Below are 53,970 nucleotides of genomic sequence, written 5' to 3'. Positions count from 1 at the left end.
TGGGCAGTGGCCGCTGGCCCGAGCTTACCCGGCCCAAAGGCTATACCGGCCCTCCGGCGGATCTCTATCTCGAAGGCAGCGACCAGCATCGCGGCTGGTTTCATTCCTCCCTGCTGGAGAGCTGCGGCACCCGTGGCCGCGCGCCCTATGACATCGTGCTGACCCACGGCTTTACGCTCGACGAGAACGGGCGAAAAATGTCGAAGTCGATCGGCAATACCGTCGAGCCGCAGAAGGTGATCGCGCAATCCGGCGCCGACATTCTGCGACTGTGGGTCTGCGCCACAGACTATGCCGACGACCAGCGTATCGGCCCCGAAATCCTGAAGACCACCATCGAGACCTATCGCAAGCTGCGCAATTCGGTACGCTGGATGCTGGGCACGCTGGCTCACTTCAAGCCCGAGGATGCGGTGGATTTCGCCGACATGCCGGAGCTGGAAAGGCTGATGCTGCATGCGCTCGCCGAGCAGGACGCCATCGTTCGCGAGGCCTATGAGGCGTTCGACTACAAGACCGTGGTGGCATCATTATCGGCCTTCATGAACACCGAACTGTCGGCGTTCTACTTCGACATCCGCAAGGACACGCTGTATTGCGACGCGCCGTCGTCGGTCACCCGCAAGGCGGCGCTGACCGCCATCGACATGCTGTGCAACGCCATCCTGAAATGGCTGGCGCCGATCCTGTCGTTTACGGCGGAAGAGGCCTGGCGGATGTACAGGCCTGATGCCGAGCCGTCGGTGCATCTGACGGTGTTTCCGGAGGGTCTCGGCGCGTATCGCAACGACGCGCTGGCCGCGAAATGGGAGACCATCCGTGACGTCCGCCGCGTTGTTACCGGGGCGCTGGAAGTGGAGCGCGCCGCCAAGCGGATCGGTTCGTCGCTGGAGGCCTCGCCGCTGGTCTATGTGGCAGACAAGGCGACTTTCGCCATCCTCGCCGGTATCGATCTCGCGGAGGTCTTCATCACCTCCAATGCGATGATGACCGATGACGACGCCCCGACCGGCGCCTTCACGCTCCCCGACGTCCCTGGCGTCGCCGTGGTGGTCGAGAGGGCCGTCGGCCAGAAATGCGCGCGGTCGTGGAAAATCCTGCCGACGGTGGGCGAGGACGCGGAGTTTCCCGACGTCACCCCGCGCGACGCGCAGGCGTTGCGGGAATGGAAGGCGCTGGGGAAAGTCTAAGCTCGGTCGTCGTCCCCGCGAAAGCGGGGACCCATAACCTCCATCCTCGAAGATTGGGCACTGAATTGGCCATATCTGTTTCGCCCGGCACATTTCGACAGCGTGTATGGATCCCCGCTTTCGCGGGGACGACACCGCGATTGGGATTGGCGACGTCGCAATGACCCCCCCCTCCCCCCTGCTCCGTTCGGGTATCCTCACCGCCGTCATCGCTCTGCTCCTCGATCAGGCGTCAAAACTCTGGCTGCTCTATGTATTCGACATCGGCCGGCGCGGTGCGGTGGCGGTGACGCCGTTCTTCGATCTGGTGCTGGCCTGGAATACCGGCATTTCCTATGGCTGGTTCTCGCAGTCCGGCCCGACCGGCCAGGCGATCCTGATCGCCGTCAAGGCGGTGGCGGTCGTGGCGCTGGCGATATGGATGGCGAAGTCGCAAACCCGGCTTGCCACTGTGGCGCTCGGCCTGATCATCGGTGGCGCGATCGGAAATGCAATCGACCGCTTCGCGTGGGGCGCGGTGGTCGATTTCGCGCTGCTGCACGTCGATATCGGCGGCAAGACCTACAACTGGTACGTGTTTAACCTTGCCGATGTCGCCATCGTTGCCGGGGTCGCCGCCCTGCTGTATGACTCTTTCTTCATAGTACCCGCCGCAAAAGCGCCCTGATCCCGGCCGATACGGGCTTCACGGGCGAAGCGAGCGGACGGTGCCCGAAACGGCGATCCGCAAGACATTTGAACAGGATGAACCCGATGCGCGAGACCGAAATCCACGGTTCCCTGCTGCACCCTTCATCGGCAGCCGTACTGAAGCGCAGCCTGCGGCTGGCTGCTGCCGTGCTCGGCATTGGCCTCGTGATGTCCGCCGGGATCGCCCGCGCCGCCGACGACGAGGAAGACGACTCATCCTTTGAGGACAAGATCATCAAGAACATCATGTCGGGCCTCGGCGGCACCAACATGGAAAATCAGGGCATCGACTACCGCGAGCGCTCGCCGCTGGTGGTTCCGCCGAAGATCACGCTACCGCCGCCGGACGCCACCGCTGCCAATGTCCCGAACTGGCCGAAGGACCCCGACGTCCAGCAGCGCAACGCCGCGCGACAGGCCCGCCTGGCCCCGAAGGGCGATCCTCGCGATTATCCGCGTTCGCTGTCGCCGAAGGAAATGGAGATGCAGCGCTCCAAGCCGACGGGGACCTCCGAGACTGTGGTTCCCGGCGATCCGACCAAGAACATCATCCTGAGCCCGTCGCAGCTGGGTTACAACGGCGGCCTGTTCAAGAACATGTTCGGCGGCAACAAGGGCGAGGTAGGCGAGTTCAAGGGCGAGCCGACCCGCGACAGCCTGACCCAGCCGCCGGTCGGCTACCAGACCCCGGCTGCCGGCTATGCCTATGGCACCGGGCCGAAGGAAGTCATGCAGAACTCGGCCTTTAACAACATCATGAGCCCCAAGCCGTAGCCTTGCGCCGTTGCAGCATTGCGTGACCGTCGACCCGGACTCCAGATTTTCCAGCCTGTGCGATCGGCCGGCACGCGACTGCGTGCGGCGCGACCGCCTAATGTTGCCAAGGAGCTGTTAGCCCTGTGATGACCTCCGCATCCCGACTGGCCGTGCGATCCGCCGCGGCGCTGGCGCTTCTGTTCTCCCTCGCGCCCGCCAGCGCGCAAACCGTCACCTCGGAGCGGCCCACCACCTTCACGCTGGGCAATGGCATGCAGGTCGTGGTGATCCCCGACCACCGCACCGCCGTGGTAACGCAGATGGTCTGGTACAAGGTCGGCTCCGCCGATGAGACCGCCGGCAAATCCGGACTCGCGCATTTTCTCGAACACCTGATGTTCAAAGGCACCGCCAATCATCCGGCCGGCGAATTTTCGCAGACCATCCAGCGGGTCGGCGGCACCGAAAACGCCTTCACCTCCACCGACTACACCGGCTATTTCCAGCGCGTTACCAAGGACCAACTAGGCCGGATGATGGAGTTCGAGGCCGACCGCATGACCGGCCTCGTCCTCAAGGACGAGAACGTGCTGCCGGAGCGCGATGTCGTGCTGGAAGAATACAACATGCGCGTCGCCAACAGCCCGGAAGCGCGACTGTCCGAACAGATCATGGCGGCGCTGTATCTCAACCACCCCTATGGCCGCCCGGTGATCGGCTGGCACTCCGAGATCGAGAAGCTCGACCGCGAGGACGCGCTGGCTTTCTACAAGCGGTTCTACGCGCCGAACAACGCCACGTTGGTGATCGCCGGCGATGTCGAGGCGACGGATATCCGCCCGATGATCGAACGCGCCTACGGCGCGATCCCGCCGCAGCCTTCGATTCCGGCGCAGCGCGTACGTCCGCAGGAGCCGCCGCCGGCCGGTCCGCGCACCGTGACACTGGCCGATCCGCGCGTCGAACAGAACAATGTGCGGCGCTATTATCTGGTGCCGTCGGCGACCACGGCTGCGGCCGGCGAAAGCCCGGCGCTCGACGTGCTGGCACAGCTTATCGGCGGCGGCAGCAACTCGTATCTCTACCGCGCGCTGGTGATCGACAAGCCGCTCGCGATCAATGCCGGCGCCGGCTATCAGGGCACCGCACTGGACAGCGCGCAGTTCATGATCTCGGCGAGCCCGCGGCCCGGCGTCGAATTTGCTGACATCGAGAAGACCATCGACGCGGTGATCGCCGAAGTCGCGACCAATGCCGTGCCCGCCGCCGACCTCGAACGCGTCAAGACACAGCTGGTGGCGGAGGCGATCTACGCGCAGGACAATCAGGCCACGCTGGCGCGCTGGTATGGCGCAGCACTGACCACCGGCCTCACCGTCGATGACATCCGCGCCTGGCCGGACCGCGTCAAGGCGGTCACCGCCGCACAGGTCCGCGAGGCCGCGCAAAAATGGCTCGACAAGAACCGTTCGGTCACCGGCTATCTGATCAAGGACACCGCGCCGAAGCGCGAGGAGAAGCGATCGTGAACATGATCCGCATCACACGCCGCGCCGCACTCGCTTTCGTCACCACGGTCGCTTTCGCCGGCCTTACCGCGGCGCCGTCGCACGCCGCCGCCAAGATCCAGCGCCTGGTGTCGCCGGGCGGCATCGAGGCGTGGTTCGTGCAGGACGCCACCGTGCCCCTGATCGCGATGGAATACGCCTTCGGCGGCGGCGCCGCACAAGACCCGGCTGACAAGTCCGGTACCGCCAACATGGTCGCCAGCCTGATGGACGAAGGTGCGGCCGATCTCGACTCCAAGACGTTCCATGAACGGCTCGAGCGACGCGCCATCGAACTCAGCTACAGCGCGCAGCGTGACTACTTCCGCGGCTCGCTGCGGATGCTGAAGGATCATCGCGACGAGGCCTTCGACCTGTTGCGACTGTCGCTGTCGCAGCCGCGCTTCGACGCCGTGGACATCGAGCGTATCCGCAACCAGATCCTGTCCGGCCTGCGCCGCGAGACCAGCAATCCCGGCTCGATCGCCAGCCGAAAGTTCCTCGAACTGGCCTTCGGCGACCATCCCTACAGCCGCTCGTCGAACGGCACGCTGCAAAGTGTGCCGGCCATCAATGTAGATGACATCAAGGCCTACAAGAGCCGCATCATTGCCAAAGACACGCTGAAGATCGCGGTGGTCGGCGATGTCGATGCGGATACGCTCGGCGAGTTGCTTGACCAGACGTTTGGCGGGTTGCCGGCCAAGGCGACACTGACTGATGTGCCGGAGATCACGGCCAGCAAGCCGCCGCAGAAGGCCTTCGTCACACTCGACGTGCCGCAGACCGTGGTGACCTTCGGCAGCCCAGGCATCAAGCGCGACGATCCGAACTTCATGGCGGCCTATATCGTCAACCACATCCTCGGCGGCGGCACGCTGTCGTCGCGGCTATACCACGAAGTGCGCGAGAAGCGCGGGCTGGTCTATTCGGTGTCGGGCTCGCTGATCTGGATGCAGCATTCCGGCCTCTACATCGGCAACACCGCAACCCGCGCCGATCGCGCCACCGACACCGTCGATACCGTGACCGCCGAAGTGAAGCGACTCGCCGAGGAAGGCCCGACCCAGGTCGAGCTCGACGAGGCCAAGTCGTATCTCAAGGGCTCGCAGATGCTGGCGCTCGATTCGTCCTCAAAGCTGGCCGGCGCGCTGCTGCAGTATCAGCTCGACAAGCAGCCGATCGACTATATCGAGAAGCGCAATGCGGTGGTCGATGCCGTCACCCTGGATCAGGCCAAGGCGGCGGCGAAGAAGATCTGGGGCGACGGGCTGATCACCGTCGTCGTCGGCCGCGCCCCGCAGGCCGCGGTTGCCCCGGTGGTAACGCCGCCGAAGGCGAACTAGGCCGGTAGCGTCCTCTGCGCTATCCGCGCCGAGAATCTGCTACATAGCGGCATCTTCCACCCCCGGTGAGCCCATGCTGCGGATTGCGCGTAATCTCTCGATCGACGAGGATGACATCGAGGTGACCTTCGTGCGCGCCTCCGGCCCGGGCGGGCAGAACGTCAACAAGGTCTCGACCGCGGCGCAATTGCGTTTCGACAGCAAGCGACTGGTCATCCCCGAGGACATGGCGATTCGGCTGCGCGTGATGGCCGGCCAGCGCATGACCAAGGACGGAGTGATCGTGATCCATGCCCAGCGCTTCCGCACCCAGGAGCGCAACAAGGCGGACGCCATCCAACGCCTCACCGAACTGCTGGCCGAGGCCGCCTTCCGCCCGATTACCCGCCGCGCCACCAAGCCGACGCTGGGTTCCAAGACCCGCCGTCTGGAAGGCAAGAAGCGCCGCAGCGACGTCAAATCAAAACGCGGCTCCGGCGGCTTCGACGACTGACCCGCTTTGTTCTGCGGGCAACAGCCCGCTACTACCACTGCCTGCGCACCGCGACCTAAGCTTTGCCGAAGCGAACGGTGAGCATGATGCGGCGAACGGCCCTCTCGACCGGACTGGCATTTGGCGGCGCGCTGCTGGCGATCGATAGCGCCGCCGCGCAAATCGCCTTGCCCACGGCCAAGCCGCTCGACGCTGCGAGCTTGTTCAAGCAGCAATGCGCCACCTGCCACGCCACCAGCCTGTCCGAGCCGCCGCGGCAGGGGCCGCAACTGGCGAAGATCGTCGGTCGCGAGGCCGGGACGCAGGACGGCTTCCGCTATTCGCCGGGGCTGGCGCAGGCACATTTCGTCTGGAACGAAGACCGGCTCGATGCCTGGATGGCCAATCCGCAGGTGCTTGTTCCCGGCGCCGTGATGGCCTACCGCCAGTCGCGGCCGGAGGTGCGCGCCGCCATCATCAACTATCTCAAGGAACTGAACTGAATGGCCAAGCCTGTGCATTCGATGATCCGCGTTCTCGACGAAGCCCGCTCGCTGGATTTCTACGCCCGCGGCTTCGGACTCAAGATCGCCGAGCGCCTCGCGTTTCCCGATTTCGCGCTGATTTATCTGCACCATTCTTCCTCGCCCTTCGAGGTCGAACTGACGGTGAATTTCGACCGCACCGAGCCCTACGTTCTAGGCGACGGCTATGGCCATCTCGCCGTCGTGGTCGATGACGTCGACGCCGAACACGTGCGCTTTGAAAACGAAAAACTGTCACCCGGCCCGCTGCGCGATTTCAAGCATGACGGCAGCACGCTGGCGCGATTCTTTTTCGTCAGCGATCCCGATGGCTACAAGATCGAGGTGATCCAGAAGGGCGGCCGCTTCGGTTAAAGCGTTTTCGAGCGAAGTGGTTTCCGGTTCGCGTGAAGAAAACGCGTCCAAGCAAAAGGCTTTAAGCGCAACAAGAAAAATACTTCATGGGAGGATACGATGAGAGAAGTCGATCGACGCAGCCACTACAGCCGCCGGATCTTTCTCCAGGGTGCGGCTACCGCGGTCCCCGTCGTCGCCGCCATCGGCGCGGCGGGTATCGAGGACGCCTGGTCCGCCGATGCCACAGCGCTGACGCCCGCCACGCTGAAGACATTGGTCAAGATGGCCCGCGACATCTATCCGCACGATTTTCTGGGCGACAACTACTACATCACCGCGGTGAAGCCGTGGGATGGCAAGGCCGCCGCCGATCCCGCGCTCAAGGCGATGTTTGAGGACGGCGTGCGACGGCTCGATCAGGACGCCAAGGATCGCCACAAGCTCGCTTACGCGCAGGTGCCATGGGAAGCCGACCGCGTCGTGCTGCTGCAGGGCATCGAACAGACCTCGTTCTTCAAGACGCTGCGCGGCGACCTCGTCGTGTCGCTCTACAACCAGGAATCGCTGTGGCCGAAATTCGGCTACGAGGGCTCCTCGGCCGAGCATGGCGGCTACATCAGCCGCGGATTCAACGACATCGACTGGCTGCAAAAGGTCTGATCGGCATCGCGCAACACATAGTTGGGAGGACACAGCATGGCTAAATTCGATCTCAATGATGATGGCGTGGTGGTGATCGTCGGGTCTGGCGCCGGTGGCGGCACGCTCGGCAATGAACTGGCGCAGAAGGGCGTCAAGGTGGTGATCCTGGAGGCTGGCCCACGCACCGAGATCCAGGACTTCGTCAACAATGAATGGGAAAGCTTCACGCAACTGGCATGGACCGACATGCGCACCACTTCCGGCTCGTGGCGCGTGGCGAAGGACTTCGCCAACCTGCCGGCCTGGATCGTGAAATCGGTCGGCGGCTCCACCGTGCACTGGGCCGGCGCATCTCTGCGCTTCGACGAGCACGAATTCAGGACCAAGAGCGTCTATGGCAATGTGCCCGGCGCCAATCTGCTGGACTGGCCGATCACGCTGGCCGAGATAGACCCGTGGTACGCCAAGGCCGAAAACAAGATGGGCGTCACCCGCACCAACAACATCCCCGGCCTGCCCGGCAACAACAACTACAAGGTCATGGAGGCCGGCGCCCGCAAGATTGGCTACAAGGAAGTCCATACCGGGCGGATGGCGATCAACAGCGAGCCGCGCGACAATCGCGGATCGTGCCAGCAGATCGGCTTCTGCTTCCAGGGTTGCAAGTCAGGTGCCAAATGGTCGACGCTGTACACCGAGATTCCGAAAGGCGAAGCCACCGGCAATCTCGAAGTACGGCCATCCTGCATGGCGCTGAAGATCGAGCACGACGCCAGCGGCAAGGTCACTGCGGTGGTCTATGCCGACGAAGCCGGCAAGACCCAGCGCCAGAAGGCCCGCATCGTCGCAGTCGCCGGCAATTCGATCGAGAGCCCGCGCCTGCTGCTCAACAGCGCCTCCAGCCTGTACAGCGACGGCCTCGCCAACTCGTCCGGCCAGGTCGGCCGCAACTACATGCGGCACATGACCGGCAGCGTCTATGCGGTGTTCGAAAAGTCGGTGCACATGTATCGCGGCACCACGATGGCCGGCATCATCCGAGACGAGGCGCGCCACGATCCGTCACGCGGCTTCCTAGGCGGCTACGAGATGGAAACGCTGTCGCTCGGCCTGCCGTTCATGGCGGCGTTCCTCAATCCCGGCGCATGGGGCCGGCCGTTCACCAGCGCGATGGAGCAATATCCGCGAATGGCCGGGATGTGGCTGGTCGGCGAGGACATGCCGCAAGAGACCAACCGTATCACCCTCGACCCGACCGCGAAGGACAAGTTCGGCATGCCGGTCGCCAGCGTGCATTACGACGATCACCCCAACGACGTCGCGATGCGCAACCACGCCTACCGGCAGGGCGCCGCGGTCTATGAAGCGATCGGCGCCACTGTGACCTATCCCACGACGCCCTATCCGAGCACGCACAACATGGGCACCAACCGCATGAGCGCCAGGCCGCGCGACGGCGTCGTCAACAAGTTCGGCCAGAGCCACGACATCAAGAACCTGTTCGTCTCCGACGGCAGCCAGTTCACGTCAGGGGCCGCGTGCAACCCGACCCTGACGATCGTCGCTTTGGCGATCCGGCAGGCCGACCACATTGCCGGCGCGATGCAAAGGAAGGATATTTAAGGGCTTCTCGCTTTTGGAGAGCGATCAATCCACTCCGGACCTCATCCTGAGGAGCGGTCGTCTTCGACCGCGTCTCCAGCGAATGGCAAGGCCATTCGCTCGGGATGAGCGCCAATCGCTTCATGGTTCGAGACGCGCGCCAACGGGCGCGCTCCTCACCATGAGGACGGCGTGACCGACTTGGCCAAACGCAATGCGCCGCCCCTACTCCGCCGCGTCCAGCATCGCTGTGCCGCGATCGATCGCCGCCGCGCTGCGCGAGCGGTAGATCAAACAGGAACAGCGCAGCAAGGAAGCGAAGTTGCTGACCTCGCCGTGGTGGTCGAGCACCTCGTCGTGCAACGTTGTCAGGAATTTCGCGATGCTGAGGCCCTGGCTGGCGGCGATTTCCTCCAGCGTGTCCCAGAACGACATTTCCAGCCGGATCGAGGTGCAATGGCCGCCGATCCGCAGCGATCGGGTCTGCGATTCATAATCGCGCGCGGGCTGGTGGGCGAACAGCGTGCACATGGCGTTTTCCCTATCGTTTTTAGAGCTTTTCCAAACGATATACCCGGCCGCGCGAGGCCACAATATTCCACCGTCATTTCAAGGCCCTGCCGGGAGCCGGGACGGCGCGCCGCCGCAACCCGGCCGTCCCCACCCTTTGTGGTGCGTTTCCCGGCGCTTACCGTTTTGCAGCATGCATTTGCGCGCGCGGCGGCCTAAAATCCCTGCCCAATCCACGAGTCGGCCCAGCCCACATGCCCGTTCGCCAGTTGCCAGAAATCATCGTCAACCGCATAGCCGCCGGCGAAGTGGTGGAGCGGCCGGCCAGCGTGGTGAAGGAGCTGGTCGAGAACGCGATCGATGCCGGCTCGACCCGGATCGACATCTTCACCGATGGCGGTGGCCGCAGACGGATCGGCATCACCGACGACGGCCAGGGCATGACCCACGCTGACCTGTCGCTGGCCACCGACCGCCACGCCACGTCCAAGCTCGACGACGAGGACCTGCTGGCGATCCGTACACTCGGCTTCCGCGGCGAGGCGCTGCCCTCGATAGGCTCGGTGGCCCGACTGAGTATCACCACGCGCCACGCCTCCGAGCCGCACGCCTGGTCGCTCGCGGTGGAAGGCGGCGACAAGTCGCCCATCGTGCCGGCGGCGCTCTCACAGGGCACCCGCGTCGAGGTTAGCGACCTCTTTTATGCGACGCCGGCGCGGCTGAAATTTCTCAAGACCGACCGCACCGAAGCCGAAGCGATCCGCGAAGTGGTGCGCCGCCTCGCAATGGCGCGGCCGGACATCGCCTTCTCGATGGCCGGCGAGGAGCGCGCGCCGGTGACCTGGGCCGCGGCGCTGCCCGGGCCTGCCGGCCAATTGACGCGGCTCGGTGATATCCTCGGCGCAGAGTTTCGCCTCAGCGCCATCGAAGTGCGCAGCGAGCGCGAAGGCGTCATCGTCGAAGGCTTTGCCGCCGCGCCCTCGCTGACGCGGGCGAACGCGCTCGGGCAGTACCTGTTCGTCAACGGCCGCCCGGTACGCGACAAGCTGATCATCGGCGCGGTGCGGGCGGCCTATTCCGACTATCTGCCGCGCGACCGCCATCCCGTCGTGGCCTTGTTCGTCATGTTGGATCCGCAGGAGGTCGACGCCAACGTGCATCCGGCCAAGACCGAGGTGCGCTTCCGCAATGCTGGTCTCGTGCGCGGCCTGATCGTGCATGCACTGAAAGAGGGTCTGGCGCGCGAAGGCCGCCGCACGGCGGCGAATAGCGATGGCGCTGTGCTGGACTCGTTCCGCCCGAACTTCTCGCCGAACTTTCCACCACGCCCGGCGGCAAACTGGGACTGGCGGAGTTCGCCGTCTTATCCCGCAACGTATCCGACAGGCCCGATACCTTCGTTCGATGGCTCGGCCGCACTCGCCGAGCGCGGCCAGGCCGCCTTCGACGTCGGCACGCCGACCGCCGACGTGCGGTTCGAGGAAGCGCCGAACCTCGACCTCATCGACCGCCCGCTCGGCGCCGCGCGCGCGCAACTGCACGAGAACTACATCGTGTCACAGACCCGCGACGGCATGATCGTGGTCGACCAGCACGCCGCACATGAGCGCATCGTCTATGAGCGGCTGAAAGCCTCGATTGCGGCGAACGGCGTGCAGCGCCAAATGCTGCTGATCCCGGAAATCGTGGAGATGGATGAGGCCACCGTCGAGCAACTGCTCGACCGCGCCGAGGAACTCGCGGGTTTCGGCCTCGCGATCGATTCCTTCGGCCCCGGCGCGGTCGCGGTGCGCGAGACGCCGTCGCTGCTCGGCAAGGCCAATGCCGGCGCGCTATTGCGCGAACTCGCCGAGCACATGGCGGAATGGGACGAGGCGCTGCCGCTGGAGCGCCGGCTGATGCACGTCGCCGCCACGATGGCCTGCCACGGCTCGGTGCGCTCCGGGCGGCGGCTGAAGCCGGAAGAGATGAACGCGCTGTTGCGCGAGATGGAAGACACGCCGAACTCCGGCCAGTGCAACCACGGCCGGCCGACCTATGTGGAGCTAAAGCTCAGCGACATCGAAAAATTATTCGGGAGAAGGTAGGCAAGGTCGTCATTGCGAGGAGCCCTCGCGACGAAGCAATCCAGTTCTTGCCGAGCACGTGGCTTTCTGGATTGCCGCGTCGCTTCGTTCCTCGCAATGACGGCGGCGCGATCAGCGCGTTGCCTCACGCCATCTGATACTTCGCGTCCCGGTCCAGCAGCTCGATCGAAATGCCTAGCGGTCCGCGGATGAAGCACACCCGCACGCCCGGGCGGATGGTAGTCGGTTCTTTGGTAAACTCGACGCTCTTGGCTTTCAGCGTCACCGCCACCGCGTCGATATCCTTCACCGACAGGCCGATATGATCGAGACCCTGATACGGCGTGACCGGCGGCGGGTTCACGCTACTGGGGGCTTCAGCGAGGAAGATTACGCCGCCGCCGAGCTTGATATCGGTCCGCGCCGGGCCGCGAACAATCTCCGCGCCAAGGATGTCGGAGAACCATTGCGCCATCGCCTCGACATCGGGCGTGCGGATGTGAACGTGATCCCAGGTGTAGTTCGGATAGGACATCGGCGTTTCCCCGTTGATTTTGATTATGCGAAGCGAAGGAACGTAAACTCGGTATCATCATAGGCGCGGCGTTCGAGCTCTTCAAAGCCGTCCGGCGCCACGAACCCGGCGTCCTTCGCCTCTTCGACCACCAGCAATGCCGATGGCGTCAACCAGCCGCCGTCGCGCAACGAGGCCAGCGCCTTTTCGGCGAGCTTCATGCGGTACGGCGGATCGAGGAACACCAGCGAGAACGGCTCGACCGGATGCGCAGGGCCGAGATTGGCGGCGTCGCGGCGATACACCTTGGTGGTGCCGCCGAGACCCAGCGCCTCGACATTGTTGCGCAGCAACGCGCGCGCTTCCGCGCCGTTGTCGACGAACAGCGTGAAGCCCGCGCCGCGCGACACCGCCTCGATGCCGAGCGCGCCGGTGCCGGCGAACAAGTCGAGCACGCGGGCGTCGAGCACCGGGTTTTCGTAGGCGTGGATCAGGATGTTGAACAGCGCCTCGCGCAGCCGATCCGCCGTCGGGCGGATCGCCTGCGTCTGAGGGGAAGCGATATTGCGGCCCTTCAGCCGCCCGCCGACGACCCGCATCGACTACTCGTCGCGGGGCTTGATGTCGCGCTTGCCGTGATAGCCGCGCTTCGGGCGCTTCGGTGGGCCGTAGCCCGAAGCCTCTTCCTCGTTGCGCAGGCGGGACTCTTCAGAGCCGGTGCGCTGCACCAGAACGCGGCGGCCCTTGCGGTCCTCCGTGGTGGAGCGTTTGAACTCCGGCTTCTTGACGATGATCGGATCATCCGCCGGATCGCCCTTGCTGGGGATCTGCCGCGCAAAGTCCGCGCCGGAGGCTTCCGCGATCTTCTCGCCTAGCTGCTCGCGCAGCACGCGGGTTTTCACTTCTTCGACCTGGCCTTCTTCCAGCTCGCCGAGCTGGAACGGGCCGTAGGAGATCCGAATCAGCCGGTTCACTTCGAGGCCGAGATGCGCCAGCACGTTGCGCACTTCGCGGTTCTTGCCTTCGCGGATCGCGAACACCAGCCAGACGTTGGCGCCCTGATCGCGCTCCAGCGTGGCGTCGATCGAGCCATATTTCACGCCGTCAACTTCAACGCCGTTCTTGAGCTGGTCGAGCTGGCTCTGCGTGACTTCGCCATGCGCGCGAACGCGGTAGCGGCGCAGCCAGCCGGTGTCGGGCAATTCCAGCGTGCGTGCGAGGCCGCCGTCATTGGTCAGCAGCAGCAGGCCTTCGGTATTGAAATCCAGCCGGCCGATCGAGATCAGCCGCGGCAGATGCTCGGGCAGATGGTCAAACACCGTGGGACGCCCCTCGGGATCGGCATGCGTGGTCATCAGGCCTTTCGGCTTGTGATACATGAACAGCCGCGTGCGCTCCGGCGCCGGCAACGGCTTGCCATCGACCGTGATGACGTCGCGGGTGGTCACATCGAGGGCCGGCGAGTTGATGACGCGGCCGTTGACGGAGACGCGGCCCTGCGTGACCCACTCCTCGGCGTCGCGGCGCGAGCACAGGCCGGCGCGCGACACCACTTTGGCGACGCGCTCGCCGGCCTTCTTCGGCGCGGGCGGACGCGGCGGACGACGCTCCTCGGGCTTGCGCTCGCGATAGTCGCCGCGGCCACCGAAGGCCGGACGCTTGGCGAAGATGCGGCTGTCGTCTTCATTGTCGCGGCGAGGACGCTCGTCGCCGCCATTGTTGCGCGGATGTTCGTGGAAATTGCTGCTCGGGCGCTCGCGCGGACGGTCGAATTTCGGCCGGTCTCCGCCCGCGCGCTCGAAGCGCGGACGCTCTTCCGTCACACGTTCAAAACGCACGCGTTCGAAATTCGGACGCTCGTACTGGCGAGCACCGTCGCGCGACGGACGCGCGTTGCGGTCGGAGCCCTCGTCGCGCTTCTGCCACGGCTTGGACTCGCCACGATCGGCGCCGCGATCCGGGCGATCGCCAAAGCTCTTGCGCGGACCGCCACGGTCCGGCGCGCCACGGGAGAATTTCTTGTCGCCGCCAAACTTGCTGCCGCCGCTGAAGGGACGATCACCCTGCGGGCGGTCCGAACGCGGACGGTCGTTGTCGCGCGGCGGGCGCGCGCTGAACGGACGGTCGCCCGAGGGACGCGGCGAATAAGGCCGCTTCTCGCCACCGCCGTCACGCGGCGTGTAAGGACGCTTCTCGCCTCCGCCGTCGCGCGGCGTATAGGGACGCTTCTCGCCGAACTTCTTGTCGGCGAAACGGCCAGCAGGACGGGAATCACCGCGCGAATCGCGGCCGGAATCGTTGCGGTCGCCACGCGGAGCGCGATCATCACGGTTGAAATTCGGGCGATCGCCACGCGGGCTGTAAGGACGTTTCTCTCCGCCACCTTCGCGCGGCGTATACGGCCGTTTGTCGCCACCACCATCGCGGGACTGGTAGGGGCGCTTCTCGCCACCGCCTTCACGCGGCGTGTACGGCCGCTTCTCGCCGCCAAAATCCTTGCGCGGGCCGCGATCCGGACGGTCGCCACCGCTGCTGCGCTGCGGGCGATCGCCGCCGAAGCTGCGCGCGGGACGCGGGGCATCGCCATAGTCGCGGCGGGGGGCACGGTCGTCGTCGCGGCGCGGCGGCGCGCCGTCGCGCTTGCCGGCATAGGGCTTGCCGGGGCCGGAATAGGGCTTGGCGCCGTAGGTCTTGCGCTCGCCGCCGCCGGCATCGTGCGGCTTCGGCGCATAGGTGCCATCGCGCTTGGCGAATTTCTTCTCGGGACCGCGCGAAGCGCCGGAGCGGCCCTTGCTGGCGCCTCCGCCGGATTTACCGGGCGGACGGCCACGCGAGGGGCCATTGTTTCGATCGTTATCGCGGGGCATGAAGGTCTCACTGCAGCTTAAGGCTGAATTGCGATTGAGTGCGGAACAGGGCTGGCGGAACGATTGCGCGCTCAATCTTCGGGCGCATTCACGCAAAAACCGGTATCCACTCTTGCTGAATGTAAAGCCCTAGCAGAGTTCGACGCAAAGCGCGATCAGCAAAAGCGGCCCCCCGCTGCCTCGTTCACGCCTCTCACACACGATGACACCATGACCGCACCCAGTTTTATGGATTTGGCCCTGCAAGCGGCCGAAAACGCCGCGGAAGCCGGCGAAGTGCCGATCGGCTGCGTCATCGTGCTTAACAACGAGGTGATCGCCGCAGCAGGAAATCGCACCATTCGCGACAATGATCCCACCGCGCATGCCGAAATCCTGGCGATCCGGCAGGCCGCAGGCCAACTCGGCAGCCAGCGTCTGGGCGATTGCGACCTCTATGTCACACTGGAGCCGTGCACGATGTGCGCCGGGGCGATCTCCTTCGCACGGATCCGGCGGCTGTATTTTGGCGCGGCTGATCCGAAGGGTGGCGGCGTGGATTCCGGGGTGCGATTCTTTGCGTCACCAACATGCCACCACGCACCGGAAGTGTATTCCGCGGTGGGCGAAAGCCAGTCGGCAAGCCTGCTACGAGCGTTTTTTCAGCTTCGGCGCTAAATCCTGATCAGGATCGGCGGCCACTTCGACCTGCATCACTTCCTGGCCGTCTTCCCGGACGATGCAGACACGGCAGGTTTGATGCTGCGGTATCCCGCCAATCTCCTCGGCTATGCTTTGTCCCTGGGCAATGGCCTGAATGTCGTTGTCCAGCTCCAAGCCACTGTGATCGCGCTTGGTGATGCCGTTCTTCAGGTCAAAATAATAATGCGTCATGAGAACCCTCTGACGGACTTAATCGACGGTCGCCAAAGAAGTTCCAAGCGCTGAGGTTGAAACTTCGCGTGCAACATAAAGGGGTTGAAATTACCTTTTCGCCCGTTCCCGCGCCACCGCCTGCCAGCCGATGTCGCGGCGGCAAAAGCCCTCTGGCCAGTTGATCAGGCCGATCGCCTCATAAGCGCGGCGCTGCGCTTCGGCCACGGTCTTGCCCGAGGCGGTCACGTTGAGCACCCGCCCGCCATTGGCGAGAATCCAGTCGCCGGAGGCCTTGGTGCCGGCATGGAAGATCTCGACGCCTTCGATCCTGGCCGCGCGGTCCAGGCCTGCGATGCGGGTACCCTTTTCATAGTCGCCGGGATAGCCTTTGGCGGCCATCACCACCGTCAGCGCCGGATCGGGAAACCAGCGCAGGTCGAAATTCTTCAACTGACCATCGACCGAGGCGATCAGCGCCGGCAGCAGATCCGACATCAGCCGGATCATCAGCACCTGGGTCTCGGGATCGCCGAACCGGCAGTTATATTCGATCAACTTCGGGCCATCGTCGGTGATCATCAGCCCCGCAAACAGCACGCCCTTGTAGGGCGCGCCCATCGCACTCATCGCGCGCAGGGTCGGATAGATGATCTCGTCCATCGCGCGGGCGCACATCGCGTCGGTCATCACAGGCGCCGGCGAATAGGCACCCATGCCGCCGGTGTTGGGACCGTTATCACCGTCATACGCGCGCTTGTGATCCTGCGCGGTAGCCAGCGCCAGCGCGTGCTCGCCGTCGCACAGCACGAAGAACGAGGCCTCCTCGCCGACGAGGAATTCCTCGACCACGGCTTCCGCGCCGGCCTCACCGAAGCCGCCGCCCAGCATCATGTCGATGGCGTCCAAGGCGTCGTTGAGCGTCTCTGCGACGACGACGCCCTTGCCGGCCGCGAGGCCGTCGGCCTTGACCACGATCGGTGCTCCCTGGGCGCGGATATAAGTTTTGGCCGCCGCGGCATCGGTGAAGCGCTGATAGGCCGCGGTCGGGATGTTGTTGGCCTGGCAGAGGTCCTTGGTGAAGCCCTTGGAGCCTTCCAGCCTTGCCGCCGCCTTGCTCGGCCCGAACGCCTTGATGCCGGCCAAGGCAAGATCATCGACGATCCCCGCCGCCAGCGGCGCCTCCGGCCCGACCACCACGAAATCGACCTTGTGGGCGGCGCAGAACGCGATCACCGCGGCATGGTCGGCGACGTCCAGCGCCACGCATTCGGCCTCCTGCGCGATCCCGGCATTGCCCGGCGCGCACCAGAGCTTGGTGACCAGCGGCGAAGACGCCAGTTTCCACGCCAGCGCGTGCTCGCGCCCGCCGGAACCGAGAAGGAGAATGTTCATGAGACTGGCCGAACCGGGTTGAGGATCAGCGCAGGGTGTAGCCCCGGCCGGTGAAGCCCGCAATAACCGGCCGGGAAAACACACAGGCAGATCGGCTCAGACCGTCGCGGCGACGGCGGTCTGGGCCCGGTAGCTGCGCAGCAGCGCGATCGTCCAGCCAAGGAAATAGCCGGCACACGCTCCGGAAATCGCCTGCCCGGCCATCGCCACGTCGATGCCTATGTTCAGCTTCATCGCCGTCACCACCGCGACGGCGTATTGCAGCACGAACACCACGATGTTGCGGACCAGCGGCAGCACGCTGCCCGGGCGCCGGATGTAGCCGGTATCGCGGTCGATGGTGACGTTGCGAGGGCCGCTGTACAGCGCCAGCGCCGCCAGCAGGGTGGCGCTGACCAGCCAGACCACGAGCAGCTCAATCGATTTGCCGCCCAGCACCAGCCGGGAAAGCCCCATCAGGAAAAACACCGCCGGCACGATCAGCAGTCGGCGCAGCGGCTGCGAGCGCGGCCGCAGCGACAGGCAGCCCAGCCAGATCAGCAGGGCCAGCAGCACGAATACCCAGGGCGGCGTATGGACGAGAATGGCGATGACGGTCTGCATGTTCAACCTCCTCTGTCGGGTGCCCGGTTTCAATCAGTCGGTTGTGCCGCAATGATCTCGCGCAGCGTCGCGACATGGCGGGCAAAGGCACCCCGCCCTGTCGCTGTCGCGGCCACCGTGGTCTGCGGCTTCTTGCCGACAAAGGCTTTCACGACGGTGACATAACCGGCTTTCGCCAGCGTCTCGATATGAGCGCCGAGATTGCCGTCGGTGGCGCCGGTGAGTTTCTTCAGCCGGGTGAAGTCGAGCCCCTGCGGATCGGGCAGCGCGGTCAGCGCCGCCATGATCCGCAACCGTTGCGGCTGGTGGATAATATCGTCGAACTCGGCCATGTCAGTTCCGCCGCATCCAGAGCCCGCCGAGCAGCAGCCCGCCTCCGTTGACAACCGCCATCCACAGCTCGAACCAGTCGCCGGCAAAGAAGTAACCGAGCAGCGTCAGCGCTGTGATACCGAGCCCGATGGCCACGAAAGCATGGCCCAGCCACAGGCCGGCGATCGTATAGGCCAGCATAAAATAGATCGGCCAGAACGCACCGAGCTGGCGCGGCGTGAAATGCACTAGGCCCACGCTCCACAACAGGCCGAAGCCGAAGAACAACCCGAAGGCCAGCAACACCCTGGTGTCGAAGCCGTGAATGCCTGTGCGCCTTTTGCCGAAAGCACTGGCTGCGAACGAGGCGGCGACGCCGAAGAGATTGACCGCGACCCAGACATAGCCGGCCTGACGCGGCCAGCTCCAGGATACGACATTGCCGACCGCCGTCAGCGGCCCCCATAGCATCAGCATCATGCTGGAGAACTGGTAGATCCGCGATTGCCGAACGCGACGCGCGATGTCGTCGATATCAGACAGTGCGGCCGCGGCGTCCGAGCGATCGATGGTCATCGCGAACTCACTTCGAATTTGGCGACATCATCGGCAATCACTGACACGGCGCGGGGATCGCCGACAATGCCCATGTGATCGACGCCGTCGATGATCCGAACGACCGCGCGGCTGCCGAAGATCTCGCCGAACTTGTCGGAGACAATCAGCTCATCGGCGGCGCCCGAAATGACGGTGATGGGATGGCGTGCGGCCGCAAGATCAGTTCGAAAATCCCGCGAGGCCGCGAAATCGCGCATCAACCGGTACGAATATGTCGCGGTCAGCACGCTGCTGGAATTCGGCGGCACCGCGAAGACTATCGCGGGTAGCGATTCACCCAAGGAAATGCCCGCAGCGCGCAGCAACGACAGCGCGAGGAAGCGCGGAATATCCGCATTGGCCCAGCCGCCGGAATTTGGCCGGCTGCTCGGCGCAGCGTAGCCGAGATACGGTGCCAGCAGCACGGTGCGCGCAAACAGGTCTTGAATCTTGGAGCCCGCCATCCGCAGCACGAAGCCACCACCGGAGGAATGCCCCATCAACGTCAGCGGCGCCGCGGGGCTGGTCTTGCGAATCTGGGCGACAAGATCGGCCAGGTCGTCCTCCAGTTGGCCGAGATATCCGATATCCCCACGAGAGCCGGATTCGCCGTGGCCACGGATGTCCACGGCGTAGGTTTCGACTCCGCGTGCCGCCAGCGCCATCGACAGCATGTGACCGGCGCCGCGGCTGGACCCGGAGGAGCCGTGGACGTAGACGGCGATGCGATTCACTGTGGGGGCAATGGCGGGATAGTGCCGATAGGCCAGCGCCGTGCCGTCACGAGCCTGGAACCGCGCTGTCGCCGGCAATGCACTGAAATCCTGCGATTTTCGTGCGTTAGAGATCGACTTCAGTTCCGGCAGGGGATCGAGCGGCCAGGCGATCATGCCAGCCAGCAGCAACGCAAGGAGCCCGGCAGCAGCCAGTGCCCCGAACAGGATACGGAAACCGAAAGAGAAGATCGTCGCGGCCATGAGCAGCCTCCTGCTGAAAACCTTAATTACAGTTAACTCTGTATTACAGAGTAATCTGTAATTCAAGCCACGATTGGCGTTCCCTGCGCGAAATCCTTAAACTTGCCGGCAAAGCCGAAAGCCGAGAATCGATGCCGAAGACGCCCGCCGCCCTGACCAACTCGTCCGAACTCACCGTCACCGAACTGTCGTCGGCGCTGAAGCGGACGGTTGAGGACGCCTATGGCCATGTCCGCGTGCGCGGCGAAATCTCCGGGTTTCGCGGGCCGCACTCGTCCGGTCACTGCTATTTCGCGCTGAAGGACGAGGGCGCCAAGATCGAGGCGGTGATCTGGAAGGGCGTCCACGGCAAGATGCGGTTCAAGCCGCAGGAGGGGCTGGAGGTCATCGCCACCGGCAAGCTGACGACCTATCCCGGCTCTTCGAAATACCAGATCGTCATCGAGGCGATCGAGCCGGCGGGCGTCGGCGCGTTGATGGCCCTGATGGAAGAGCGCAAGCGGAAGCTCGGCGCCGAGGGCCTGTTCGACGAGTCGCGAAAACAGCTTCTGCCGTGGCTTCCCGAGGTCATCGGCGTCGTCACCTCCCCCACCGGCGCGGTGATCCGCGACATCCTGCACCGCCTCGCCGACCGTTTTCCGCGACGGGTGCTGGTGTGGTCGGTGAAGGTGCAGGGCGAAGGCTCCGCCGAGCAGATCGCCGCCGCCATCCACGGCTTCAACGCCTTGCCCGAGGGCGGCCGGATTCCCCGGCCGGATTTGCTGATCGTGGCGCGCGGCGGCGGCTCGCTGGAGGACCTGTGGTCGTTCAACGAAGAGATCGTGGTCCGCGCCGCCGCCGAGAGCATGATCCCGCTGATATCAGCCGTCGGCCACGAGACCGACATCACGCTGATCGATTTCGCGTCCGACAAGCGCGCGCCGACGCCGACCGCGGCCGCCGAAATGGCGGTGCCGGTGCGCGCCGAACTGTTCGTCGAGATTTCCGGCTATGAGCGCCGCATGATGCTGTGCTGGCAGCGCGGCCAGGAGTCCCGCCGCAACGAATTGCGCGCCGCGACGCGCGCGCTGCCGGGCCTGAGTGAATTGCTGGCGATCCCGCGGCAGCGGCTTGACGGCGCCGGCGCCGCGCTCCCGCGCGCGCTGAAGGCCAACACGCACGCGCATCACCGCCGCTTCGCGCAGGCCTCGGCTGGCCTCACCTTGCGCGTGCTGCGCGCGCAGATTTCGCAGGCGACGCATCGCTTCACCGTATCCGGCGAACGGCTGACGCTGTCGTCGCGCGCTCTTCTGCGGCAGCGCCGCGATCGCTTTGCCGGGCTGGAAGTGCGGTTAAAGGCCTCGAAATCCGCCAATGCGCAGGCGCAGCGCAATGCCATCGCGAGGGACAGCGAGCGCGCGTTGCGACTGGCCGAGCGCGCGCACCGCGCGCTGGCGACGATCGTTCTGCGGCAGCAGGCCCGCGTGCTGGCCTCCGGGCAGTTACTGGCGGCGCTGTCGTATCGCAGCGTGCTGGCCCGCGGTTTCGCACTGGTGCGCGACGTCGATGGCGCGGCGCTGCATGCGGCGACAAATATCGGCCCCGGCGCGCGCCTCAGCCTCGAATTCGCGGATGGACGCGTGGGCGTGACGGCAGATATGGACAGGGCAACGGTAGCGCCGCGGGAGGCGAAAGCCGCCGCGCCGAAGCGCGTGGCGAAGCCGGTCGATCAGGGGACGCTGTTCTGAGCGTCCGCGGAATCGGAACCCGCTTTAACCAGCGACGTCCCATCCCCATTTGTGCTAGGAAACCTCGAACTTACCTGCCCGGCTGCGGCCGGGCGATCCAAGGATACCTCTTGTGCTGAACAAATTCGGCCCCTCCGGCAGCGGCCAGGCGCAGCTGCAATATCTCGACGGCGATTTCCGGGTGATGTCGCCCGGCACCTTCGTGAATTGCGCCATCACCGGCGAACGGATACCGCTCGACGAGCTGAAATACTGGAGCGTCGATCTGCAGGAAGCCTATGCGGTCCCTTCCGCGGTGCTGCAGCGGCATTATCCCGGCGCGCTGAAGGCAAATTGATACCACTTCTCTCCGCGTCTTCGCGTAGGGAAAGAAGCGAGTCTGGCCGAGACGACGTCACATCCTGAATTTCGTCGCTCTTGCGCTATGGAGCCGTTCGCTCACAAACGCCCGCCATGCGGCGGTTTCATCGAATGCCAGCGTCACCGCAAACGACACGATACTTCCCGCACCCGGCATGGTGCGCAGCTTGACCATGTCTTTTTCCGTCGTCACCAGCGTCAGCGCCTCGCGCTCGGCCCACGCGACCAGCGTGGTGATGTCATCTTCCGCATAGGCATGATGATCCGGAAAGCCCTTCTCCGCGACGACATCCACGCCCGCATTGCGCAGCGTGCGAAAGAACCTTTGGGGATCACCGATCCCGGCAAAGGCCAATGCGCGGTTGCCCTGCAAGGCAGCCAGCGAAGCGTCGTCCGGCGTGAGTTGCGCGCAAAACACCGGCGCATTTCTGGCAGCGACCAATGCGGCGACATGATCCGCCGCCGTGCCGTTGCCGACGATCACCAGCGCGTCGGTGCGCGCAACCTGCAGATCGAGCGGCGCGCGCATCGGGCCTGCCGGCAGCACGCGGCCGTTGCCGAGGCCGCGGTCGCCATCGATGACGATGATCGAAGCATCCTTCGCCACCGCCGGATTCTGGAAGCCGTCGTCCATCACGATCACGCTCGCCCCGGTCGAACGCGCGAGCGCTGCGCCCGCAACGCGATCGCGCGAAATCACCACCGTCACGTCACGCGCCATCATCAGCGGCTCGTCGCCAACCTCCGACGCGCGGTGCCTGGAGACATCGACTTTCACCGGCCCCTTAAGACTGCCGCCATAACCGCGGCTTAACACCACCGGGGTCTCGCCGATCTCGCGCAGCAACGCGACCAGCGCCAGCGAAGTGGGCGTCTTGCCGGCGCCGCCGACGTGATAGTTGCCGACACACAAGACAGGAATGCCGACCGTAACGCCCGTGCGCGCCATCCGGCTGCCGGCGATCTCGCCATAGATCGCGGCGAGCGGCATCAGCAGGCGCGACAGCCACGTTGACGGCGGCTGCCAGAACGCCGGCTCACGCATCGTGCGTCCCCATCTCCAGCCGCATTTGCAGCAAATAGGGCTCGAGCGCCGCCAGCGTACGCTCCAGCGCACCGCCGAGCCGCGCCACCACCTCTTCGGCCGCATCGATCGAAGCCTGGCGCGCGGCGGTGTCGCCGAGCATCAGGCCGAGCTGCTTGACCAGCTGCTCCGGGGTCTCCGCCAGCCTGGCGCCGCCGGCGGCATCGAGCGCGGCGAACACGTCGGTGAAGTTGAACACATGCGGGCCGTGCACGATGGAGGCACCGAGCTTCACCGCCTCGATCGGGTTCTGCCCGCCATGCGGCACCAGCGAGCCGCCCATGAACACCACCGGCGACAGCCGGTAAAACAAACCAAGTTCGCCCATCGTGTCTGCGACATAGATATCGGTGACCGCGGTGGGCAATTCCTCGCGCGAACGCAACGCGACCTGCGCGCCCGACACCGCGATCATCGCCGCGATCGCCTCGCCGCGATGGGCATGGCGCGGCACGATCACCGTCAGCAGCCCCGGGAAGAAGCCCGCCAGCGTGCGGTGAGCCTGAAGCAGGATCTCCTCCTCGCCGGGATGCGTCGACGACGCCACGATCACCGGGCGGCCTCTCGTCACCGACGCCAGCTTCTCAAGCTTGGCGGAATCGACCGGCGGAGCAGACACGTCGAGCTTGAGGTTTCCGGTGACGCGAACGTTGCGCGAGCCGAGCGCTGTGAAGCGATCGGCGTCGGTGTCGGATTGCGCGAGGCAGAGATCGAAACGGCCGAGCAACGCGCCGATGGTCGCGGAAAACTTCTGCCAGCGCGGAAACGACCGCTGCGACATCCGGCCGTTGATCAGCACCATCGGCACCCGGCGGCGCGCGGCGGACATCACCAGATTCGGCCAGATGTCGGATTCGATGAACAGCGCCAGATCAGGCTGCCAGTGATCGAGGAAGCGCGCCACGAAGGCCGGCGAGTCATAGGGAATGTATTGGTGGATGATATCGGCCGGGAAACGCCGGGCGACGATATCAGCCGATGTCACGGTGCCCGAGGTCAGCAGAATGCGGAAGCCGGAGCCGCGCAACCGCTCGATCAGCGCCGCTGCCGCCAGCACCTCGCCTACACTGGCGCCGTGGATCCAGACCAGTGGTCCCGCGGGCCGCATGATGACTGAAATGCCGCGGCGTTCATCGGTGCGCGCCGGGTCTTCCTTGTTCTGCTTCAGCCGCTTCCGAATCAGCATCGGCGTCAGCGGCGACAGCGCCGTCGACAGCCGGCGATAGACGCGCAACGTCATCGGCAAACTAGCCATGACCGGCCTCTTCCGGCCGGCCCACGGCGATGTAGGCCCGCCGCGTAGCGTCGTTCAGCGAGGCTTCGAGTTGCAGCCGCAGCGTTTCCATCATCGCCCGGTCGGCATCGCGCGGCACGCTGAGCGGTTCGCCGCCGATCAGCACGCCGCGGCCGAACGGCATGTTGATGGTGGTGCGGTCCCAGTTCTTGAGCTGGATGAAGCGACTGGTGGCCATCGCAAACGGCATAATCGGCCGTCCGCTCTCGCGCGCCAGCATGATGATGCCGAGCCCGGCGACGCGCGAGCGCTTCGGTACGTCGGCGGTCAGCGCCATGTTGATGCCGTCCGCCAGCGTGCGCACCATCTCGTTGAATGCACCGACGCCGCCCTTGCGGTGGAATGCGCCGCCGTGATCGCCGGAGCCCCGGATGGTGCCGATGCCGAGGCGTTTGGCGGCGAGCGCATTGAACTCGCCATCGCGGTGCCGCGAGATCAGCACCCGGCCCTGATAGTCCTTGCGCTTGATGAACGGCGTCATGAAGTGCTGACCGTGCCAGAATGCCAGGATCACCGGCATCTCCGGTTCGACGATGTCATAGACATTCGGCGGATCGAGCGTGAACTTGTTGGTCTTCCAGACCAGACGCAGAAATTCAGCCGCGAGGAAACCCGCAGCACGCTGTACCCAGCTGCTGCGCAGCGCGTTTCGGAGCAGTCGCTTCAATTGGCAGGCTTTGTATCTTGGCTGGGGTCAAGCAGGCGATGCAAATGGACGATGAAGTAGCGCATGTGCGCATTGTCGACCGTCTGTTGCGCCTTGGCCTTCCAGGCCGCGAAGGCGCTCGCGTAGTTAGGATAGTAGCCGACGGTCTCGACCTGGCTCAGATCCTTGAACGTGGTGCCCCTGAGATCGGTCAGTTCGCCGCCTATGACCAAATGAAGCAGTTGCGGCTGCGTATTGTCCGACATGAGTGTTCTTCCTGCAGCTGACCGGCTGGGATCAGATCGATGTGAATGAGGTCGCGAGATCGACTAGGTCAGCGGTGCCGAATTTGCTCGACGATATGGGCATGCCGTTCGGCCCCCGCTGCGACCAGCAACCCGTGAGTGACTTCCCGACGGTTGTATAGGATGGGACCGCCGGAAAGCTCGGTCATCCTACCATTCGCTTCGTGCACGATCAAATCGGCCGCCGCAAGATCCCAGTCGCGGCTCTGGCCGGCGGCAAAGGCGGCGTCGAGCTTGCCGTTGGCCACCCAGCACAGCCGCAGCGCCAGCGAGCCGATTCGCGGATACAGGGTGATGTCCTGCCGCGGCGCGGCCAGCCGCTCGACCAGCGGCTTCGGCCCGGCGATGCGTGGAAAATCGAGCGCAGTGCCTGTGCTGGCGCGGATCGGCGCATCGTTGCAAGTGGTGCCCTGTCCGCGCACGGCGAAGAAGAACTCATTGGTGGTCGGCGCGAATACCGCCGCCAGCAGCGGCCTGTCATTTTCAACCAGAGCGACGCTGACACACCAGTCCTCGCGCCCTGCGAGATAGCCGCGGGTGCCGTCGATCGGGTCGATGATCCAGGTCAGGCGCTTGCCTAGTCGCGATTCGTCATCGGCGCTTTCTTCCGACAGCCAGCCGTAATCCGGCGTGGCCGCCTGCAGCCGGGACTGGATCAGGTCGTTGACCGCGATGTCGGCTTCCGAGACCGGCGACGACTCGCCCTTGGTCCACACCTTCAGTGTGGTCCGAAACATGGACAGCCCGAGCGCGCCGGCGTCGCGCACCGTCTGCTTGAGCAGCGCGATCTCGCGCGCCGGAATGTCGGCGCGCGCGTGCACCTCAGCGTCCGGCAATCGTCAGCCCCTCGATCCGCACGGTCGGCGCGTTGACGCCGTAGCGGAACTGAAGATCGTTGGCCGGCTGCAGCGACTTGAAGATATCGAACAGGTGGCCGGCGATGGTGATCTCACTCACCGCATAAGTGAGCTGGCCGTTCTCGATCCAGAACCCGCCGGCGCCGCGGCTGTAATCGCCGGTGACGCCGTTGACGCCGGAGCCGATCAGGTCGGTGACGTAGAAGCCTTCCTTGATGTCAGCGATCAGCTCGGCCGGGGTCGGCTCGCCCGCCTCCATATGCAGGTTGTACGCGCCGGGCGACGGCGACGACGACACGCCGCGATGGGCGTGGCCCGTGGTGGTCATGCCTAGCTCGCGCGCGGTGGCGCAGTCCAGCAGCCACGTCGTCAGCACGCCCTCGTCGATGATCGCGAGCTTCTTCACCGCGACGCCTTCGGCATCGAAGGACTGCGAGCGCAAGCCGCGCACGCGCAAGGGATCGTCTATGATGCGGATGTTGCTGTTGAATAGCTGCTGGCCGAGGCTGTCCTTGAGGAAGCTGGTCTTGCGCGCGATCGAGGCGCCGTTGGCGGCACCAACGATGTGACCGACCAGCGTGTTCGACACGCGCGGATCGAATACCACCGGCACCTTGCAGCTCGCCACCTTGCGCGGATTGGCGCGCGCTACGGTGCGCTCGCCGGCAAGCTTGCCGACGCTGGCCGGCGACTCCAGATCGGACGCATGCAGCGCCGAGGTGTAGGCGTAGTCACGCTCCATATTGGTGCCTTCGCCGACGATCGCGGTCATCGAGATGCCCTGGCTCGATCGCAAATAGGCGCCGTGGAAGCCGGTCGAGGTCACCAGCACCATGCCGCCAATGCCGGTCGAAGCGGACGCGCCGGAAGATTTGGTCACGCCCCTGACGGCGAGCGCGGCTTCCTCGGCTTCCACCGCGCGGCGCTCAAGTTCTTTCACCGACGGCGTGACGGGATCGAGCAGATCGAGTTTCGGAAAATCGCGCGCCAGCAGATCGGGATCGGCGAGGCCGACATATTCATCGTCGGGTGCAACGCGCGCCATCGCCACCGCGCGTTCGGCGAGAACCGCGACATTGTCGCCGGACACATCATTGGTCGAGACCACCGCCTGCCTTCGTCCGACGAATACCCGCAAGCCTACATCGTCGCCTTCGGAGCGTTCAGAGGATTCCACCTTGCCGTCGCGCACTTCGACACCGTGCGAGACGCCGCGCACTGCGACCGCATCCGCCGCATCGGCGCCTGCGCGTTTCGCTGCCTCGACGAGACGATGGGCCAGCGTCGAAAGCGCGGACTGGTCGAGCAGATCTGAATTGTCGGATTTCAACGAAGATGCGTTTGGTGAAGAGATCACGAACAAAATCCCAACGTTTTGAGGGGTGGTCTGGGGGCACGGATGCGGGGGTCGCTGGCGCAAAGATGTGCTTGTCGGACAAGGACTTCAAGCATGCGGGGCCAATAAAGCCAACGAATTTTCGGGAATTGCGCAAGGTCTCGTCAATCATGTCCCGCAGGCTTTCGTCAATCATGCGGGCGAATGCAGGACCGGTTGGATTCGATTAACCAGCCTTTTTAAGCGCTTTCCACGCTCCGTCTGGCAAGGTCCAGCCATCGACCGAAAGCATAATTTCGGCGGGGAGATAAAATCTTGAGGCATCAAACAGTAGCTACAGGCGGGGCCTTCCCCGCAGGGTCGAGCAGCGCATTGCGGCTCGACCCCCACTCGCTACCGGTCCTCTTCGATGCGCACGATCAACGTGCGGATGGCAGCGTCCGGCATATCGAACTGCATCGCGAACGCGTCGTTCTGCACCGTGCCTTGCGCGGCATGCGGATGGCGATCAACGTCCGCGTCAGCGACTTTCTCGGCGTCGCCGTGCGCGGCCTCGACGACGCAAAGATGCTGGTGCTCGCACATCGCGATCCCGCGCTGTCGATCCCGCTATGCGTCAGTGCAGATCGGGTCGAGATCGACACGGCGTGGCAGATGTGGAGCGCAATCTTTGGATTGCCGCAACTGCCGGAAGAGAAGGTCCGTGAACCCGCGCCGCGCCGTCGCCGCCACAACGCGATCCGCGAACGCCGTCCGAAATTCCTGGTACGCCGCCGCGCCGGTGGCCTGCTCGGCGACGCCGGCCTGTATCACGGCGAACGCGAAATCATCGCGCGGGATTGATCTTTCTTTGCCGCGTCGCCCCCTCTACGTGTCGTCCCTGCGAACGCAGGGACGACACGTAGAGGGGGCTTACCCCGTCCGCATCACTGCATTCACCAGCAGCGCCGCGAACAGCAGCAGCCCGGCGTCGCGGTTGGATTTGAACACGCGCAGGCACAACGCGGAATCGCGGATATCGACGCGCAAAATCTGAGAGGCCAGATGCGCGGCAAACGCCGCAAGTCCGATCCATGCCGGCCACTGCGCGCCGGCCGAGGCCAACGCACACCCGATCAGCAGAACGGCAAGGCCATAGAACACCACCAGCGCCGCTTGCGTTCGCGCGCCGAACAACAGCGCTGTTGACTTGATGCCGATCATCGCGTCGTCTTCGGCGTCCTGATGGGCGTAGATGGTGTCGTAGCCGATCACCCAGGAGATCGAGCCCGCATAGAGCAGGAGTGCCGCGGCATCGATGCGACCGAACTGCACGGCAAAGCCCATCAGCGCGCCCCAGGAGAACGCCAGACCGAGCACGGTCTGCGGCCAGTAAGTGATGCGCTTCATGAACGGATAGGCGGCGACTATCAGCAACGAGGCGACGCCTGTGGCTATCGCAAAGCTGTTGAACTGAACCAGAATGATCAACCCGACGAGCGCCTGCAGCACCAGAAACACCGCGGCCTGCTTCACGCTCACCTGCCCGGCCGGGATCGGCCTCGACCGGGTGCGCTCAACCTTGTCGTCAAGGTCACGGTCGGTGATGTCGTTCCAGGTGCAGCCCGCGCCGCGCATCACGAACGCGCCGATGAAGAACATCACGACGGACCACGGCAGTTGGCGCAAATCATGCGCGACGCCGGCGGCCAAAGCCGCCGACCACCAGCACGGCATCAGCAGAAGCCAGGAACCGATCGGCCGGTCGAACCGCGCCAGCCGGAGATAAGGCCGCGTCCACAGCGGGGCTATGCGATCGACCCAGTTGCCAGTCGCATCCGCAACGCGGGTGGTCGCGTCGCTCATCGGAAGACGTTCATCGGGTCAGCACATTGCCATTCAGCGTATCGAAGGTAGTGCCGCCGTTCTTCTTGGCGGTATTGGCTTCGGGCAATGCGGCCGAGGAGCCCAGCACGTCGCTGAGCCGCGGCGCGATCGGGCCCTGCCGCTGCTGCTGGGAGGCGACGTTGCAGACCTTCTGGCGCATGCCTTCGGTATTCTTGTGGCCAGTCTTCATCTGCTGCGAAACCGACGGCGGGATGCCGCACTTCTGCGCATTGCTCTCGATATATTTGATCATCCTGGTTTCGCTCTGCGCGAAGGCGGAGATCAGCTTGCAGGCCTCCTCCGGCGCCGCCTTGCGGTCGCTGGCGGCCTTGATCGCGGCGCCGCGCTTTTCGGCGTCCTGACGCAGCGGCATGAAGCCCTTCATACAGTCTTCGCCGCCGGGCGGGCCCGCCTGTTGCGGCGGCCCACCGAAGCCACCACCGCCCACCGGCGGCGCGCCATTCGACGGAAAGGCGCTGGGCGCGGACCCGTTCACCGGGGGAAATGCCGAGGCATTGGCCGGCGCGCCGTTGACCGGCGGAAACGGCGACGCGCTGGCCGGGGCCGCAGCCCCGTTCGGCAGCGGTGCGGGAAACGCGCCCTGGGCATGAACCTGGATGCCCTGCATGGCGAATAACGCCAGGCTCAGCGGCATAATCAAACGACGGATGCTCACGAAAATTCCTCCGGCGGGTTCAAATTCCCCACGCTCATGGATGTTGCCATCCCGATTCAGGGCTTTTTACGATTCCTGCCGGCCCTTAACAACCCGTGGAATTTGGCGACAGCACGGCGTAAACGACGAAAATCGCTGATAAATCGTCGCAGCTGCGCTAAAGCTCGCCGCCCACTGGAACATAAACGATGCCGCAAGCCGATTTTCGCAGCCCCCGCCTGTTCGTCGATGCGCCGCTGGCCGCCGACGCCACACTGGCTCTCGACCGCAACCAGAGCAATTACCTCGGCAACGTACTGCGGCTCGCGGCGGGCGCCTCGGTGTTGGTGTTCAACGGCCGCGACGGCGAATGGCAGGCGGCGATTGCCGGCGGCAAACGGCCGGACCGGCTGACGCTGCTGGCCCGCACCCGGCCGCAGGACGCCCTGCCCGACGTCACTTATGTGTTCGCGCCACTGAAGCACGCCCGGCTGGATTACATGGTGCAGAAGGCCATCGAGATGGGCGCCGCCGCCTTGCAGCCGGTGATGACGCGCTACACCCAGGCCAGCCGGGTCAACACCGAGCGGATGCGCGCCAATGTGGTGGAAGCCGCCGAGCAATGCGGCATTCTCAGCGTCGCCGCGGTCCATGAGCCGCAGGCTTTGGTCAAATATCTCGATGCGCGTGACGGCGGCCGGCTGCTGATTTTCTGCGACGAGGCCGCGGAAGTGGCCGATCCCTTGGCCGCGCTGGCCGGCGCCCGGCAGGCCGCCACCGCCGGAATGGACGTCCTGATCGGCCCGGAAGGCGGTTTTGCCGAGGAAGAACGCGCGCTGCTGCTGCGCCAGCCCAGCATTTTGCGGCTGGCGCTCGGCCCGCGCATCATGCGCGCCGACACCGCCGCGGTGGCGGCGCTGGCGCTGGTGCAGACCGCGCTGGGAGACTGGAACGGCCATTGAGACGACAGGCGAGGGTCGAAGGGCCGGTTAAGCCACTTCGCAAAGAAGGTCGAAACGTCGCAATAGCCATGCTAAGGCCTGCGCCGACCGAGAGTTTCACTGGATTGCTGGACTGACGATGACCAAGACCGCCGCCGCTCGTGCGACCGGATCCGCCGCTTGGGCGGATGCGCTGCTGTTGTCCTTTGCCGAGGCCGGCTACCATCTGGCCGAACCGGCGATCCTGCAGCCCGCCGAGCCGTTCCTCGACCTTTCCGGCGAGGACATCCGCAAAAGCCTGTATCTGACCACCGACGCCACCGGCGAGGAGCTTTGCCTGCGCCCGGACCTGACGATCCCCGTGGCGCGCGATTACCTTGCCTCCCCGCGCGCCGGGCAGCCGGCCGGGTTCTGCTATCTCGGCCCGGTGTTCCGCTATCGCAACGGCGCGGCCTCCGAATTCCAGCAGGCCGGCATCGAATCCTTCGGTCGCACCGACCGCGCCGCCGCCGACGCCGAAATGCTGGCGCTGGGACTGGAAGCCACCGCCGCCTTCGGCCTCACCGATATCGACATCCGCACCGGCGACGTTGCTTTGTTCACGGCCCTGATCGACGCGCTCGACCTCTATCCGGTGTGGAAGCGCAGGCTGATCAAGGATTTCAACCGCAAGGGCGATCTCGAAATGGATCTGAGCCGGCTGACGCTGGCCGAGGCTCCGGTCCGCAATGAATATGAAGGCGTGCTGGCCGCGCTCGCCGGCTCCGACCGTAAGGCGGCGCTGGCCCTGGTTACTGACCTGATGTCGATCGCGGGCGCCACCAATGTCGGCGGCCGTTCGGTGGCGGAGATTGCCGACCGCTTTCTCGAACAGTCCACCTTGAAGGGCGGCGCGCTGCCGCGCGATGCGCTGGGGATCATCAAGGCGTTCCTCGCCATCGCCGGCAATCCGACCGACGCCTTGAAGCAGTTGCGCACGCTCGCCGCCGACGCCAGGCTCGACCTCAACGTTGCGATCGACGAGTTTGAGAGCCGGATAGGCTTCATGGCGGCGCGCGGCCTCGACACCGCGAAGATGCGGTTCTCGACCTCGTTCGGCCGCGGCCTCGATTACTACACCGGCTTCGAATTCGAGCTACACCGCAAGAGCAAAGGCGTCGAGCCGCTGGTCGCCGGCGGCCGCTATGACGGCCTGCTCGGCCAGTTGGGATCGGTCACGGCGATCCCCGCGGTCGGTTTCTCGATCTGGATTGAAGCTTTGACACAGGTTCGCCGCGACGCCGCCGCAACCGGATCCGCCGGGAGCACCGCATGACCAGTCCCTTCGTTCTCGCTGTTCCATCCAAGGGCCGGCTGCAGGAAAATGCCGAAGCGTTCTTCACCCGCGCGGGTCTCACGCTGGCGAAGCCGCGCGGCGCCCGCGACTATCGCGGCACCATCGCTGGGCTCGACAATGTCGAGATCGCGTATCTGTCCGCAAGCGAGATCGCCTCAAATCTGGCGCGCGGTGCGGTGCATCTCGGCATCACCGGCGAAGACCTGCTGCGCGAAAGCATTCCCGATGCCGACAAGAAGGTGGCGCTGATCGAGGGCCTCGGCTTCGGCAGCGCCAATGTCGTGGTTGCAGTGCCGCAGGCGTGGATCGACGTCCGCACCATGGCCGACCTCGACGATGTCACCACCGGCTTTCGCGCGCAGCACAACCGCCGCATGCGCGTCGCCACCAAATACATCAATCTGACGCGTAACTTCTTCGCCAAGCATGGCGTGGTCGACTACCGCATCGTCGAGAGCGCCGGCGCCACCGAAGGCGCACCGGCCACCGGCGCTGCGGAGATGATCGTCGATATCACCACCACCGGCGCAACTTTGGTCGCCAACGGCCTCAAGGTTCTCGACGACGGCGTCATCCTGCGCAGCCAAGCCAATCTCGTCGCCTCACGCGACGCCGACTGGAACGAGAGCGCGCGTGAGACCGCCAGCACCATTCTCGACCACATTGCCGCGCGCGCCCGCGCCAGCAAGTACAAGGAAGTCCGCACCCGCTTTGCCGGCTGCGACCAGGCGCTGCTCACCGAGGCGCATAGCCGCTTCGGCGTGGTGTCGCCGTTCGGCGGTCCGACTTCTTCGGGCATGATCACGCTGCACTGCCCGCCAGCGCAGCTCTACGCGCTCGGAAGCTTCCTGCGCCAGCACGGCGCCGATACGGTATCGGTGGCTTCGCTGGAATATGTCATGGACCGCGAGAACCCGCTGTTCGCCAAGCTCGAGGCCTTCTTGCGGCAGTAGGGCACATCGCGACGCTGGCGACAGCGCGCCGGCATTGCCATATATTGCAGATGAACCGGGTATTAGGATCTGATCGATGATGCTGGGCAGCGACGTTTCCGGTCTGTCGACCAACGCAGCCACTGCCGCCGCGCAGGGGCTGTCGATCGTCGTGCCCGTTTATAACGAGGCGCCCGGACTCGCGATCTTCCATGACCGGCTCAACACGCTCGCCGAGACGCTGAAGCAGCGCCACGGCCTGAATTGCGAAGTGGTCTATGTCGATGACGGCTCGGCCGACGGCACGCTCGGCATCGCGCGCACGCTGACCGCCACCGCGCTCGATGTGCAGGTGGTGTCGCTATCGCGCAATTTCGGCAAGGAAGCTGCCCTGATGGCCGGGCTCGACCACGCCACCCGCGGCGCCGTGCTGTTTATGGATGGTGACGGCCAGCATCCGCCGACGCTGGTGGAAACGCTGGTCGGGCACTGGATCGATGGCGGCTTCGACGTCGTCTACACCGCGAAAGCGCACCGCGACGACGAGTCCTTCCTGCGCCGCCAGGCCGTGCGCGGCTTCTACAAGCTGATCAACTGGGGCGCGCGAGCGAAGATCCCGGCAGACGCCGGCGACTTCCGCCTGCTGTCGCCACGCGCGGCGGCCGCCTTGCGGCAACTGCCGGAGCGCAACCGGTTCTTCAAGGGCCTCGCCACCTGGATCGGCTTCAAGCAATTGCGCGTCGACTACGAGCCGGCGGCGCGCGAGCACGGCGTCACCTCGTTCAACCCGCGGCAATTGATCGGCCTGTCGATAGAGGGCCTGACCTCGTTCTCAGTGGCGCCGTTGCGTTTCGCCAGCATGTTCGGGTTGCTGCTCGCGGTCGGCGCATTCCTGTTCGGCTTGTCGATCCTGTGGGAGACCTGGATCACCGGCAAGTCGGTGCCCGGCTATCCGTCGCTGGTGGTCGGCCTGATGACGATCGGCGGCGTGCAGCTCCTGATGATCGGCATCGTCGGCGAATATATCGGCAAGATCCTGTCCGAGCTGAAGGCGCGGCCGATCTACTTCGTCGCCGAACACAGCGTGAAACGCGCGCCTGAAAACACCGCGGTGAGCACGACCGACCGGACCGCCGCCGAATGACGGTCGATGCGCCGCGCCGGATCTGGCTGTGCGCCGACGACTACGGCATCAGCCCCGGCGTCAACAAGGGCATCCGCGAACTGATCGAACAGGGCCGCCTCAACGCCACCTCGGTGATGGTGGTCGGCCCCGCGATCGGCCGCGACGAGATCGCGGCGCTGCAAGACGCCGTGGCGAAGAATGCGAGCTGCGCGATCGGCCTGCACGCCACGCTGACTGCGCCGTTTCATCCGGTGACGATGCATTACCGGCCGCTGCGTGACGAGCAATTCCTGCCGCTCGGCCACATGCTGCGCAACAGCCTGCTGCGGCGGTTCGATCCCGAGATGATCCGCGCCGAACTGGCCGCACAGATCGCGACCTTCATCACATTGTTCGGTCGGCCGCCGGCCTATGTCGATGGCCACCAGCATGTGCAGATATTCCCGCAGGTGCGCGATGCATTTCTGACCGCGGTAAAGGCTGGCGCGCCGCAGGCGTGGGTGCGGCAGTCCGGCCGCCTGCAGAAGCTTTCGCAGCGCCTCGACAAGCCCAAGGCGCTGCTGCTCGATACGCTGAGCGCCAGTTTCCGCAAGCGCGCGACGCGCGCCGGCGTCTCCTTCAATCCCGGCTTTGCCGGCGCCTATGACTTCGCCGGCGTGTCGGATTTCGGCGTGCTGATGGCTGGCTTCCTGCAGGGGCTGCCGGACGGGGGATTGATCATGTGTCACCCCGGTTACGTCGATGACATCCTGGTCAGCCTCGATCCGTTCACCGACCAGCGCGCCCGCGAACTGGCCTATCTCGGCAGCGACGACTTTGCACGGCTGCTCGATGCACAGCAGGTCACGCTGGCCCGTTAGGCCCTCGCAGGTCGATTTGCCGCATACGGAAATTTAATCCGGCCGGCACTTATTGCGACACAAAGCGTCACTACATCTGGCACGCGCCATTCACGAGGCGCGCGAAGACGGAGGACGCTATGACACCGCAAGAACGCCAGTTGGTTGACGATCTCTTCGACCGGCTCAACAAGGTCGAGACCGCCCCGCGCGATCCCGATGCGCTGGCCGCGATCGCCGATGGCCAGCGCCGTGCGCCCAATGCGATCTACGCGCTGGTGCAGACCGTGCTGCTGCAGGACGAGGCCCTGAAGCGCGCCCATGAACGTATTACCGAACTGGAAGGCAACGGCGCGCCCGAACAGGCGCCTGCCGGCGGCTTCCTCGATTCAATGCGCGACGCGCTGTTTGGCCAGAGCCCGGGCCAGACCCCGCCACAATCGCGCGGCTCGGTGCCAAACGTGCGCCCCGGCGAACCCAGCCGCGCCGCCTGGAACACCGGACAGGTGATCGGCCAGCCGCAGCAGGCTGGTTATGGGCAGCAGGGCCAATACGGTCAGCCGCCGATGGGCCAGCAGGCCCCGCAGGCCGGCCGCGGCGGTTCGTTCCTCGGCACCGCGGCCGCGGCCGCGGCCGGCATGGTCGGTGGCTCTCTTCTGCTCAACAGCATCAGCGGGATGATGGGCGGCAAGCAGCAGGGCTTTGGCAGCAGCGCCAATGCCAGCGAGAGCAAGAGCCCGTGGAGTTCGGACTCCTCCGGCGGCGATCTTGCCAAGGATGCCGGCGTCAATGACATAGGCAACTCGTCCGCCCAGCGTTCCGGCTCCTACGACCAGGCCCAGGCCGATATCGACCAGGACCAGGATCAGGACCAGGACGACCACGACGACATGGACATGGACTCCGACGACTTCGGCGGCGACGACGACAGCAATTTCGCCTGAGCGCGATTTCGGTACACAACGAAAACGGCCGCTCTCGCGAGCGGCCGTTTCTGTTTTGAACTTCCGTGTCCGGACGCGACCGAACTAGATCACGACCACCTTGGCGCCTACATTGACGCGGCCGTAGAGGTCGATGACGTCTTCGTTTCGCATGCGGATACAGCCGGAGGAGACGTTGGTTCCGATCGTCCACGGCTCGTTGGAGCCGTGGATGCGATACAGCGTTGTGCCGAGATACATCGCGCGCGCGCCGAGCGGATTTTCCGGCCCGCCTTCCATGTGGCGCGGCAGGTCGGGACGGCGCACCAGCATTTCCTTCGGCGGCGTCCATGCCGGCCATTCCTTCTTCGCGGTAATCGTCTTCACGCCGGCCCAGGTGAATCCGGGCTTGCCTACGCCGATGCCGTAGCGCATCGCGCGGCCGTTGCCCTGCACCAGAAACAGGAATTTGCTGGGCGTATCGACGACGATGGTGCCGGCGCTTTCCTTGCCGGAATACTCCACCATCTGCGGCTGGTACATCGGATCCATCGCGGGGCGCGCCGCATCGATCGTCTCATCGGGCTGCCGCATGCTCTGCTGCGGATCCATCGGTGGCAGCATGCCGCGGCGCGGCTGATAGGTCGGCTGCTGATACGACTGGCCTTGCGGTCCATCGCTAAACAGGAATTCGATAAAGCCGCCGCCCATGCGCGGCCGCTCCGCATAGGCCGTGCGCTGAACGACGGCACGCGGCTCCGGCTGGTCGGCGTAGTACACGCGCGGCTCGGCAACGTTGTCAGCGGAGTCGAACGCCGCGGCTTGAGAAATGCCGGCGCCCAGGAAGGACGCGCTGGCAAGAAAGACAACAGACCATTTTCTGAACATCGACGTACTCTGCACTGTTTCGTCGTGACACGCCCTCACGCGAGGAGCGCTTTGCAGGATCGACTTAAGGTTAAAATCGCCTCGGTTTGGTAAATGCAGCAGGCGTTTCGATTCACCACGTCGTCAGACACGCCGGTTCTTGGTAGTAGCGTTTATTTTTGCTGAACGCGCGACGTGCATGGTTAATTGATAGTATCAACTTCAAGACACAAAGTTCCCGTTGTGAACCCCGCGTTAAACTGATGCGTCTAGACAGGGGCATTACTTGAATCGTTGGGGGCCCATAATGTCTGTCCGTCGCAAGCGCTTTCGTATTGAAGAAGTCACCCTCGGCATCACGCCGATTCCGTCCGATATCGAAAGCGAAGTGCCGATGCATCACGAGATCATGACGGAGCTGCGCGCGATCCGCTCGCAGATGGCCGCTCCGCACCGCAACGCCGTCAGCGATCAGGTCAGCGCCACCGCCGACGAACAGGTCGCCGAAGCGCAGGCGCTGCTGGCGACCTACCGCGCGCAGATCGAGCAGTGCGAAAAACTCAAGATCGAACTCGACCTGATCCACGACGCGATTACCCGCACCAAGCAGGAAATTGCCGTGCTGCACGGCAAGAGCTTTGAAGGCGACGAAATGGCCAAGGTCAACGGCGAACTCGGCGCCGTCGTCGGCGGGACCGAGGAAGCCACCCAGCTGATCCTCGCCGCTGCCGAAGGCATCGACAGCGCCTCCACCGCGCTCGCCAAGGTGACCTCACCCGACCAGCACAAGCAGCTGCTCGAAGAAATCCAGGACAACGTCGTGGCGATCTTCGAGGCCTGCAACTTCCAGGACCTCACCGGCCAGCGCATCAGCAAGGTGATGACCACGATGAAATTCATCGAGAACCACATCACCAACATGATGGACATCTGGGGCGGCGTCGACGCCATCAAGGCGCACGCGCCGCCAATCGTCGATGAGCGCGAAGGCGATGACCGCCTGCTCAACGGCCCCAAGCTCGACGGCGACATCGGACACGCCTCGCAGGACGATATCGACGCGATGTTCGGCTAGGCGACACCACGGGTGTCATTCCGGGATGTACTTCAGACGGCGGAGCCGGCTGCAGTGCAGACCCGGAACCCCAAGATGTCCTGAACATCTATGGGTTTCGGGTTCGCTCGCAGCTCGCGCTGCTTTCGCCCTCAGGGGCGCCAATTGGCGCGCCGGGGAATGACAAAGAAAAAAGGCGCGTCCCTCAGGACGCGCCTTTTCGTATCGTCTCTGTAATCCCGTTACGCCTTCGGAGCGCAGCGGACGTAGACCATGTTGCCGTAGCGAACCGCGGCGTCCTTATCGATGAAGCGCGTCACCAGGATGCGGCCGTCGAACGAGACGATCTCGCGGTCCTTCTCGCCGCCGGCAGGGCCGGACGGGCCGATGTAGTTCTTGCCACTCGGGCTGCCCTTCAGGCGCAGTTCCTGCGGCGTGGCCTCGTCGGCCAGATGCATGATGACGCCGCCGGAAGTACCGGCGCTGATGATGTAGGGCTGCTTGCACTGGCCGCGCGCGGCGTTTTCGGTGCGAACGCGGTCGTTCGGGTTCATGTAGGACGCCAGGCCCCAGCGGCCGATGATCTCGTCAGCGCGAATCGAGGCCGGCATTTCCGGCGCCGGCGGAGGTTCGGCCTCAATCGCCGGTTCCGACCGGCCGAAGCCGCCAAATCCGCCGCCGAAGCCGTTGAAGGAGCCGCAACCGCCCAGCATCAGCGCCAGAGTAGAGGCGATGCCCAATTGGGCAACCGTGCGGACGTGGCGTGACCTATTCATAGCATCCCCTAAACGACATTTCCTGGCCGCCATCCCGCGGCCAAGCGCAAACTTGTCGGAGCGATGAGGTCGATCAATGACGCCCATCTGCCGATATGGTTTCCAGACCATCTCATAATGACCCTAGCAAGGCCTTAAGGCCTCGCCTTGACAGCAAATCCGTCTGGCCATATTCCCGAACGCTCATTTAGCACTCCCGCGACCAGATTGCTAAGAAAGCTGAAGATCTGCCGCAGCGCACTTCGGCCGGACCCGGCACCGGGCCCGCGGTAGCTTCCGACCCTCAAACCCGACCCAGAGGAAATCCCATGGCCAAGACCAAATTCCGTCCGCTGCACGACCGCGTCGTCGTCAAGCGCATCGACGCAGAGACCAAAACCAAGGGCGGCATCATCATCCCGGACAGCGCCAAGGAAAAGCCCCAGGAGGGCGAAGTGGTCGGCGTCGGTCCCGGCGGCCGCGACGAAGCCGGCAAGCTGATCCCGATCGACATCAAGGTCGGCGACAAGGTGCTGTTCGGCAAGTGGTCGGGCACCGAGATCAAGCTCGATGGCCAGGAGCTCCTGATCATGAAGGAGTCCGACATCATGGGTGTTCTCAACTAATCACGCCGGGGCGCGCCCCGCGCGCTCCGCCGTCACTTTATCTCAACAACAGGAGCCATCATGGCCGCCAAGGACGTTAAATTTTCCGGAGACGCGCGCGATCGCATGCTGCGCGGCGTCGATATTCTCGCCAACGCCGTCAAGGTCACGCTCGGTCCCAAGGGCCGCAATGTCGTGATCGAGAAGAGCTACGGCGCTCCCCGCATCACCAAGGACGGCGTCACCGTCGCCAAGGAAATCGAGCTTGAGGACAAGTTCGAGAACATGGGCGCGCAGATGCTGCGCGAAGTCGCCTCCAAGACCAACGACACCGCGGGCGACGGCACCACCACCGCCACCGTGCTCGCCCAGGCGATCGTCCGTGAAGGCGCCAAGTCGGTTGCCGCCGGCATGAACCCGATGGACCTCAAGCGCGGTATCGACATCGCGGTTGCCGCCGTCATCAAGGACATCACCAAGCGCGCCAAGCCGGTCGCCTCGACCGCTGAAGTCGCCCAGGTCGGCACCATCTCTGCCAACGGCGACGCCGCCATCGGCAAGATGATCGCCCAGGCGATGCAGAAGGTCGGCAATGAAGGCGTCATTACCGTCGAAGAGAACAAGGCGCTCGAGACCGAAGTCGAGATCGTCGAAGGCATGAAGTTCGACCGCGGCTATCTCTCGCCCTACTTCGTCACCAATGCCGAGAAGATGACCGTCGAACTCGAGGACGTGTACGTCCTGCTGTACGAGAAGAAGGTCTCCAGCCTGCAGGCGATGCTGCCGGTGCTCGAAGCTGTGGTTCAGAGCGGCAAGCCGCTGTTGATCATCGCCGAGGACGTCGAAGGCGAAGCGCTCGCCACCCTGGTCGTCAACCGCCTGCGCGGCGGCCTCAAGGTCGCGGCCGTCAAGGCACCGGGCTTTGGTGATCGTCGCAAGGCGATGCTGGAAGATCTGGCGATCCTGACCGGCGGACAACTGGTTTCGGAAGACCTCGGCATGAAGCTGGAAAGCGTCACGCTGGCGATGCTCGGCCGCTGCAAGAAGGTCGTGATCGACAAGGAAAACACCACCATCGTCAACGGCGCCGGCAAGAAGGCCGCGATCGAGGCACGCGTCAACCAGATCAAGGCGCAGGTCGAGGAAACCACCTCGGACTACGACCGCGAGAAGCTGCAGGAACGTCTGGCCAAGCTGGCCGGCGGCGTTGCAGTGATCCGCGTCGGCGGCGCGACCGAGATCGAAGTGAAAGAGAAGAAGGACCGCGTCGATGACGCGCTCAACGCAACCCGTGCAGCTGTCCAGGAAGGCATCGTGCCGGGCGGCGGCGTCGCCCTGCTGCGCGCCAAGAAGGCCGTTGGCCGTCTTTCCAACGACAACTCCGACATCCAGGCCGGCATCAACATCGTGCTGAAGGCGCTGGAAGCCCCGATCCGCCAGATTGCGGAAAACGCCGGTGTCGAAGGCTCGATCGTGGTCGGCAAGATCCTGGAGAACAAGTCCGAGACCTTCGGCTTCGACGCCCAGAACGAAGAGTATGTCGACATGGTCGCCAAGGGCATCATCGACCCCGCCAAGGTGGTTCGCACCGCTCTGCAGGATGCGGCCTCCGTGGCCGGCCTGCTGGTGACCACCGAAGCCATGGTCGCCGAACTGCCGCGCGACGCAGCCCCGGCGATGCCGGCTGGCGGCGGCGGTATGGGTGGCATGGGCGGGATGGGAGGCATGGGCTTCTAAGCCCATCCTTCGCAACCGCAACGATGATCGAAGGCCGCCTCCGGGCGGCCTTCTTTTTGCCGGATGCGAATGGACCTTTCGCGTGCCGGCGTGTTCTGATTCAATCCGGCCATAAAAGCCTCTAGGGTGGACTCTCGTTCGCCTCCGGTGATCGTCCCAAGGAAATTTGACATGCGCGCGCTTCGTGTTTGCCTGCTTGCTGTTACCGCCTCGTCCTGCGTGACGACCCTGCACATCGCCTCCGCCCAGATGATGAAGCCCGCAGCCTCACCGGCCGCGAAGGGGGCGTCGGTCAGCGAGACGCGTTATTTCACCTCCATCGACGGGTTGATGGACGGCTTTGCCGACGTGGTGCTGCGCGAGACCCGGCAGGGCAAGGCCGTCACCGCCGCCACACTCGACGTCTGCTATCCCGCGGAGAAAGGCTCCGAGCGCAAGGACCGCTTCGTCGCCGACCTCACCGTCAGCGGCCAGAGCCTGACCGGCGCCACCCAGAGCCAGATCGACAAATTGCCGGTAACGGTAAAGCTGGCGCGGCGGCCGACCGGCGACACCTTCGAGTTCAAGGGCCAGATCTCGGTAGGCCAGACCACCAACAACGTGACATCGACGGACAATTCCGACCAGAGCGAGAAGGAATACCGCGACAACCAGACAACCGACGACAACATCGCGGCTGCGCCGAAGGATTTCACCGAAGTGTCGCCGGAGGCGGTGGCGGTGAAGATCAAGCTGGAAGCCGCGCTGGATTTCGTGCGCTCGCTGCGCGGCCAGGCCGTCGAGGTGTCGCTCTCAAGCCTCAGCGTGTCCTGCGACGCGCTGCGGGCCGGCGAGCAGGTCATCAACCTCAACATCGATCCGGAACGCGCCGGCGCCTTTATCGCCAAGGCCAAGACCTATCCTGGCGTGGTCAATGCCGGCTGGACCAGCGGCAGCGTCGACATGGAGCGCACCGTCCGCTTCAACGCCGCCGAGTGGCGCGATGGCGACAAGATCAACCGCGACAAGGTCGCAGCCGCGCTCGCCACCGTGTTGGCGAAGTCGCTGTCGGCCAAGCCCGCCGGTGTCAAATGGGATGACGAAACCGGACGCATGAAGCTCTCCTTCAAGCGCCCGAGCCAGGTGCTGCCGGCGCTCGAACTCACCGAGACCGTCGAGGTCGGCGCCATCGTCGCGGCCGACAAGCCCGGCGCGTCCGACAAGCTCATCGCGTGGATCAGCACGCCGTCGATCGCGACCTCCGACGAAACCTCCGGCGCCAAGCTGAACCTCGCCGACACCGCCAACACCGACGAGGAAAGCGACCCCCGCGATGACAACGGCGCGGTGGCGGCCCTTGCCGCAGAGTTCAAGGCGCAGCGCTGGGATTCCGACAAGTCGGTATGGAAGTAGATAAAGACCGCCTCCCCTTTACCCGCTTGTAGTCGCGCGCCTCAGCCGGTCAGTTCGTATTCAGCCTGAACCGCAGCGGCTTTGTGCCGATGAAGGTGACGGCGTCGCCCTGACGCTTCCAGTTGGTCGCGGCACTCAGCGTCGCCAACAGATCGTCGTCGAGCTGCGCGCGCGCCGCGGGGCAGTCGCGCGCTTCCATTACACCGGCGACGAAGACGACCGTGTCGCCGGCCACCGAAAACTGTCCCTTGCCGCCCTTGCACCACAGCTCGACGCGAGTCTCGCCGGCGTCGCCGATCTCTAGATTGGGCACGCGCTTCGACCCCGGCATCCGGCTGGCGTCGAGCGTCATCTCAAGCCCGAACGGGAATTCCTCGGCGGCGTAAACGGGCAGGCCCAGCAGCAAGGCCGAGCCGACCACGCCGGCACGCAACAGGTTGATCGTTGAAATCATTTGCACTCTCGAAAGGTGGGAATGGGCATCGCCGCAACGTCGGCACAGGGAGAATACCCGTTCGCGCACAAATCGGGCGTCAAAGAGACGGCCATGTCCTTCGCCTCTCCCTCTGGCGAAGCTTTGCTTCGCGCGCAGGGAAAGGCGAAGGGGCACTGCATGGACTACGGCTTCAGCACCATCTCGGTGAACGGATACACATAGGCCTGCAGCATCACGAAGCAGCCGACCATGCAGGCCAGCACGATGGAGTGCCAGAACACAAATCGGAGGATCGTGCCCTCATGCCCGAACCAGCCGGTCGCCGTGGAGGCCACCACGATCGACTGCGCGTCGATCATCTTGCCCATCACGCCGCCCGACGAATTCGCAGCGCTCATCAGGATCGGCGACAGGCCGAGCTGCTCCGAAGTGATCTTCTGCAGATTGCCGAACAGCACGTTGGAGGCCGTATCCGATCCGGTCAGCGCGACGCCGAGCCAGCCGAGCAACGTACCGAAGAACGGGTACAGCACACCTGTCGCAGCAAACGCCAGACCGAGCGTCGCGTCCACGCCTGACAGCCGCGTCAGCGTGCCGATCGCCAGCATCGCCGAGATCGTGATCAGCGAATAGGCGCAGAGCTTGATGGTGCGGCCGTACTCCATGATCATCTTCCAGGGCGAGAAGCCCATCACGAAGCCGGAGATGATCGCGGCGAGCAGCATGCCGGAGCCGGTGAACGACACATAGGTGAAGGCGAACACCGCGCCCTCCGGCGTCGGCTTCGCCGCCACCGGCGGCACCTTGTTGATCATGTTGTGCAGCTCGGGCACCGGGTAGCTCCAGGTGAAGATCGGGTTGACGATGCCCTTGAACCAGTTGGTGCCCCAGATCAGCAGGATGATGCACAGGATGATCCACGGTGTCAGCGCGCGCCACACCTCGGCCGTGCTCAGCGGCTCGGTATTGAACGGCTTGACCGGCGGCACGGTGGAAGCCGAATCGTCGCGCGTGCGCAGCGCCGCCGAGGTCCAGATCTTCTTCGGCTGCCAGACCTTCAGGAACAGGATCAGCGTCGCCATAGAGATCAGCGACGCGCCGATATCGACGATCCAGGGGTTGATGTAGTTCGAGATCAGGAACTGAGGAATCGCAAAGGACAAAGCGGTGACCAGGATAGCCGGCCAGACTTCCTTCATGCCCTTCCAGCCGGCAAAAGCCCACACCACCCAGAACGGCACGATCATCGAGAACACCGGCAACTGCCGGCCGACCATCGCGCCCAAAATGAAGGGATCGAAGCCGGTGACGGTGGCGAGGCCCTGGATCGGCGTGCCCAAGGCGCCATAGGCGACGGGCGCGGTGTTGGCGATCAGCGACAGGCCGGAGGCGGCGAGCGGCGAGAAGCCGAGCCCGATCAGGATGGCGCCGGTGACGGCGACCGGCGTGCCGAAGCCGGAGGCGCCCTCGAAGAATGCGCCGAACGAGAATGCGATCAGCAGGATCTGCAGGCGGCGGTCCGCGGTGACGCCGCCGATCGCGCGCTGCAATATCTCGAAGCGGCCGCTATCCACCGTCAGCCGATACATGAAGATGACGTTGAGCACGATCCAGCCGATCGGGAAGAAGCCGGTGACGATGCCGAGCACCGAGGCGCGCACCGACATGTTGGCCGGCATGGTGAAGGCGTAGATCGCGACCAGATTGGCCAGCACCAGCGCGATCACCGCAGCGATATGCGCCTTGACCTTGTTGGTGGCGATCAGCACTAGCAGCACGACCACCGGAATGGCCGCGACGATGGTTGAGAGCGTACTGCTGTTGAATGGATTGTAGACCTGATTCCACATAGCGATTCTCCCCCCACGCTGAATTTTGGAGGCCCGACTTGCGTGGAAGCCCGGGCCACTCGCGGCATCGGGGTGGAGGCTTCAGGGAATGCACGCACCGTCGGCTGCCGGATGCCGTTGCCGCATGCATCGGGAAAGGCCCCCGCCCCTCGCCGTGCCAGCATGCTAGGGTGATCAACAATTCGCGACAAGACGCCGCAGACCATCGAATCAGCAACTTTAGTCTACAGATTGAAAATCCCGCCTATTCAGGGCCTTGAGGCCCCCCTCCGGAGACGATCTGTGAACAACATGCGCTCCACACTCGCGACCGTCTGGCGGATCGCGATCCCGTATTTTCGCTCCGAAGACAAATGGATGGCCCGCGGCCTGCTGGCGGCGGTGATCGTCATCGAGCTGGCGGTGGTCGGGCTAAACGTGTTGTTCAACCGCTGGAACAACGTGTTCTACAACGCGCTGCAGGAGCGCAATCTCGACGTCTTCACCTATCAGCTCGGTTACTTCTCAGTGCTGGCGGCGATCTTCATCGCTCTCAAAGTATACCAGCTCTATCTCAATCAGTGGCTGCAGATCCGCTGGCGTCGCTGGCTGACCGAACGCTATCTCGGCGGCTGGCTGGCTCATGGCAATCACTACCGCATGCAGCTGCAAGGCGACGCCGCCGACAACCCCGACCAGCGTATCGCCGAAGACACCCAATTGTTCGTTGACCGCACGCTGTCGCTCGGCGTCGGCTTGCTGAGCTCCGTGGTGACGCTGGCGTCCTTCGTCATCATCCTGTGGGGCCTGTCCGATGCGGCCCCCCTGCACATGTTCGGCCGCGACATTCCGATCCCCGGATATCTCGTGTGGGCCGCGCTGATCTATGCGGTAATCGGCACCGTGCTGACGCATCTGATCGGTGCCCCGCTGATGGGATTGAATTTCCAGCAGCAGCAATATGAAGCCGACTTCCGCTTCAACCTGGTGCGCGCCCGCGAGAACGCTGAACAGATCGCGCTGCTGCACGGCGAGCCGGTCGAGCGGTTGCGGCTATCGACGCGGTTTGCCCGCGTGGTCGGCAACTGGCTGGCGATCATGAGCCGCACCAAGAAGCTCACCGCCTTCACCGCCAGCTATTCGCAGATCTCGGTGATCTTCCCCTACGTGCTGATCGCGCCTGCCTATTTTGCCGAGAAGGTTCAGCTCGGCGGCATGATGCAGACCGCATCGGCCTTCGGCAGCGTGCAGGACGCGCTGTCGTTCTTCATCACGGCCTATCGCACGCTGGCCGAATGGCAGGCCGGCGTCGCCCGTCTCGATGGTTTCGAACAGGCCATCGCCAGCGCCGAGACGCTGACCACCAAACCCGAGACCGTCCACGTTGCGCGCGCCGGCAACGGCGCGATCGACCTCACCGATGTCGCCGTTAGCCTGCCCGACGGCACGCCGCTGGTGGCCGCGGACGCCTTCCAGTTCCGAGGCGGCGAGAGCACGCTGTTCACCGGCCCGTCCGGTTCCGGCAAGTCGACGTTGTTCCGCGCCATCGCCGGCATCTGGCCGTTCGGAAAGGGCCGGATCGCGATTCCCGCGGACGCCACACTGATGATGCTGCCGCAGCGGCCGTATTTTCCGGTCGGCACCTTGCAGGACGCGATCGCCTACCCCGCCGAGACCAGCGCGTTCACGCCGCAAAAGATCGCGGAGGCCGTGGCGGCGGTCGGGCTGCCGGCGCTGCTGCCTCGGCTCGACGAGGAGGCGCACTGGAACCGGATGCTGTCGCTCGGTGAACAGCAGCGTCTCGGTGTCGCCCGCGCGCTGCTGCACAAGCCGCAATATCTGTTTCTCGACGAGGCCACCGCTTCGCTGGACGAGCCCTCGGAAGCCGCCCTCTATCGCTTGATCGCGGAAAAACTGCCGGCCACCACCGTGGTCTCGATCGGCCACCGCAGCACGCTGCAGGCGTTCCACCTGCGCAACGTCACGCTGGCAAAATCGGCCGCGGGTTACACGCTGGCCGAGGGTGCGACGAAGCCGGCGTAACTCGCAGCGGCCATCGCTCGCGCAAGCGGGCGATGGCCGACCGCGGCATCACGCACACGATATCGCTGCTAAGGCCACACCCGCCGCCCCGCCCAGCGGTGCCAAGCCCATGCGAACGCCGCCAGCAACAGCGCGCCGATCAGCACCGGCGCAATCACAAAACTCCACGGCAGATTGTTCGACACCACCAGCAGCGGGTTGATGCCGGCCGGCGGGTGAAACGTGCCGGTGAGAACCATCGCCAGCACGGCAAGACCCACCGCCATCGCCGCTACCCAGGGCTGCGGGCCGGTCAACTTGAGCACCAGACATCCGATCACCGCCGAGATGACGTGACCGCCGATCAGCGCGCGCGGCTGCGCCGGGGCAGCGTCGGGCGATCCGATCACCAGCACGATCGAGGTCGCAAAGGGAATGATAACGAGCGGATAATGCGCGGCGGCGGAGAACCATTGCATCGCACCGATGGCGATCGCAGCACCAAGCCCGGCGATGATGCCGGCCTGCCAATGGCGCCGCTCAAAGAGGCGGATCGCCAGCCACACGTCTCGCCCATCCCGTTCCATGCCAAACTCCGACAAAACCCGCGCAAACAAAAAGGGCGGCAGATTTCTCTGCCGCCCCTGAATGCCAGGTGAAGTACTTACTTCAGGTTGGTCATCGCGGTCAGGTCAGCCGACAGCTTGACGATGCCGGTCGCGCCGCACCAGCTCGAGCCAGCGCCACCCGGATTGATCGCGGTACGATCGGAGGTGCCCGAAGCGGTGAAGTCCGAAGTGAAGGCGTTGCAATCACCCTTCGATAGGTTGGTGTCGGAGTAGCGCAGGTCCAGCGTGAACACCTTGTAGGTGAAGCCGATGCCGATGTTCCAGGTGTTGTAGTCGGCATACTTGATGCCGGGACCAACGCCGGGGGTCAGCGAGTAGAACGAGTCCGAAGTACCCAGCCACTGGCGACCGAACTCACCCGAAACGTAGGAGCCGATGCCGCTGGTGCCGAACCATGTCGACGGCGCGATCACCTTACCGGTGACCGAAGCGTAGGTACCTTCAGCGCCGAGGTTCAGGAAGTTCGGCGAGTAGTAAGCGTTACCGCCGAGCGAGAAGTAGTCGTTGAAGGTGTAGTTGAGCTTGGCATAACCCTCAAAGAAGCTCGCATCCTTCTTGGCGACGTTGCCGTTCGCGAGTGCCGACGAACCGACCGGGCAGAGAACGCCGCCGTTCTGAACGGTATCGATGCACTGGCCACCCGGATAACCGTAGTACCAGAAGCCGAAGTCGAACGCGGCGGCGCCGAAGGTCGGGCGGATACCAAAGTAGCCATCGAGCTCCATGGCGGCGCGGTTGGCGAAGGAGATGCTCTCACCGGCGACACCGGCGTACAGCTGAACGTCCTTAGTGATGTTGTAGCGCGGCTCGAAATAAGCGGCGACGGAGCCCTTCTGGCCGTTCGACTGCGTCACGCCGCGGAACACGTAGTTGCTCATGATCGCGCTGCCGAAGGCGATGTCCCAGGGATCGAAAGCGACGATCGGCGGCGCTTTCTTGTACATCTTGGCGGCCATGTCGGCGGCCGAAGCGGAGCTCACACCCACTGCCAGCATCGCCGCAACCGTGATCATAATTTTCTTCATGTTCTTCCCCATCGCATTTGAACCAATGCAGTGTCGTGCCCCTTGGACAGCGGTACTGCGAAACCCTGAACCTGACGCAACTCTGGGGCGCAATGGGAGGAACGAGAAGTTAAAAAAACTAGCAGTTGCCGACTTATTGGGCGTTCTGACGTTTCCGTGAGAGGATGTTCTTTGGTGTTGCACAATCACAACAGCTTTGAGCCGGCTCCACGCCGGGGAAAACGCGAATTGAAACATTCACCGCCCACCCCAAGCGGAGTTTCGGCACCGCTGAGGTTTAGCGATACTTTTTTTCACCGGAATCGACGCGCAAATGCCCGCATCGATTCGCTTACCGCGCGTATCCCCGGGCGCATCAATTATAACGGCACGCCCGATCAGCGCGACGTCCCACCTTGGCGGGGGAGGATTCGAGATGGCGACCTTCACGCGTTCCCCCTAACGCCGAAGGCCGCAACGGTGAACGTTGCGGCCTTCGGTCTTTAACCGGGTCGGCCCTTGAGGGGCCTAATGGGTGTCGTCGCGATCCAGCAGATCGGTCTCGTCGGGCGTGGCTTCGCCGCTGGAATGGCCCTCGACGGGGGTCGGATCGGGCTCTGGCTCGGACCAATCCGACGTCTCGGGTGGCAGTTCGGGCGCCGTCTGGGCAACCGGCTTTGGCTTGCGCGGCGCGCGCGGCTTCTTCGGCGGCTTGGGCGGCAGCGACACCGGCTCAAGCGTCGCGATCGGGGCAGCCGTGTTCATCAACTCTTCCGGCACGCTCACCGAGGGCGCCGCCGCCTTCTTGGCGCGGGCCTTTTTCACGACGGCCTTGGGGGCGGCCTTCTTCACCGCGGCCTTTTTCGGCGCAGCTTTCTTGGCAGCCTTTTTCACGGTTTTCTTGGCCGTCTTCTTGACGGCTTTCTTGACCGTCTTCTTGGCGACTTTCTTGCCAGCCTTCTTGGCCGGCGACTTCTTCGCGGCCTTCTTGGCCGCTTTCTTCACGGCTTTCTTCACGGCTTTCTTGGCCGACTTCTTGGCAACCTTCTTCGCGGACTTCTTGGGACCCTTCTTCACGGCCTTTGCCGCCATCAGAAGCTTCTTTTTGTTTTTCTTGTCCTTTTTGTCCTTCTTGGATTTTTTGTCTTTCGCCATGTGGTCCTCCTGTTGGGGCGCCGACCGGGAGCGATCCAGCGTTCGCATTGTCCTTCGACGCGGTCCGCGCCAGCGCGCGGCCTTGTTCGCTCAGTTCAATCCGGGACGGGGACCGCCAGTCGCCCAATCCAGAAGTTCGATCGTATGCACGACCGGCACGCCGGTGCCGCCGGCGATCTGAACCATGCAGCCGATGTTGCCGGCGGCGATGATATCGGGCTTGAGCATCGCGATATTGGCCACCTTGCGGTCGCGCAATCGGCTCGCAATGTCAGGCTGGAGAATGTTGTACGTGCCCGCCGACCCGCAACATAGATGGCCTTCCGGGATATCTTTCACCACGAATCCGCTCTTGGAAAGCAATTCTTTGGGCGCTTGCGTGATTTTCTGTCCGTGCTGCAGCGAGCACGCCGAGTGATAGGCGACGACGAGATTGCTACGCTCCTGCGGCGCAGGGAGATCGAGCCCGCTGACATATTCGCTGATATCCTTGGCGAGCGCCGATACTTTGGCCGCGGGGCCGGCGAATTCGGCGTCCTCGCGCAGCAGATATCCGTAGTCCTTGACCACCGTGCCGCAGCCCGACGTGGTCACCAGAATAGCGTCGAGCCCGCCGCGATCGGCCTCACCGAGCCAAACGCTGATATTGCCGCGCGCCCTGGCCAGCGCGTCGCCGTCGCGGCCGAGATGATGGGTCAGCGCCCCGCAGCATTGCTCGTCGCGGACCAGCACCACCTCGATTCCGTGCCGCGTCAGCAGTCGGATTGCCGCCTGGTTGATGCGTGGCGCCAGCACCTGCTGGGCACAGCCCTGCAGCAGCGCCACCCGGCCGCGCCGTGGCCCCTGCGCCGGAAACACGTTGCCGCCCTGCGGCGCTGGCGCCGGCAGCCGGGACGGCGCCAGCAGCAGCATGGCGCGGAGCCGACTCAGCAGATTTGGATTGGACTGGTTCCGGGTCGAGGGCAGCAGCGCCGCCAGCGGCCGGGCCAGCCGCGCCAGCACCATGCTGGCGCGAAACAACTTCGGCCGCGGCAACACCATCGCCAGCACCGACCGCAGCGCGCGCTCGGTGAATGGCCGTGTGTAGTCCTGTTCGATCTTGACCCGCGCCTGATCGACCAGATGCATGTAATTCACGCCGGACGGGCACGTGGTCATGCAGGCCAGGCACGAAAGGCAGCGGTCGACGTGCTTGACCACTTCCTTGGTCGGCTTCTGGTCCTTCTCCAGCATCTCCTTGATCAGGTAGATGCGACCGCGCGGACTATCGAGTTCGTCGCCGAGCAGCACATAGGTCGGGCACGTCGCGGTGCAGAAGCCGCAATGCACGCAGGCGCGCAGGATCTTGTCGGCCTCGGCAATGTCGGGATTGGCGAGTTGCGTCAGGGTAAATTCGGTTTTCATGTCGTCTGTCCACGCGCCATACGGCCGCGATTGAGAATGCTTTTCGGATCGAAACTGTTGCGCACCCGCTCGCCGAGCGCGGCAAGACCCGGGGCTTGCGGATGAAACACATCGACCATGCGCCGCACCTGCTCCGGCGCGCGGATCAGCGTGGCGTGGCCGCCGGCCGCATTGACCAGCCTGCGCAAGGGCGCAGCCTGCGCGTCGGCCGACGGCGGCAGCGCCGCCCAGATCAGCCCGCCGCCCCAGTCGTAGATCACCTCGCCTTGCGAAGCCTTGGCGATCTCCTGTCCGAGCTTGCCGCCCGAGGCAGGCGGACAGACGATGCGCCACACCGGCCACATTGCGCGCGGGCCGTTGGCCGCGAACGGCACGACATCGCGAATACCGGCCCACAAGGCGGCGGACACGCCGTCCTCGACGATCTCCGCCGTGCCGAACGAGGCCAACGTCGCCGCCAGCGACATGGCGCGATGCTTCGCCGACACCGTGATGCCCTCGAGCCGCAGCAACGTCACCGATTGATCGGGCTCGGCGATATCGCCGAGCGGCCCCTGCGTGGTGCGCAGCGCCGAGCCCGGCAAATGCGCCGCGCCCGACAGGTCGAACGGCGAGCCAAGCGCGGCGGTCATCGCTTTGTTCGCCTGGAGATCGTCGAGCCCGCGCAGCAGCAGCGTGCGCTCGCTCTCGGCCCGTGGCATCACCTTCAGCGTCACCTCGGTCATGACTGCCAGCGTGCCCCACGATCCAGCCAGCAGCTTGCACAGGTCGTAGCCGGTGACGTTTTTCACCACGCGGCCACCGGCCTTGAAGCTGTCGCCGAAGCCGGACACCGCATGCGCGCCGAGCAGATGATCGCGCGCGCCGCCGGCCTGAATCCGCCGCGGCCCGGCGAGCCCCGCCGCGATCATGCCGCCGATCGTGCCGACGTCCGGCGTGCCGAGTAGCTGCGAGGTGTTCATGGGCTCGAACGAGAACTGCTGGTTCTTGGAATCGACCAGCGACAGCACGTCGGCCATCGGCGCACCGGCCTGCACCGTGAGGATCAGCTCGTTGGGCTCATAGGACGTCACCGCATTCAGCGCGGAGAGATCGAGCACCGCATTGGTCGCCACGGGCTGGCCGACCATGCGCTTGGAGCCGTGACCGACGATCTCCAGCGGCTGCTCGCCGGCAATCGCCGCGCGCACCGCGGTCTCGACGTCCTGGGCGTCGCGTACTTTCAAAATATCCACGTCAATTTCTTCTTGTTGTTATCGAGGTCGCTAGTCGCCTCCCTCCCTCTTGCGGAGAGGGTCGGCCGGAGGCCGGGATGGGGGTGCCGCAAACTCATCATCAGAACCGCGGCAAATCCGGAAACGCCAGTTGGCCCGCATGCACATGCATGCGGCCAAGCTCTGCACACCGATGCAAGGTCGGAAACACCTTCCCCGGGTTCAGCAGCCCCTGCGCATCGAACGCACACTTGATCCGCTGCTGCTGGTTGAGGTCGATCTCGCTGAACATTTCCGGCATCAGGTCACGCTTCTCGATGCCGACGCCGTGCTCGCCGGTGAGCACGCCGCCGACCTCCACACACAGCCGCAAAATGTCGGCGCCGAAATCCTCCGCAAGCTGCAGCTCGCCGGGCTTGTTGGCGTCATACAGGATCAGCGGATGCAGATTGCCGTCACCGGCGTGAAACACGTTGGCGCAGCGCAGCGCGTATTTCTTTTCCATCTGCTGGATCGCCAAGAGGATGTCGGCCAGCCGCTTGCGTGGGATGGTCGAGTCCATGCACATGTAGTCGGGGCTGATGCGCCCGGACGCCGGGAACGCGTTCTTGCGGCCGCTCCAGAATCGCAGCCGCTCGGCTTCGTCGCGGCTGACGGCCAGCGCCGTGGCGCCGGCTGATTGCAGCACCGCGCTCATGCGGCCGATTTCTTCTTCGACTTCCTCGGGCGTGCCGTCGCTCTCGCACAGCAGGATCGCCTCGGCGCTGAGGTCGTAGCCGGCGTGCACGAAATCCTCCACGGCGGCGGTCATCGGCTTGTCCATCATCTCCAGTCCAGCGGGGATGATGCCGGCTGCGATCACGGCTGCGACGGCGTCGCCGGCTTTGCGCACGTCGTCGAAGCTGGCCATGATGCAGCGCGCCAGCTGCGGCTTGGGGGTGAGCTTGACCGTCACTTCGAGGGTGACCGCGAGCATGCCTTCGCTGCCGATTACGACCCCCAGCAAGTCGAGCCCCGCGCCATCGAGCGCGTCGCTGCCGAATTCAACGGCCTCGCCTTGCGCCGTGAAGCCGCGCACCTTGATCACGTTGTGCAGCGTCAGGCCGTATTTCAGGCAATGCACGCCGCCCGAGTTTTCGGCCACGTTGCCGCCGATGGTGCAGGCGATCTGGCTGGAGGGGTCGGGCGCGTAATACAGGCCCAGCGGCGCCGCGGCCTCGCTGATGGCGAGATTGCGCACGCCGCATTGCACCCGCGCCGTTCTGCTGGCCGCGTCCATCGAGAGGATGCGATTGAACTTGGCGAGCGACAGCGTCACGCCCAGTGTGTGAGGCATCGCGCCACCGGACAAGCCGGTGCCGGCGCCGCGCGCCACCACCGGAACATCGAGCGCATGGCAGGCGCGCAGCACGGCTTGGACCTGCGCCTCCGTTTCGGGCAGCGCCACCACCAGGGGCCGCTGGCGATAGGCCGTGAGGCCATCGCACTCGTAGGGCGTGGTTTCCTCGGCGTTCCAGATCAGCGCTTGTGGCGCAAGCAGCGGCTTGAGCGCGCGCACCACGGCCGCCTGGCGCTCGGCGCGCTGCACCTGGGTCATCTCCTGCGAGGCGTTGGTTGTCATGGCGGTTATTTGAAGATCACTGTCTTGTGGCCGTTCAGCAGCACCCGGTGCTCGCTGTGCCACTTGACGGCGCGTGCCAGCACCTGGCTTTCGGTGTCGCGGCCCATGGCCGTCAGGTCCTCCACCGTCTTGCTGTGATCGGCGCGGGCGACGTCCTGCTCGATGATCGGGCCCTCATCGAGATCGGCGGTGACGTAGTG

The 53,970-nt window shown here is 64.7% G+C and carries 54 protein-coding genes and 1 pseudogene; 26 read left to right on the top strand and 29 right to left on the bottom strand.

Going from position 1 to position 53,970, the window contains the following annotated elements; translation table 11 throughout:
• The 10 genes from JWQ24_RS26435 to JWQ24_RS26390 form a co-directional block, all read left to right on the top strand.
• A partial coding sequence (locus JWQ24_RS26435) for a class I tRNA ligase family protein (protein WP_299814901.1) occupies positions 1 to 1,190 on the top strand: 1,190 nt, incomplete at its 5' end.
• Between the two features lie 160 nt (positions 1,191 to 1,350).
• The gene (gene lspA / locus JWQ24_RS26430; protein ID WP_299814898.1) at positions 1,351 to 1,857 is read left to right on the top strand and encodes a signal peptidase II; all 507 of its coding nucleotides are present in this window, start codon (positions 1,351 to 1,353) and stop codon (positions 1,855 to 1,857) included.
• 86 nt (positions 1,858 to 1,943) lie between these two features.
• Positions 1,944 to 2,654: a hypothetical protein gene (locus tag JWQ24_RS26425; protein WP_299814895.1), complete on the top strand. Its 711-nt coding sequence runs from the start codon at positions 1,944 to 1,946 to the stop codon at positions 2,652 to 2,654.
• Between the two features lie 128 nt (positions 2,655 to 2,782).
• Positions 2,783 to 4,165: a pitrilysin family protein gene (locus tag JWQ24_RS26420; protein WP_299814892.1), complete on the top strand. Its 1,383-nt coding sequence runs from the start codon at positions 2,783 to 2,785 to the stop codon at positions 4,163 to 4,165.
• Positions 4,166 to 4,167: 2 nt separating this feature from the next.
• The gene (locus tag JWQ24_RS26415) at positions 4,168 to 5,529 is read left to right on the top strand and encodes a pitrilysin family protein (protein ID WP_299814913.1); all 1,362 of its coding nucleotides are present in this window, start codon (positions 4,168 to 4,170) and stop codon (positions 5,527 to 5,529) included.
• A gap of 73 nt (positions 5,530 to 5,602) precedes the next feature.
• Positions 5,603 to 6,022, top strand: coding sequence for an alternative ribosome rescue aminoacyl-tRNA hydrolase ArfB (gene arfB / locus JWQ24_RS26410; RefSeq protein ID WP_299814889.1), 420 nt, complete (start codon positions 5,603 to 5,605; stop codon positions 6,020 to 6,022).
• Between the two features lie 161 nt (positions 6,023 to 6,183).
• Positions 6,184 to 6,504: a c-type cytochrome gene (locus tag JWQ24_RS26405; RefSeq protein WP_299814910.1), complete on the top strand. Its 321-nt coding sequence runs from the start codon at positions 6,184 to 6,186 to the stop codon at positions 6,502 to 6,504.
• Entirely contained in the window at positions 6,505 to 6,900 is a 396-nt protein-coding gene (locus JWQ24_RS26400) for a VOC family protein (protein WP_299814886.1), read from the top strand.
• Positions 6,901 to 6,999: 99 nt separating this feature from the next.
• Positions 7,000 to 7,542 (top strand): gluconate 2-dehydrogenase subunit 3 family protein, encoded by a 543-nt coding sequence (locus JWQ24_RS26395; protein WP_299814883.1) that lies wholly within the window; start codon positions 7,000 to 7,002, stop codon positions 7,540 to 7,542.
• Positions 7,543 to 7,578: 36 nt separating this feature from the next.
• Positions 7,579 to 9,147 (top strand): GMC family oxidoreductase, encoded by a 1,569-nt coding sequence (locus JWQ24_RS26390; protein WP_299814880.1) that lies wholly within the window; start codon positions 7,579 to 7,581, stop codon positions 9,145 to 9,147.
• Between the two features lie 204 nt (positions 9,148 to 9,351).
• Here JWQ24_RS26390 and JWQ24_RS26385 read toward each other — a convergent pair whose 3' ends face one another.
• Complete coding sequence (locus JWQ24_RS26385; protein ID WP_299814878.1) at positions 9,352 to 9,657, bottom strand: ribbon-helix-helix domain-containing protein; 306 nt, start codon at positions 9,655 to 9,657, stop codon at positions 9,352 to 9,354.
• Between the two features lie 233 nt (positions 9,658 to 9,890).
• Here JWQ24_RS26385 and mutL point away from each other — a divergent pair, with 233 nt between their 5' ends.
• Complete coding sequence (mutL, locus tag JWQ24_RS26380) at positions 9,891 to 11,723, top strand: DNA mismatch repair endonuclease MutL (RefSeq protein ID WP_299814875.1); 1,833 nt, start codon at positions 9,891 to 9,893, stop codon at positions 11,721 to 11,723.
• A gap of 124 nt (positions 11,724 to 11,847) precedes the next feature.
• Here mutL and JWQ24_RS26375 read toward each other — a convergent pair whose 3' ends face one another.
• From JWQ24_RS26375 to JWQ24_RS26365, 3 genes are read right to left on the bottom strand one after another with little or no spacing between them, the layout of a single operon-like run.
• Positions 11,848 to 12,237, bottom strand: a complete 390-nt coding sequence (locus JWQ24_RS26375) for a VOC family protein (RefSeq protein WP_299814872.1) — start codon at positions 12,235 to 12,237, stop codon at positions 11,848 to 11,850.
• Between the two features lie 23 nt (positions 12,238 to 12,260).
• On the bottom strand, positions 12,261 to 12,815 hold the full coding sequence (gene rsmD / locus JWQ24_RS26370) for a 16S rRNA (guanine(966)-N(2))-methyltransferase RsmD (protein ID WP_299814869.1): 555 nt from the start codon (positions 12,813 to 12,815) through the stop codon (positions 12,261 to 12,263).
• Positions 12,816 to 12,818: 3 nt separating this feature from the next.
• Positions 12,819 to 15,083, bottom strand: a complete 2,265-nt coding sequence (locus JWQ24_RS26365; protein WP_299814866.1) for a pseudouridine synthase — start codon at positions 15,081 to 15,083, stop codon at positions 12,819 to 12,821.
• A 210-nt stretch (positions 15,084 to 15,293) separates the two neighbouring features.
• Between JWQ24_RS26365 and JWQ24_RS26360 the strand changes: the two genes are divergently transcribed.
• Positions 15,294 to 15,740 carry a nucleoside deaminase gene (locus tag JWQ24_RS26360; protein ID WP_299814907.1) on the top strand — a complete coding sequence of 149 codons (447 nt, stop codon included), beginning with the start codon at positions 15,294 to 15,296 and terminating at the stop codon, positions 15,738 to 15,740.
• Here the strand turns inward: JWQ24_RS26360 and JWQ24_RS26355 are convergent.
• The 6 genes from JWQ24_RS26355 to JWQ24_RS26330 form a co-directional block, all read right to left on the bottom strand.
• A complete protein-coding gene (locus JWQ24_RS26355; protein ID WP_299814863.1) occupies positions 15,711 to 15,956 on the bottom strand; it encodes a hypothetical protein in 246 nt (81 codons plus the stop codon). The genes JWQ24_RS26360 and JWQ24_RS26355 overlap by 30 nt on opposite strands.
• Positions 15,957 to 16,046: 90 nt before the next feature.
• The gene (gene purD, locus JWQ24_RS26350) at positions 16,047 to 17,330 is read right to left on the bottom strand and encodes a phosphoribosylamine--glycine ligase (RefSeq protein ID WP_299814860.1); all 1,284 of its coding nucleotides are present in this window, start codon (positions 17,328 to 17,330) and stop codon (positions 16,047 to 16,049) included.
• A gap of 96 nt (positions 17,331 to 17,426) precedes the next feature.
• Entirely contained in the window at positions 17,427 to 17,933 is a 507-nt protein-coding gene (locus tag JWQ24_RS26345; RefSeq protein ID WP_299814857.1) for a DUF6622 family protein, read from the bottom strand.
• 29 nt (positions 17,934 to 17,962) lie between these two features.
• On the bottom strand, positions 17,963 to 18,265 hold the full coding sequence (locus JWQ24_RS26340) for a transcriptional regulator (protein ID WP_299814853.1): 303 nt from the start codon (positions 18,263 to 18,265) through the stop codon (positions 17,963 to 17,965).
• 1 nt (position 18,266) lies between these two features.
• On the bottom strand, positions 18,267 to 18,821 hold the full coding sequence (locus JWQ24_RS26335; RefSeq protein WP_299814850.1) for a hypothetical protein: 555 nt from the start codon (positions 18,819 to 18,821) through the stop codon (positions 18,267 to 18,269).
• The gene (locus JWQ24_RS26330) at positions 18,818 to 19,819 is read right to left on the bottom strand and encodes an alpha/beta fold hydrolase (RefSeq protein ID WP_299814847.1); all 1,002 of its coding nucleotides are present in this window, start codon (positions 19,817 to 19,819) and stop codon (positions 18,818 to 18,820) included. Before JWQ24_RS26330 ends, JWQ24_RS26335 begins: the two co-directional genes overlap by 4 nt.
• Positions 19,820 to 19,950: 131 nt before the next feature.
• Between JWQ24_RS26330 and xseA the strand changes: the two genes are divergently transcribed.
• Entirely contained in the window at positions 19,951 to 21,546 is a 1,596-nt protein-coding gene (gene xseA / locus JWQ24_RS26325) for an exodeoxyribonuclease VII large subunit (RefSeq protein WP_299814846.1), read from the top strand.
• Positions 21,547 to 21,658: 112 nt separating this feature from the next.
• Positions 21,659 to 21,883 carry a DUF2093 domain-containing protein gene (locus tag JWQ24_RS26320; RefSeq protein WP_299814843.1) on the top strand — a complete coding sequence of 75 codons (225 nt, stop codon included), beginning with the start codon at positions 21,659 to 21,661 and terminating at the stop codon, positions 21,881 to 21,883.
• A 57-nt stretch (positions 21,884 to 21,940) separates the two neighbouring features.
• On the opposite strand, the gene lpxK is transcribed toward JWQ24_RS26320, so the two are convergent.
• From lpxK to JWQ24_RS26290, 6 genes are all read right to left on the bottom strand, one after another.
• Positions 21,941 to 22,951, bottom strand: coding sequence for a tetraacyldisaccharide 4'-kinase (lpxK, locus tag JWQ24_RS26315; protein ID WP_299814840.1), 1,011 nt, complete (start codon positions 22,949 to 22,951; stop codon positions 21,941 to 21,943).
• A complete protein-coding gene (locus JWQ24_RS26310) occupies positions 22,944 to 24,245 on the bottom strand; it encodes a 3-deoxy-D-manno-octulosonic acid transferase (RefSeq protein WP_299814837.1) in 1,302 nt (433 codons plus the stop codon). The genes lpxK and JWQ24_RS26310 overlap by 8 nt, the downstream gene beginning before the upstream one ends.
• Positions 24,238 to 24,951: a lysophospholipid acyltransferase family protein gene (locus JWQ24_RS26305; protein ID WP_299814834.1), complete on the bottom strand. Its 714-nt coding sequence runs from the start codon at positions 24,949 to 24,951 to the stop codon at positions 24,238 to 24,240. Before JWQ24_RS26305 ends, JWQ24_RS26310 begins: the two co-directional genes overlap by 8 nt.
• The gene (locus JWQ24_RS26300) at positions 24,948 to 25,196 is read right to left on the bottom strand and encodes a DUF4170 domain-containing protein (protein ID WP_299814831.1); all 249 of its coding nucleotides are present in this window, start codon (positions 25,194 to 25,196) and stop codon (positions 24,948 to 24,950) included. The genes JWQ24_RS26305 and JWQ24_RS26300 overlap by 4 nt, the downstream gene beginning before the upstream one ends.
• Before the next feature lie 68 nt (positions 25,197 to 25,264).
• Positions 25,265 to 26,071 carry a 3'(2'),5'-bisphosphate nucleotidase CysQ gene (locus JWQ24_RS26295; RefSeq protein ID WP_299814828.1) on the bottom strand — a complete coding sequence of 269 codons (807 nt, stop codon included), beginning with the start codon at positions 26,069 to 26,071 and terminating at the stop codon, positions 25,265 to 25,267.
• The gene (locus JWQ24_RS26290) at positions 26,058 to 27,449 is read right to left on the bottom strand and encodes a TldD/PmbA family protein (RefSeq protein ID WP_299814825.1); all 1,392 of its coding nucleotides are present in this window, start codon (positions 27,447 to 27,449) and stop codon (positions 26,058 to 26,060) included. The genes JWQ24_RS26295 and JWQ24_RS26290 overlap by 14 nt, the downstream gene beginning before the upstream one ends.
• 294 nt (positions 27,450 to 27,743) lie before the next feature.
• Between JWQ24_RS26290 and JWQ24_RS26285 the strand changes: the two genes are divergently transcribed.
• Entirely contained in the window at positions 27,744 to 28,271 is a 528-nt protein-coding gene (locus JWQ24_RS26285) for a DUF6101 family protein (protein WP_299814822.1), read from the top strand.
• A 69-nt stretch (positions 28,272 to 28,340) separates the two neighbouring features.
• Here JWQ24_RS26285 and ubiA read toward each other — a convergent pair whose 3' ends face one another.
• The gene (ubiA, locus tag JWQ24_RS26280) at positions 28,341 to 29,273 is read right to left on the bottom strand and encodes a 4-hydroxybenzoate octaprenyltransferase (protein WP_299814819.1); all 933 of its coding nucleotides are present in this window, start codon (positions 29,271 to 29,273) and stop codon (positions 28,341 to 28,343) included.
• 10 nt (positions 29,274 to 29,283) lie between these two features.
• Positions 29,284 to 29,949 carry a hypothetical protein gene (locus JWQ24_RS26275; RefSeq protein WP_299814904.1) on the bottom strand — a complete coding sequence of 222 codons (666 nt, stop codon included), beginning with the start codon at positions 29,947 to 29,949 and terminating at the stop codon, positions 29,284 to 29,286.
• Between the two features lie 209 nt (positions 29,950 to 30,158).
• Here JWQ24_RS26275 and JWQ24_RS26270 point away from each other — a divergent pair, with 209 nt between their 5' ends.
• From JWQ24_RS26270 to JWQ24_RS26245, 6 genes are all read left to right on the top strand, one after another.
• Positions 30,159 to 30,911, top strand: coding sequence for a 16S rRNA (uracil(1498)-N(3))-methyltransferase (locus tag JWQ24_RS26270; RefSeq protein ID WP_299814816.1), 753 nt, complete (start codon positions 30,159 to 30,161; stop codon positions 30,909 to 30,911).
• Between the two features lie 118 nt (positions 30,912 to 31,029).
• Positions 31,030 to 32,205, top strand: coding sequence for an ATP phosphoribosyltransferase regulatory subunit (locus JWQ24_RS26265; RefSeq protein WP_299814813.1), 1,176 nt, complete (start codon positions 31,030 to 31,032; stop codon positions 32,203 to 32,205).
• Positions 32,202 to 33,179: an ATP phosphoribosyltransferase gene (gene hisG / locus JWQ24_RS26260; protein WP_299814810.1), complete on the top strand. Its 978-nt coding sequence runs from the start codon at positions 32,202 to 32,204 to the stop codon at positions 33,177 to 33,179. Before JWQ24_RS26265 ends, hisG begins: the two co-directional genes overlap by 4 nt.
• A 76-nt stretch (positions 33,180 to 33,255) precedes the next feature.
• Complete coding sequence (locus tag JWQ24_RS26255; protein WP_299814807.1) at positions 33,256 to 34,302, top strand: glycosyltransferase family 2 protein; 1,047 nt, start codon at positions 33,256 to 33,258, stop codon at positions 34,300 to 34,302.
• Positions 34,299 to 35,144, top strand: a complete 846-nt coding sequence (locus JWQ24_RS26250; RefSeq protein WP_299814804.1) for a ChbG/HpnK family deacetylase — start codon at positions 34,299 to 34,301, stop codon at positions 35,142 to 35,144. Before JWQ24_RS26255 ends, JWQ24_RS26250 begins: the two co-directional genes overlap by 4 nt.
• A 119-nt stretch (positions 35,145 to 35,263) precedes the next feature.
• Positions 35,264 to 36,067 (top strand): DUF2076 domain-containing protein, encoded by an 804-nt coding sequence (locus JWQ24_RS26245; protein WP_299814801.1) that lies wholly within the window; start codon positions 35,264 to 35,266, stop codon positions 36,065 to 36,067.
• 84 nt (positions 36,068 to 36,151) lie between these two features.
• On the opposite strand, the gene JWQ24_RS26240 is transcribed toward JWQ24_RS26245, so the two are convergent.
• Positions 36,152 to 36,934 (bottom strand): L,D-transpeptidase family protein, encoded by a 783-nt coding sequence (locus JWQ24_RS26240; protein ID WP_299814798.1) that lies wholly within the window; start codon positions 36,932 to 36,934, stop codon positions 36,152 to 36,154.
• Between the two features lie 286 nt (positions 36,935 to 37,220).
• On the opposite strand from JWQ24_RS26240, the gene JWQ24_RS26235 reads away from it, so the two are divergent.
• Positions 37,221 to 37,988, top strand: a complete 768-nt coding sequence (locus tag JWQ24_RS26235) for a protein phosphatase CheZ (protein ID WP_299814795.1) — start codon at positions 37,221 to 37,223, stop codon at positions 37,986 to 37,988.
• A 221-nt stretch (positions 37,989 to 38,209) separates the two neighbouring features.
• On the opposite strand, the gene JWQ24_RS26230 is transcribed toward JWQ24_RS26235, so the two are convergent.
• Positions 38,210 to 38,743 carry a hypothetical protein gene (locus tag JWQ24_RS26230; RefSeq protein WP_299814792.1) on the bottom strand — a complete coding sequence of 178 codons (534 nt, stop codon included), beginning with the start codon at positions 38,741 to 38,743 and terminating at the stop codon, positions 38,210 to 38,212.
• 308 nt (positions 38,744 to 39,051) lie between these two features.
• Between JWQ24_RS26230 and JWQ24_RS26225 the strand changes: the two genes are divergently transcribed.
• The 3 genes from JWQ24_RS26225 (at position 39,052) to JWQ24_RS26215 (ending at position 42,456) form a co-directional block, all read left to right on the top strand.
• Complete coding sequence (locus JWQ24_RS26225) at positions 39,052 to 39,348, top strand: co-chaperone GroES (RefSeq protein WP_299814789.1); 297 nt, start codon at positions 39,052 to 39,054, stop codon at positions 39,346 to 39,348.
• Between the two features lie 60 nt (positions 39,349 to 39,408).
• The gene (groL, locus tag JWQ24_RS26220) at positions 39,409 to 41,064 is read left to right on the top strand and encodes a chaperonin GroEL (RefSeq protein WP_299814785.1); all 1,656 of its coding nucleotides are present in this window, start codon (positions 39,409 to 39,411) and stop codon (positions 41,062 to 41,064) included.
• A 171-nt stretch (positions 41,065 to 41,235) separates the two neighbouring features.
• Positions 41,236 to 42,456 (top strand): hypothetical protein, encoded by a 1,221-nt coding sequence (locus tag JWQ24_RS26215; RefSeq protein ID WP_299814782.1) that lies wholly within the window; start codon positions 41,236 to 41,238, stop codon positions 42,454 to 42,456.
• Between the two features lie 49 nt (positions 42,457 to 42,505).
• On the opposite strand, the gene JWQ24_RS26210 is transcribed toward JWQ24_RS26215, so the two are convergent.
• Together JWQ24_RS26210 and JWQ24_RS26205 are read right to left on the bottom strand one after the other, a co-directional pair.
• Positions 42,506 to 42,808, bottom strand: a complete 303-nt coding sequence (locus JWQ24_RS26210; RefSeq protein WP_366521468.1) for an META domain-containing protein — start codon at positions 42,806 to 42,808, stop codon at positions 42,506 to 42,508.
• A gap of 266 nt (positions 42,809 to 43,074) precedes the next feature.
• Complete coding sequence (locus tag JWQ24_RS26205) at positions 43,075 to 44,742, bottom strand: L-lactate permease (RefSeq protein WP_299814776.1); 1,668 nt, start codon at positions 44,740 to 44,742, stop codon at positions 43,075 to 43,077.
• A 282-nt stretch (positions 44,743 to 45,024) separates the two neighbouring features.
• Here JWQ24_RS26205 and JWQ24_RS26200 point away from each other — a divergent pair, with 282 nt between their 5' ends.
• Positions 45,025 to 46,764, top strand: coding sequence for an ABC transporter ATP-binding protein/permease (locus JWQ24_RS26200; RefSeq protein WP_299814773.1), 1,740 nt, complete (start codon positions 45,025 to 45,027; stop codon positions 46,762 to 46,764).
• 68 nt (positions 46,765 to 46,832) lie between these two features.
• Here JWQ24_RS26200 and JWQ24_RS26195 read toward each other — a convergent pair whose 3' ends face one another.
• The 7 genes and pseudogenes from JWQ24_RS26195 to JWQ24_RS26165 form a co-directional block, all read right to left on the bottom strand.
• Complete coding sequence (locus JWQ24_RS26195) at positions 46,833 to 47,330, bottom strand: HPP family protein (protein ID WP_299814770.1); 498 nt, start codon at positions 47,328 to 47,330, stop codon at positions 46,833 to 46,835.
• Between the two features lie 77 nt (positions 47,331 to 47,407).
• Positions 47,408 to 48,397: a TorF family putative porin gene (locus JWQ24_RS26190; protein WP_299814767.1), complete on the bottom strand. Its 990-nt coding sequence runs from the start codon at positions 48,395 to 48,397 to the stop codon at positions 47,408 to 47,410.
• 507 nt (positions 48,398 to 48,904) lie between these two features.
• Entirely contained in the window at positions 48,905 to 49,531 is a 627-nt protein-coding gene (locus tag JWQ24_RS28640; RefSeq protein WP_366521467.1) for a hypothetical protein, read from the bottom strand.
• Between the two features lie 90 nt (positions 49,532 to 49,621).
• Complete coding sequence (gene glcF / locus JWQ24_RS26180; protein WP_299814764.1) at positions 49,622 to 50,935, bottom strand: glycolate oxidase subunit GlcF; 1,314 nt, start codon at positions 50,933 to 50,935, stop codon at positions 49,622 to 49,624.
• Positions 50,932 to 52,170: an FAD-binding protein gene (locus JWQ24_RS26175; RefSeq protein ID WP_299814761.1), complete on the bottom strand. Its 1,239-nt coding sequence runs from the start codon at positions 52,168 to 52,170 to the stop codon at positions 50,932 to 50,934. The genes glcF and JWQ24_RS26175 overlap by 4 nt, the downstream gene beginning before the upstream one ends.
• A gap of 100 nt (positions 52,171 to 52,270) precedes the next feature.
• The gene (locus tag JWQ24_RS26170) at positions 52,271 to 53,770 is read right to left on the bottom strand and encodes an FAD-linked oxidase C-terminal domain-containing protein (protein WP_299814758.1); all 1,500 of its coding nucleotides are present in this window, start codon (positions 53,768 to 53,770) and stop codon (positions 52,271 to 52,273) included.
• A gap of 5 nt (positions 53,771 to 53,775) precedes the next feature.
• Positions 53,776 to 53,970, bottom strand: a pseudogene (locus JWQ24_RS26165) (formyltetrahydrofolate deformylase); the annotation flags it as partial.

Origin of the sequence: Tardiphaga sp. (assembly GCF_028290495.1) — a bacterium.
Lineage (GTDB): Bacteria > Pseudomonadota > Alphaproteobacteria > Rhizobiales > Xanthobacteraceae > Tardiphaga.
Note: the sequence above shows the minus strand (reverse complement) of the source record. Positions and strands in the feature narration are given on the sequence as shown.

What these genes read in the sequence shown, in the direction of transcription:
- JWQ24_RS26385 (WP_299814878.1), bottom strand. Translation starts at nt 9,657, where the DNA reads ATGTGCACGCTGTTCGCCCACCAGCCCGCGCGCGATTATGAATCGCAG.
- purD (WP_299814860.1), bottom strand. Translation starts at nt 17,330, where the DNA reads ATGAACATTCTCCTTCTCGGTTCCGGCGGGCGCGAGCACGCGCTGGCG.
- JWQ24_RS26360 (WP_299814907.1), top strand. Translation starts at nt 15,294, where the DNA reads ATGACCGCACCCAGTTTTATGGATTTGGCCCTGCAAGCGGCCGAAAAC.
- JWQ24_RS26375 (WP_299814872.1), bottom strand. Translation starts at nt 12,237, where the DNA reads ATGTCCTATCCGAACTACACCTGGGATCACGTTCACATCCGCACGCCC.
- glcF (WP_299814764.1), bottom strand. Translation starts at nt 50,935, where the DNA reads ATGAAAACCGAATTTACCCTGACGCAACTCGCCAATCCCGACATTGCC.
- JWQ24_RS26310 (WP_299814837.1), bottom strand. Translation starts at nt 24,245, where the DNA reads ATGGCTAGTTTGCCGATGACGTTGCGCGTCTATCGCCGGCTGTCGACG.
- JWQ24_RS26395 (WP_299814883.1), top strand. Translation starts at nt 7,000, where the DNA reads ATGAGAGAAGTCGATCGACGCAGCCACTACAGCCGCCGGATCTTTCTC.
- JWQ24_RS26275 (WP_299814904.1), bottom strand. Translation starts at nt 29,949, where the DNA reads ATGCCGCTGAGCCTGGCGTTATTCGCCATGCAGGGCATCCAGGTTCAT.
- arfB (WP_299814889.1), top strand. Translation starts at nt 5,603, where the DNA reads ATGCTGCGGATTGCGCGTAATCTCTCGATCGACGAGGATGACATCGAG.
- JWQ24_RS26255 (WP_299814807.1), top strand. Translation starts at nt 33,256, where the DNA reads ATGATGCTGGGCAGCGACGTTTCCGGTCTGTCGACCAACGCAGCCACT.
- JWQ24_RS26190 (WP_299814767.1), bottom strand. Translation starts at nt 48,397, where the DNA reads ATGAAGAAAATTATGATCACGGTTGCGGCGATGCTGGCAGTGGGTGTG.
- hisG (WP_299814810.1), top strand. Translation starts at nt 32,202, where the DNA reads ATGACCAGTCCCTTCGTTCTCGCTGTTCCATCCAAGGGCCGGCTGCAG.
- JWQ24_RS26355 (WP_299814863.1), bottom strand. Translation starts at nt 15,956, where the DNA reads ATGACGCATTATTATTTTGACCTGAAGAACGGCATCACCAAGCGCGAT.
- rsmD (WP_299814869.1), bottom strand. Translation starts at nt 12,815, where the DNA reads ATGCGGGTCGTCGGCGGGCGGCTGAAGGGCCGCAATATCGCTTCCCCT.
- JWQ24_RS26425 (WP_299814895.1), top strand. Translation starts at nt 1,944, where the DNA reads ATGCGCGAGACCGAAATCCACGGTTCCCTGCTGCACCCTTCATCGGCA.
- JWQ24_RS26235 (WP_299814795.1), top strand. Translation starts at nt 37,221, where the DNA reads ATGTCTGTCCGTCGCAAGCGCTTTCGTATTGAAGAAGTCACCCTCGGC.
- JWQ24_RS26230 (WP_299814792.1), bottom strand. Translation starts at nt 38,743, where the DNA reads ATGAATAGGTCACGCCACGTCCGCACGGTTGCCCAATTGGGCATCGCC.
- mutL (WP_299814875.1), top strand. Translation starts at nt 9,891, where the DNA reads ATGCCCGTTCGCCAGTTGCCAGAAATCATCGTCAACCGCATAGCCGCC.
- lspA (WP_299814898.1), top strand. Translation starts at nt 1,351, where the DNA reads ATGACCCCCCCCTCCCCCCTGCTCCGTTCGGGTATCCTCACCGCCGTC.
- JWQ24_RS26195 (WP_299814770.1), bottom strand. Translation starts at nt 47,330, where the DNA reads ATGGAACGGGATGGGCGAGACGTGTGGCTGGCGATCCGCCTCTTTGAG.
- JWQ24_RS26245 (WP_299814801.1), top strand. Translation starts at nt 35,264, where the DNA reads ATGACACCGCAAGAACGCCAGTTGGTTGACGATCTCTTCGACCGGCTC.
- JWQ24_RS26225 (WP_299814789.1), top strand. Translation starts at nt 39,052, where the DNA reads ATGGCCAAGACCAAATTCCGTCCGCTGCACGACCGCGTCGTCGTCAAG.
- JWQ24_RS26210 (WP_366521468.1), bottom strand. Translation starts at nt 42,808, where the DNA reads ATGACGCTCGACGCCAGCCGGATGCCGGGGTCGAAGCGCGTGCCCAAT.
- JWQ24_RS26365 (WP_299814866.1), bottom strand. Translation starts at nt 15,083, where the DNA reads ATGCCCCGCGATAACGATCGAAACAATGGCCCCTCGCGTGGCCGTCCG.
- JWQ24_RS26390 (WP_299814880.1), top strand. Translation starts at nt 7,579, where the DNA reads ATGGCTAAATTCGATCTCAATGATGATGGCGTGGTGGTGATCGTCGGG.
- JWQ24_RS28640 (WP_366521467.1), bottom strand. Translation starts at nt 49,531, where the DNA reads ATGGCGAAAGACAAAAAATCCAAGAAGGACAAAAAGGACAAGAAAAAC.
- groL (WP_299814785.1), top strand. Translation starts at nt 39,409, where the DNA reads ATGGCCGCCAAGGACGTTAAATTTTCCGGAGACGCGCGCGATCGCATG.
- JWQ24_RS26170 (WP_299814758.1), bottom strand. Translation starts at nt 53,770, where the DNA reads ATGACAACCAACGCCTCGCAGGAGATGACCCAGGTGCAGCGCGCCGAG.
- JWQ24_RS26300 (WP_299814831.1), bottom strand. Translation starts at nt 25,196, where the DNA reads ATGTCGGACAATACGCAGCCGCAACTGCTTCATTTGGTCATAGGCGGC.
- JWQ24_RS26270 (WP_299814816.1), top strand. Translation starts at nt 30,159, where the DNA reads ATGCCGCAAGCCGATTTTCGCAGCCCCCGCCTGTTCGTCGATGCGCCG.
- JWQ24_RS26345 (WP_299814857.1), bottom strand. Translation starts at nt 17,933, where the DNA reads ATGCAGACCGTCATCGCCATTCTCGTCCATACGCCGCCCTGGGTATTC.
- JWQ24_RS26205 (WP_299814776.1), bottom strand. Translation starts at nt 44,742, where the DNA reads ATGTGGAATCAGGTCTACAATCCATTCAACAGCAGTACGCTCTCAACC.
- JWQ24_RS26250 (WP_299814804.1), top strand. Translation starts at nt 34,299, where the DNA reads ATGACGGTCGATGCGCCGCGCCGGATCTGGCTGTGCGCCGACGACTAC.
- JWQ24_RS26330 (WP_299814847.1), bottom strand. Translation starts at nt 19,819, where the DNA reads ATGGCCGCGACGATCTTCTCTTTCGGTTTCCGTATCCTGTTCGGGGCA.
- JWQ24_RS26420 (WP_299814892.1), top strand. Translation starts at nt 2,783, where the DNA reads ATGACCTCCGCATCCCGACTGGCCGTGCGATCCGCCGCGGCGCTGGCG.
- JWQ24_RS26415 (WP_299814913.1), top strand. Translation starts at nt 4,168, where the DNA reads ATGATCCGCATCACACGCCGCGCCGCACTCGCTTTCGTCACCACGGTC.
- xseA (WP_299814846.1), top strand. Translation starts at nt 19,951, where the DNA reads ATGCCGAAGACGCCCGCCGCCCTGACCAACTCGTCCGAACTCACCGTC.
- JWQ24_RS26240 (WP_299814798.1), bottom strand. Translation starts at nt 36,934, where the DNA reads ATGTTCAGAAAATGGTCTGTTGTCTTTCTTGCCAGCGCGTCCTTCCTG.
- JWQ24_RS26340 (WP_299814853.1), bottom strand. Translation starts at nt 18,265, where the DNA reads ATGGCCGAGTTCGACGATATTATCCACCAGCCGCAACGGTTGCGGATC.
- JWQ24_RS26400 (WP_299814886.1), top strand. Translation starts at nt 6,505, where the DNA reads ATGGCCAAGCCTGTGCATTCGATGATCCGCGTTCTCGACGAAGCCCGC.
- JWQ24_RS26265 (WP_299814813.1), top strand. Translation starts at nt 31,030, where the DNA reads ATGACCAAGACCGCCGCCGCTCGTGCGACCGGATCCGCCGCTTGGGCG.
- JWQ24_RS26335 (WP_299814850.1), bottom strand. Translation starts at nt 18,821, where the DNA reads ATGACCATCGATCGCTCGGACGCCGCGGCCGCACTGTCTGATATCGAC.
- ubiA (WP_299814819.1), bottom strand. Translation starts at nt 29,273, where the DNA reads ATGAGCGACGCGACCACCCGCGTTGCGGATGCGACTGGCAACTGGGTC.
- lpxK (WP_299814840.1), bottom strand. Translation starts at nt 22,951, where the DNA reads ATGCGTGAGCCGGCGTTCTGGCAGCCGCCGTCAACGTGGCTGTCGCGC.
- JWQ24_RS26215 (WP_299814782.1), top strand. Translation starts at nt 41,236, where the DNA reads ATGCGCGCGCTTCGTGTTTGCCTGCTTGCTGTTACCGCCTCGTCCTGC.